The following is a 57,190-nucleotide window of genomic DNA, read 5'->3' as shown; positions in this document are numbered from 1 at the left end:
CGACGAGAGCACGCCCAGGCGCGGATGCATCGACGTTGGGGCGTGCCTCTTGCGTGTATCCGCGGGGCTTCCGGCAGAACGCGATTCGTACGCCGATGCTGAGGTGATCTCCGAGACCACGCATGGGGTGTTGCCTCCCGCTTATGAGTAGGGGCGTCTCTCACAGTACTGACCTGCCCGGCCGTCGCCGCCTCGTCGGTTACTCGCCCTTGGCCTTGGCCTCGATCAAACAGCGCGGACGCGTAGGGATTGCTCCGATTTACTGAAACCGCCGCGTGTCGACCGGGCGTGACGATCGATCGGCTGCCCACGGGACAGGCTCGCCCTTGGGATCGACCTGAAATTCCCCAAAGGCAAGGAGCACATACATGAGTCCTGACCACAGGACGGGAGCCCGGCTGGGACCTTTGCCCGGTCGAGGCAAGTGGCGGGCCAGCGGCACGCTCGCCTCGCTCGCGCTGGTCCTGGCGGCCGGGGTGGCCAGTCCGGCCGCGGCCATGGCTCAGAACATGGATGAACGCGTGAGCGCGTCGAACCAAATCGACGCCACAGGCGACAGGTGCGAGTACGGAAAGCACAAGAAGAAGCCGAAGTCCGGCAGGGACGCATGCAAGGGAGCAACAGGTCCGACAGGGCCCACGGGGCCGCAGGGTGACCCGGGTACGCCCGGCGACCCAGGGCCGACAGGTCCGACTGGCCCGCAGGGCGACCCGGGTCCGACGGGCGAGCAGGGTGACCCTGGTGCGACCGGCCCGACGGGTCCGACAGGAGCAACCGGGCTGACCGGAGCAACCGGCTCGGCAGGTACGACCGGAACAACAGGCGCCACCGGTCCGACGGGCCCGACAGGAGCAACCGGGCTGACCGGAGCAACCGGCTCGGCAGGTACGACCGGAACAACAGGCGCCACCGGTCCGACGGGCCCGACAGGAGCAACCGGGCTGACCGGAGCAACCGGCTCGGCAGGTACGACCGGAACAACAGGCGCCACCGGTCCGACGGGCCCGACAGGAGCAACCGGGCTGACCGGAGCAACCGGCTCGGCAGGTACGACCGGAGCAACAGGCGCCACCGGTCCGACGGGCGGCAGCGGCCCTATCAGCACCCACAAGGTATTCAGCAACGGCACAACGACACCACCGGGCGGTTTCGGGGCGGCCTCTGCCACGTGTCCGGCCGGCGAGACCGCGATTAGCGGCGGTTTCTTCCTGGCCGGGAAGGTCTTTCCCATCCGGTCTGAACGGACCACCGTCAACACGCCCGGCGACACCTGGCTAATCGAATACCAGAACACCGGCGCTCTCACCACCGGAGGTGCCGCCATCGCGATTTGCTCACCCGACGCGACAGGGAGCTAGCCTCCGCCCCCGGACGGAGCCCGGCCGCGCCAAGCGGGCACTGGGCACCGCTGAGGAGCCGGGGCCCTCGCCGCGCGTCGGCGTCCCTGCCCGACGCCCACATGGCTGATCGAGCGGGGGGGCAGAGCGGGCTGGCGACCGCGCCGCCTGCATGCCGGGGACTGCTGGGACGCTGGTCGAACAGCAGATTCGGGACGCGGGGTCTAGCTCCACAACCTCAGCGCCCATGCTGTGAATCCTGCCCAGTGCCCAGCCTGAGAGGCGCCGGACGACGGTCGCGGGCGGGTGAGAGTGAAGCCCCAGGGAGGGGGCTGTTCCGGGGCCTCGTGGCCAACCTGCGGCCAAGCGCGGCGCCTCGATGCGGACCTGCGGGAACAACCCGCAGGTCAGATGGCAGATGCGTACAGAGGGCTTCTCGGTCTTGAAAGCCGTCGCCGTGCGAGCACCGGCTGAAGTATCTCTATTCCCTCAAGACCGCGCAGGGTGCGGGCGCGCCGGCCCTCTCTGTCTTTCGCCCCAGCTGGCGGGGCCAGGCCCGGGGCGCGGCGTGTGGCATGCGGAGGGCTGGGGAGCCCATGGCGGCCGACAGAGTGTGCGCGAGGCAGCTAGAGCAAGCTGAGGGCGGCAGCTTCGATTCCCCTGGTCAGGTCCTCGCATGCCTCGCTATTCCTCGGGTCCGCATGCCAGACATCGAACACAACACGCAAACAATAGTGCCAGTCCTGACCGGTTCTCCGAGAAAGGAATGTAAGCCATTTGTGATGCTCCAGACCTAGCATCCCTGCGATATAAACGTTCATAGACGCAAGCGAGCAACCGAGCTTGTCTGCCATTTGACCTGGCCGAGTGGCAGCATATTTGAAAAGCACCTTCTCTGGCGGTTCGTTCCCGGGAAGGAAGAAGACTGGCAGATCTTCGGGCGCCTCACTCCTCTGATCTCCATCCAGCACAGCCAATGCAGAAATCCTGCTGGACTTGAACACAGCTTTCGTCGCCGTCAGCACGTCACTCCACGAGCCCGCCGCAACGATTTCCGATTCGCTCAAAAGGGGAAACGAGTGAACCGCCAGAATCATGGTCAGAAGATGTTGGGCGACATCATCCTCTACGAGGATAAGAAGTTTGAGGGGATTTTCGATCCCCAAAGTGTCTCGTAGGTCAGATGGGCGAGAAGGTTCAATAATCAAGGGCACCATAGATGGGCGTACGCACATCCGCACCCATGCAAGGGGGACGCGGCTCAAGAATGCCGCAGAGTGCGTGGAAAGCACGACTTGAGATTTAGATACCCGGGCTAGCCTAGCAATCTCATCCAACAAGGCGGCATGGCCCCTCGGTGCAATGTTTGCTTCTGGCTCATCTAGAAGGACGACCCCGTTCGTCGGGTGCTTCAAAACCCAGCGGATGTAATGGACACACAACTCTCCATGGCTCATCTGGTGAGAGTCGATCCATTCACCCTCCTTCTTCGCCTTCACGTACGGAAAATCGAATCCGTGGCCCACATCAACGGGAATATAGATGACTTCTTGATACGTCACGCCCAAAATATCCCGGAGCGCATCAAGGTCAGCTTTCTTCTGAACCTCCGGGATCCCGGCAGCTTCCTCATCCTCCAGGTCCGACAGATAGAATTCCTGAAAGAAGGTATTAATTTCGACCGACACTAGATGAGGATTAATCACATCCGGCACAATCTGACCACCTGATTCCACTACCTCCGACGCCGCCCCCCTTTCGGCAGGCTGCGTGAAATCAACGACGTATTCGACAAGACCACCTGGCCGAGAGAGTGAAACGCGACACTCACCACTAAGGGAGGGGCGCATCTCCGTTCGTCGACTGGAGTACCTGCTCCCCCTATAGAAGGGTGGGTAGTCTGGATGCATGGTCTCTCTGTGAAGACATTCGGCAATGTACCCAAGCAATGAACTCTTCCCTGCCCCATGCAGGCCGCAAAGGACGGTTAGAGGAGTGAGCTCAATTACCTGCCCAGAGAAAGCCGAGGATGGCGAAAACTCGATGCGATTAACTTGATTGGTTGGCTGAAACCTCGCCATCGATCGCCATAACTTTAACGCGGAATGCGAAATATCCGTCACTTCTGACACTCTCTACAGTGCAATAATCTTCCCCGACCACTTCATCGTAGTACGGAAATGTCTTCGGGGTACCGTGCTTTATTGCAATCCGACGTTGCCGGCGCTTCATAGGAGTCTGTGCGAGCCAGGCGCATCAAGGGGTGCGACCGCCCCCGCTCGAGCTGCGGTCGGCGGCGCCCCCTGCCGCGCCGCAGACCCGACTCGGCTGCCGTCGCACTCAGGAACCTTGTCCTGTCATCACGCAGCCCCACTACGAGACGCGATGACGGCAGCCTCTGACGGCAACACCAGCAGACCGGAGCGGTCTTGATTGCATCTCGGAAGACGCGCTGCACCGCGCTATTAGGCTGGCGACCAGGCGAGCAGATGGTGCGGCTGAACTCCTAAAGCGGGTGTCGCAGGTTCGAATCCTGCCGGGGGCACAGCACTAAGGGCCAGTTCGGAGGCTTGATCCTCCCGAACTGGCCCTTTCGCGTGATCACGTCAGTGCCACACACGTGCCACTACGTCCCGGCGTCTCCCTGCTGCTGCCGGATCATCGACCCCAGCCGGTCAGCGATCGCGCGGTCCCGGTCGGCAGTCATGTGCTGATAGATCAGCGCGGCACGGGCGGTGCTGTGCTCCATGTGCGCCACCAGCTCACGCGTGCTCGCCCCGGCGGCGACCAAGGTGTTCCCCGTGTGCCACAGATCGTGGAAGTGGACATCGGTAGCGATGCCCGCCTCTTTGCGAGCCTTGATCCAGTCATCCCGGAAGTTGCTGCGCCGCAGCTGTCCGCCCTGGGGGCCGAGGAACACGTGGCCGTCGCGACCGGCACCCGCGTAGCGCTCCAGGTGCTCGATGACATCGGCCAGAATCTCGTCCGGGAAGGCGACGGGGCGGACGGGATGGGAGCTGGGGTGAGTGGTGGGTATAGGCGGCGTGTGCGGGGTCGCTATCTCACGCCTCACGGAGCCAGACCAAAGCCGCTCCCACCGATCTACTCCTGCATTGGCAGGTTCGGATGGCACAGAGATCATGTACGCGACCGCAGCCACTGCCCCACGGACGAGAGCATCAGTCCGGCCAGAATCCTCGCGCCTTACAGAGCTTCGCAGCAGCGGCATGACTACCGTTGACCTATCCCGGCAGACCTCTGTGACCAGAGGTGCGTGTGACGGCTGTGCTGCCTCGAACGCTGAAGGAAGTGCACAAGCTCATAGCCTGACGCAAAGGGGACCCATGCTCAGCTCGGATCGCACCAAGAACGGTCGACGTCTGCGGCCCGCCGCGGTCACATGCGCAGCTGTCGTATCTGTGCTCGCCGGAACATTCGCCGCCGCCGCTCCGGCACAGGCCGCCAGACCGCTGCCGACACCCACCGGGTCGTACTCCTACACGAGCGACCCCGGGGAGTACATCGGCGGCGGTGGCAGTGGCAGCTTCACCACCCCTGAGTACAGCTTCCATCTGAGCGGCGACAGTCGCGGTGTCAACATCGGCATCGACAAGGACCTCTGGCAGCAGTGGTCAATCGCGCTGGAGCCCGATGCCGGGCAGCAACTGACGGTGGGCCAGTCGTACGGCGACAACATGGACTCCGACTCGGCCCGCGTCTACGTCTCAGGCAACGGACGAGGCTGCTCTGACGACTCGACCACCATGGGATACTTCACCGTTACCGCGCTCCAGACGGATCGCCGGACGGGTGAGATCACGGAGTTCAGAGCCGATTTCGTGCAGAACTGTGACGACTCGTTCCTGGCGTTGCGCGGAAGCGTTCACTACAAGACAAGTTGACGACTGGTTGGGACCGGCCAAGAGAGTTCGCCGATCGCGCAGCGGCGTCATGAAGGTCGTTCCTGGTTGCGATTACATTCACTGAAGCGCAGTCGAACCGCCCGGACACGATCGTTGGCGTTTGTGTCCAGGGGCGCAGCAGCGCAGTACCGCAACCACAGCAACCGCCCCCGCCCCCGCCCGCTACCGTCTCTCTGGGGCCTCGTAGCGGCCGGAATGGCCGTCGCTGACCGATCTCGCTAGAGCTACGGATCAGAAGGTGCCCGTGCCCTTCCCGTGCCCGTTCGGCCGGGAACTGATGGGGAACCACGGTTACTGACGGACAGCGCAAAGAGAGCGGCCCCTGACCGATTCACCTGGTCAGGGGCCGTTCATCTGCGGTGGGTGTGGGATTTGAACCCATGGTGACATCGCTGCCACGACGGTTTTAGCCCCGAGCTAGCCTCGGGCGCAAGCAGGGAAGCCTCCCGAGCTTCACTCATCCAGGCGGTCGCAGCCGTGATCACGGCAATCGCCGGGCTGATCGCTGTGATCCTGACCAAGATCTAGCCCCGGCGGCCCCGTGCCTGCTGCATGCCCGACAGGAAGGGAAGCAACGGGCAATCACGGGGACTCGCGGCGGAAGACCAGCAAACTAGCTGGTCGTCGAAACCAAAGGTCAGCCGCGTGGCGCGTATCAGGTCTTCCAAGCTGGTGCTCCAAAGCCCTCGCGCCGGCGCTTGACTGAGCCATCAACGGCGACTCGGGGGGCCTTTTCGTTTCACAGAGGCGATCACGACGGATACGACGGCGGTCACGACGAGGCTCCCCACCATGACCATCCCCACGCCGACCATAAAGAGGCCGCTGGAGTCGTCCGACCAGTCGTAATAGGCGGCACTGGTCAGGCCGACCGTGATGCCGAGCACAGCACCTGCAATGTAGCGCCGGGACGCCGCCCAGTACACCAGCGCCAGCAGAGTCAACACCAGCCCGATCACCTGCCACGCCTCGTACGGACCGGTCGTCGAACCATCAGGGTGCACGTCACGCTGCTGGTCCCAGCCCAGCCAGGCAGCCCACGCCCCTAGCGTCACCACAGCCAGCACGAGGACCGCCAACAGCTGGGGAACGAGTTTCAGTAGTCGTTGTCGCATGGCCCAAGCGTTCCGGCTCGCCCCATATCCGACCAGGGCGCAAGTACTCAACTCGGCCCGAGTGCCCTGGCCAACATCTGATGCTGGTCGGGCTTCGGAAGCTGCCGTGCGACGCTCATCGGAGCCCACCCCTGTTCCGTAGCCGCGGTACAGGGGTGAAGTACAGAAACCCGCCGACCGTCAGCACCCACTCTTGATCCTCAGAGCCCGTCCGGCCCTCAGTGCGAACAGCCGATGCGGTTCGGTGGGTTGGCACTCTGCCAGCGGGAGGATGACGGCAAGAGGATCCACCGAGGCATATGGGGCTGCCCACGGCGGCACGTCTGGTGGCAGTGGGCCGACCGGCCGGACGAGCTCTGGAGCCCTGCCCGTATCCGGAGCTGTTCAGCGACTGACATCAGTAGCTGACATCAACGACGGTGAACAGCAGCACCGTTTAGCAGCCAGGTGTGGCCGTGGCGTGTGGGCCAGCACCAGCCGTGGCGGCGGACCGATCGAACGCCCAAAGCGGGTGTCGCAGATTCGAATCCTGCCGGGGGGCATGAGAAACAGCAAGTCAGAGGCCCTGTCGTCCCGATGGGCGGCAGGGCCTTTCGACTCGTAGTACACATGAGGTGCGCGCCTCGGGGCTCCGATGAGGGCCGTCCGTCCTGTGAACGTCACACTCCACGCCGACGGTCGCCCACGAGCCCGGTCTCGTAGGCGACGATCACGAGCTGGGCGCGGTCGCGTGCATGCAGTTTGGCGAGCAGGCGCCCGATGTGGGTTTTGACCGTGGCCAGGCTCAGGTGGAGGTGTTCTGCGATCTCTGTGTTGGACAGGCCGCGGGCGATCAGGCCGAGCACCTCCAGCTCGCGGTTGGTGAGCGCGTCCAGCAAGCGGCTCGGCGGTCGCGTCGGCTCTGGGCGGCGGGCGAACTCCGCGATCAGGCGGCGGGTCACCGAGGGGGCGAGCAGTGCCTCGCCCGCGGCGACAACGCCGATGGCCGCGAGGACCTCGCTCGGCGGGGTGTCCTTCAGTAGAAAGCCCGCGGCGCCGGCGCGCAGGGCGGCGTAGACGTACTCGTCCAGGTCGAAGGTGGTGAGGATGAGGACGCGGACGCCGGACAGGGCCGGGTCCGAGCAGATCTGCCGGGTCGCCTCGATGCCGTCCAGTTTTGGCATGCGTACGTCCATCAGCACGACGTCCGGCCGTTCACGGCGGGCGAGTTCGACGGCCTCCGCTCCATCCGCGGCCTCACCCGCGGCGGTCATGCCGGGCGTGTGGTCGACAAGGACACGGAAGCTGCCGCGCACCATCGCCTGGTCGTCGGCGATCAGCACCCGGACCTGGGGCTCGTCAGTCATGCTTGGTTACTTCCCTTCGGCGGGCAGCCGGACGGACACCGCGAAGCCGCCCTCCTGCCGGGGCCCTGCCTCGAAGCTGCCGCCGTACATCATCGTCCGCTCCCGCATCCCCAGGAGGCCATGTCCGCCCGGCAGTTGACGGTTGGCCGGTGGGCGCCCGGGAGATGGTCCCTCATCCTCGATGTCGATGCGGATCTCGCGTGTATCCGCCTCGACAGTGACCTGGCAGCGGGTCGGGGCGGCGTGCCGGACAGCGTTGGTGAGGGCTTCCTGGACGATCCGGTAGATGGTCAGCTGTGTCCCCTCGGCCAGGCCCTGCGTGCCGTGCACCGTCAGGTCGACGTCCACCCCTGCCCGGTTCGCCTCCGCGGCAAGCGAACCGAGACGGTCGAGGTCCGGTACGGGCCCCAGGGGTGCGCCTGCGGTGCGCAGCACGCCGAGCGTGCGCCTCATCTCGGCCAGCGCGGAACGGCTTGTCTCCTCGATGACCTCGAGCGCGGCCCGCGCCTCCCGCGGGTCGGCCTCCGCCACATGCCCGGCGACACCCGCCTTGACGGCGATCAGGCTGAGGTTGTGCGAGACGATGTCGTGCAGCTCGCGGGCGATCCGCAGGCGCTCCTCGTCCAGCGCGCGCTCCGAACGGCGCCGCTCTTCCCGCCCTGCCTCGGCCCGGCGACCACGCACGGTGAACCCCACGCCCCAAGCCCCGCCGACCACCAGCAACACCAGCCCGGCCACTCCTACGGCACCGCGCCAGTCCTCGGCGGGAGTGACCACCGCCTCGCTGAGGTAGACGGCGCCGCACGCCACCGGCAGCGCCACCGCGAGCGCGGGTACGGACCGCCGGGCGGGCTCTGCGCGTCCTACGAGGTACGCCGCGAGACCGGCGGCGATGTACGGCTCACGAGGAATGCCAAGGAGCGACGCCGCGGCCAGAGCCGCGAGCACGGTCCCCAGGACCGCGAGCGGCCAACGACGGCGTACGGCGATCGGCAGGCCGGCCGCGGCGGCGATCAGACAGCCGAGCCAGATCGGACCTGTGTAGGTGGGTTGGCCGTCGGCGGTCAGCCGGGCGAAGCCGACGTACACGGCGGTCAGGGCCAGGGCCGCGCCGAGGTCGAGGGCGTAGAGATGGTGCTGCCCCTTGAGCTTCATGGCCCGACCGTACCTGTACGGGTGCACTCAGCCGGCCTGGCCGAGCAGCACCATCAGCCCGAGCGTCACCAGGGTCAGCGGCACCCAGCGCAGCACCACCTTCCGGCTGGGACGGGGCCCTTCACGCAGCAGCGCCAGGCCCAACGGCATCAGCCCGGCGCACAGTCCAGCCAAGGCCACCAGCGACAGAGGAGTGGTCCCTTTGAGTACTCCGAGAGGCAGTGCCGCTGTGAGGCCGAGTGCGGCAGCGCGGGCCGGGCCGAGCACCCGGGTGCGCCAGGCCCCGAGGGCAAGAACGATCCACCCCACAAGGATGGCGAGGTTCAGCGCGGCGAAGACGTGAAAGGCGCCATAGCCGGCGGAAACCGCCTCGGTGGCAGCCTCAACTCCCAGGGAACCCACCAGCTGAAAGGCCAGGTGGTCCACTCCTGCGTGGAAGGCGCGGGCGAACAGCCCGAACATCACCAGGGCCCCGCCCCACAAGCCCCAGCCGGCGCTCCGGGCCCCGATCCGTGCGGCCACCACCGCCACAGCGGGCCAGAGCAGCAAGCTGCCTGCGGCAAAGAGGCCGTATGCGGTGGCCATCAGGATGGGGTGCCGCTCGTACGCGGCAAGCTGGTCGGGGTAGAAGAAATGGAAGCGGGCCCGCAGCAACGCGCCGGCCAGCATCAGCAGTGGGCCGAGCACCATGGCAGTGCCGCCCACCCAACGTCCCAGGAAGCCGGTGCCTTCCAGCCGCTCCACAGGCAGCGCGCCATGCAGTCGGGCGCCGATCGTCGCGGCTGGCGTGGCCATGGATCTCGTCGGGTTCGTCATGCTGACGACGATGCCTTCGCCACCCCTGCGGGGCGTCGGACCAAGAGCTGAACTGCAAGGTCAGACCTGGGTATGACCCGTCGCGCCGTCGGAACAGCCGCCGCCTCCAGCCCGCTGCATGAGCAAATTGACGTCTTGCCAGGAAGGGTGTGGCTCCTTTGGAGGGACGGCTTCACCAGCACGGACCTGCGGATCCCCAAGTGGTACGTGGCTCTTCCGGTCTCGCTGCATGTAACAGCGCCGACCGTGCTGCCGATCTCGGTCGCGGCTGACGTGTCAACCTGCGGCGTTCACCAGAAGGGTGCCTCCACTGCATACGGAGATGTAACGTGCACACTCGGCGAGTAACTATTACTCAACTGCTGGTGGCACGGGAGGATTTGATGGTTGCGGAGTTGGTCGAGACCTGGGTGGCGGGCTGGGCCGTATCGCGGCGGACGCCGCCGCCGGTCGAAATGCCCTGGGGGTTCTACATCGCGGTGGCCGACAGCCCGGGTGAAGTGGGACGCCATGTCCTGCCCGAGGCCGATGAGTTGCGGGTCCGCAGCGCCTGCGCCTCGGTGGCCGTGCCGCGGACCTGGATGAAGATGCCCGTGGAGCCAGAGGTGATCGAGCCGTGGCTGTCCCCCGGGTGGGTGGTGGCGTACGAGGAGACCGGACACCTGATGGTCACCGACCTCATGGCCGCCCACCGGGTCGAGCCAGAGGGATACACCGTGACGGTGGAGACCGTTGGATCCGTCGTCTTCGCGCGGGTGCTGGACGCGGCGGGCGAGCAGGCGGCCCAGGGGCAGATGGCGGTGCTCGGGGATGCGGCAGTCGTGGACCGAGTGCGGACCGAGGATGCCCACCGTCGGCGCGGGCTGGGGCAGTTGGTGATGCGCACGCTCGCCGACCATGCCCTGAACGAGGGTGCCGGCCTCGGAGTCCTCGGCGCGACCGACGCCGGGCGCGCGCTGTACGAGACGCTGGGCTGGAAGAAGCACGCGACCATGGCGGAGTGCGTCTACCGGCCCTGAAGCCCGAAGCGTCAGCCGTACGCCCTCGGGCCAGGTCTTCCCTTCAGGGGATCCGCACCCTGCCAGGAAGGCATCCCTGGGGAACACATTCGGCACACATGAGGACGGGAAACCCCACGAACACGTGAGAACTACGGAGGGGAGTTTTCCGAGGCCAGACGTTACTGCGACTGGCATTTGCGCAGGCCGCAGCCTTGATCAGGGAAAACTCCCAAAGCGGGTGTCGCAGGTTCGAATCCTGCCGGGGGGCACCAGGGAAAAGGCCCCGGACCGATCACGGATGCTGTTGGTCAATCCGGATTAACCAACAGCATCCGATCACGGTCCGGGACCTTTTGGCGGCATCATTTGACGGCAGTCGTGTCTCAGGCACCCGGCAGACGGCGCTTGAGCAGGCGGTCCATGTGGCTGATCGCCTCCCGCTGGGTGTCGTGGACGACGTGGGTATGGACGTCCATCGTGATGCTGATCATCTCCTTGGCGGGCGGCTTACCGGGCGAGTTGACAAGACCCTCTCCGAGTTGCGCAATCGCGCCGTCGAGGACGTGTGTATCGCGGGCCCGCGACCATCGATCGGCGGCGTCCTCCACAGAGACGAACATGCAGCCTGACCTGCCAGGACGGACTTCCGGAACCGTACTCACCCAAGGGCAGGAGACAGATGCGCCGCCGGGGAAGGCGAAGGGCCGGGTGCGTGCGCCGCATGCGCTGGCCGTGTATGCCTGCCGGAGGTAGCCTTTTTGAAAGGCGCACGGGACTGGCTGGTAGGGAACTCCTGCCGGGCCACGGAATTCGCGCACTCCCGAGGAGGCGCGGCTTGTTTTTCTCAAGCGGTCTCGAGAATTCGCGGCTGTCCACAATACGCCCTTCGACAAAGGGGCAGAATTCGCGACTGCCTTGTGCGCGGCGGTCAACCGTTCAGAAAGCTACCCGGCATGTGCTCCGGCCAGGTGTCGGTCAGGCGTGTCGATCCCGGACTCACCATGTTTGAGACCTAGACGTTCGATCAACGACGGGTAATGCACATGGGCTGGCTTACCTTCGGATACTTCGTCTCGTACATTCCCTACGCCATGCTGGTGAAGGCACTGTCCAGCGGAGTGACTCCGCTGTCGACCCAGCCGGTCAACGGCTTCGAGCTGATGCCCGCAGCCGTCCTCGGACAGCTCGCGGCGATGACCGTCTTCCTCGGCCTCACGGGTCGGTGGCGGCATATGCGGCGGAGCAGGATCGGCCGCGCACGGATCCCGGTACCGGGCCGGGAGACGCTGGTGGCCGGCTTCTTCGCGTCGCTCATCATCGGCTCCACCACGATGAACTACACCTTTTCCGGTGTCTCGATCCTCTTCATGCTGTTGCTGATGCGGGGAGGAGTCCTGGTCCTCTCCCCATTGGTCGACATGACCCGCAAGCGGCGGGTGACGACATCCTCCTGGGTAGCGCTGTTCCTCAGCCTGATAGCGGTTTCGGTGGCTCTCGGCGATGTGCACAGCTACAGCCTCACGCTCGCTGCCGCGCTGAGCGTCCTCACCTACCTCGTCGGCTACCTCGGCCGGTTCGAGATCATGATCCGGGTGGCCAAGAACGGGGTTGTCGCAACAGACCGCCGCTACTTCGTGGAGGAGCATGTCGCAGCACCCGTCTGCCTGGCTCTGCTGCTGGGGGCAGGGGCGCTGGCCGGGCAGCCGCAACTGAGCGCGGGCTTCACCACATTCCTCGGCACCCCTGCCGCCTTGGCGGCCGCGGGGATAGGAGTGGCATACGAGGTGCTGTTCGTCTTCGCTTCGCTGATCTATCTCGACCGGCGGGAGTACACGTGGGGTGTGCCGGCCTGGGCGTTCGCCAGCCTGATGTCCGGCCTGGTCGCCTCCTTCTCGCTCGCGTGGCTGGCCGGACTCCAAGCTCCGGGGACCTCTCAGCTCATCGCGCTCGCGTTCGGTGTCGGCGCGGCGGGAGCCCTGTCCTACCCGTCGGCCGCCGTCTGGTGGCGGACACGCAGCACCGGCGCGGCATGCCGCGTGCTCTTCGTCTGCGGCGGGAACACCTCCCGTTCGCCCATGGCCGAGGTCATCGCGTGGGCCCAGGCCGCGGAGGCGGGAGTCGCACACCTCTTCCGGTTCTCCAGCGCGGGTGTCGCGACGACGCAGCCTGCGAGCCCGATGACTCCGGGCGCCCGGTCCGCGCTCGCTGAACTCGGTCTGCAGCGGGTGCCGGGCCGGGGGAATCCCCGCCGTCACCGCTCACGCCCGGTCACCCCGGAACTCTGCCGGGTCAGTTTCGTCATCTACTGCATGACCCGAGCCCACCGCGACAGGGTGATCGCCATGGCGCCCGAGGCCGAGGGTCGCACCTTGTGCCTGGACCCGCGCCGTGACATCCCCAATCCGGAGGGGCAGCCGCCGGACGTGTACCGCAGGTGCGCCCGGCACATCCAGCGGTCCGTGCACGTCCGTCTTTGCGAGCTCGTCGGCGGCCCGGAGGGCGCTGCGGCCCCGCTCTCGGACGAGGGTGATTACGGATGACGCCCGGGCTCCGCGACGGTCTGGTGGCAGTCGGGTACGCGGACGGGGCGGCCCCGGTCAATCGGTTCGTTCCGCGGCGGGCCGGTCTGGAGGAGTACGTCCAGTGGCGCAATTGACGAGCGGATATGGTGCCGACGTCGGGCGTCGGGCCCGTGTGGTGGCGGTGATCGCCGAACCGGAAGACCTCACCGCGGCTCGCCTGCGTGCCCTCGCAGGTGTGGCCGACGTGCTGGAGGTCCGCGCCGACCTGGTCGGCGATCCCGATCCGCGCCGGCTGCGCCGGCATTTTCCCGGGCCGCTGACCTACAGTTCGCGCTCGCGGCGACACGGCGGCCGCTCGGCCGCCGGCCCGGTCGAGCGGCGCACCCGGCTGCTGCGCGCAGCGGACCACTACGACCTGGTCGATCTGGAGGCCATGGACGACGTGGCGCCGGCGTTGCTGGCGGGCATCCCGGCCAAGCAGCGGCGTATCTCCTGGCACGCGCCCCCAAGCCCTGCGCAACGGGCCGACCCCGGCCTCCGGGCCGGTCTGCTCCATGCCTCGGGGGCACTGCTGGAGCGGTTCGCCGCGATGACCGCCGTACCAGCGGCCCAGTACCTCCTCGTGCCGCAGTCGGGCGCACAGGGCGAATGGGCCGCGCCGCTGCTGCTCACCGGGCTCGGACGTACCGATGTGACGGCGTTCGCGTCCGGTCCGGCCGGCACCTGGACCAGGGTGCTGGCGCCGTGGCTGGGGGCACCCGTGGTCTTCGGCCGGGCTGGTGTCCCCGGGGCGGACGGAATGCCCAGCGTGAGCCAACTCCTCACCGACTACGGCCTGCCCGCGCTGCCCCCGCTCGGCGGCCTGTTCGGCATTGCCGGGCGTGCCCCAGGGCGGTCGTTGTCGCCCCGGCTGCACAACGCGGCGTTGCGGGAGTTGAGGCTGCCCGCCCTCTACCTGCCTTTCCAGGTGGATGTGTTCTCCCGATTCTGGCACCGGGCCATGGACTTCGGGGCGCTGGGCGGACCGCCGCTGCGCGGGCTGACCGTGATCGCCCCTCACAAGGAGAGCGCGCTCGAAGCAGCCGATATCGCCGACCCGGAGGCACGGGGGTGCGGGGCGGCAAACCTGCTGTTCCTCGACGCAGGGCGCTGGCGCGCGGCCACCACCGACTCGGCCGCTGCCCTGCACACCCTTGCCCGGGCCGGAGTCGATCCGAGCGGCCGCAGGGCCGCCGTCATCGGTTGCGGCGGTGCCGGGCGGGCCATCGCGTTGGCCCTGTGCCAGGCCGGGGCCCGGGTGACCCTGGTCAACCGAGGGGTTGCGCTGGGCCGGGCAGCCTCCTCGCGTCTCGGGCTTCCCTATGTGCCGCTGTCCCGGTTCTCCCCGGCGGGGTACGCCGTGCTCGCTCATGCCACGCCCCTGGTGGAACGGGAGCCGTTCCCGGTCTCCACCGCCGACTGGGACGCGGCGGTGCTGGAGATGGCCTACCGCGATCCGCCGACCGCGCTCATGGGCGCCACCCGCGCCCGAGGACTGACCGGCATCGACGGCTGGGAGGTCCTGTTCGTCGAAGTACGCGAGCAGTTCAAGCTGATGACAGGCCATCCGCTGCCCGAGGCACTGCCTCTGCACTCCGTCTGCTTCGGCCAGGCCGAGCTGCCCGATGCCCGCGACCTCACCGAATCAGCAGGACTTGCGCCGACGCACCCTACGAGCAGGGAGGCACCATGACGACCCGTTCCGCGTCCCCTTCCGGAACAGCCACACCGCGGCCACCCGGCACACCGGACTTCTCGGCGCTGGTGGGCGACTGGGTCAACACCGACCAGCGCAGTTCGAAGGGCGCCCGCCGGCTGAGCGTGACCTGGCACGAGGGGGGCATGTTCGTCAGGGCCTTCGGCACCGGTAGCCCGCAACCACGCGACTGGGGTGAGGCGCCAGCGGTCCTGTACACCTCGCCGGACACACCGTCGGTCGCCTCGTCGTTCTCGGCGGTCTACGACTTCGGCTCGCTGCGCACCGTTGTAGGCGCCTACCACAAGACGGGCATCCTGGTGACCACCACATGCACCGTCTTCAGCGACGTCAGCGGGGGCGCCGACCACTGGGCCCGCTCGTTCTTCCGCAGGGCGGAGGCGCGGCCATGACGGCACATCAGGTCGATCCGGCACCGCTGGCAGGCAGCTGGGTCAACTTCGACACCACCGCCACCGGTATCCACGTGGTCGATGCCGCACTCGACCACAGCCGGCTCACGCTGCGGATCACCGAGCGCGGCGGCCCGGAGCCCTCACAAGGCGCGCTCGCACCGACCACGACACCCGTCACCGGCGCCATCTTGCCCGCCGTCCCACTGGCCGACGACATCGGCGCCACGGCGGCCGTGGCCTTTCTCGCCGAAGGCCCGCTCGGCTCCCGGCACGTCATCCTCGTCGGCTACCTCAACCGCGGCCTGCTGACCATCGATGTCCATACCGTCCATCCCACCGAAACCCAGATACCGAACACGATGTACCGCGCCCACTTCTTCCGCTTCGAAGAGGCCACCCCCATATGACCGACGACCTGGGCCACACCACCCGTCCGGCCCGCAAACCGGCGGTCGGCGACGACCGGGCAGTTCTCGGCGCCGTGGCGAAGCTCGCCGAAGACAGATTCGCCCCCCGCGCCGATGAGTACGACCGCACGGGCGCCTTTCCCGCCGAGGACTTCGACGATCTGTTCTCCGACGGTCTCCTGGGCGCCGCCGTGCCCCGGGAGTACGGCGGCCTGGGCTACGGCCCCGCGGAACGCAATACCCTCCCCCTGTGGGAGATGACCACCACGCTGGCCAAGGCCGATCTGTCGCTGGCCCGCTGCTGGGAAGGGCACGCCAACTCACTTGTCCTCATCGACGCCCTCGCCACCTCGGAGCAGAAGCGGCGCTGGTTCACCGGCGTGGTGGAACACGGGGAGAAATGGGCCGTCTGGAGCGGTGAGCCCCAGACCCCGAAGCCGGGCGAGAGCGCTCGCTTCGGCACCACGCTGACCCCCGTCCAGGACGGCTGGACCCTCCGCGGCAGCAAGGCGTTCGCCACCGGCGCCACCGGCGTACAGTGGGCGATCCTCCTCGTCGATCCGGTCGGCCCCGGCGGAGCACGCCAAACCCGGGAGGTCCACGGCAGGCTCCTGCTGCTCGCCTGCGACCTGTCGGACCCGACCGTGACCGTGGACACGTCGTGGTGGGACCCCGTCGGTATGCGCGCGACGGCCAGCCACGTGGTGCGCTTCCACGACACCTTCATACCGCGTGAGCAGCTCATCGGCGGCCCCGGAGGCTACTTCGACGGGCAGTGGCAGACCGCCTTCATCCCGCAGTACGCGGCCAGCTTCCTCGGCGGCGCCCTGGCCGCATACGAGTACGGGCTCGCGTATGTGAAACGGCAGGGCAAGAGCGGTGATCCCTATGTGCAGCAGCGGGTGGGCAGCATGGCGGTCAATGTCGAGACCGCCCGCCTCTGGTTGCGCCACGTCGCAGGTCTGTGGGACGAAGGCAGCCTCGACGAGGCCCGGATCGCCGGCAGCAGGGCCTGGCATGTGATCGGGTATCTGGCGGAAGAAACAGTGCACCACGTCATCCGCGCGTGCGGCGCCCGCAGCCTGATCCGCCCGAGCCCGGTGGAGCGGATCCTGCGCGATCTGGCCTTGTACAAGCTCCACGAAAACGACGACCACGTGCTGGCCACCATCGGCCGGGCCGCCCTCGGTGAGCCGTACGACCCGTTCTTCCACAGACTCTGACACCCGCACCGGCCTCGGGTCACACCACCGCACGGCGGCGGCCCACCCGATCCGCCTGGGTGGGCCGCCACGTCGTCGCGATCAGGGCCGGCCGTCGACGGTGACGGCCACAACTCGCCGTGGAGGTGCCCCCGGCCGAGGGCCGGGGGAGATCGGCCGCGTACGGGACGTACCCGGCAAGAAGCTGTTCCTGGCCGCCACGGCAGCCACCCGCTGCGGCTGGGGCCGGTCGGTTCCACGGCTTTGGCCACCTACCTGTTCCGCCGACCTCGATGCGAATGCGCAGGCTATTTCTCAACCAATCAATTCCCCGAGTACGCGGCGCACATCCGAGCATCATTGAATAAAATTTCGATATAAATTCTTAGGTTTAAACCAGGCTCGGCCAGCGCGGTGAAAGATGCAATCGCCAACCTGGCCGGTCACCTTTCCTTCGAGGCGCGTGCTTGAATGTGGTCGACCTATTTTTCGGGGTGCATAGCAAATTATCCGGGCCGCCCCATATACGCCCATGTTCACTGTTGCTTGTACGCCGTGACGACTGAAAAAGAGGTGGCGACAATTTCCGCAGTAAAGCTTTCCTGGCGCACGCGCACTGCATCGGTGTCCCTGGTGGCACTTGCGATCACGAGTGCTCCACCGGCCTCTCAGGCCCAGGCCCTGGTTATGTCGCCGGGTGCGAACGCCCGGCATGCACCTGGCACCCCGGGGGCCCCGCAGGCCCCGGTTACGGTGTTCGTCGAAGACTTCGAAAACGCAGGCGAGACTCCGATCTTCCTGGAGGACTACGTCGGCGCTCCACCGCTCGACGAGACATACACAGCCGACCCCCCGTGGCTTGACCACGGACAGTGCAACGGCATCATCCTCAATCAGACCGGTGCTGATCAGCCTGACTGCCCGGCAGTATTGAAGGACATGGCCAATGCGCTGGGACAGGTAGGCGGAACGAATCCGCCGACCAACCACGTGGTCGCGGCCTACACCAACTGGGTGCCACCTGGCACCGACCGGGTGGAGTTCCGGACCGAGCAGCCGATCCCGATCGCGAAGCCGAACCGCTACATCACCTTCGCAGTGGACGCAGCCGCCGTGAATTGCGACCAAGCGGAGCCGCTGCTGAAGTTCTATCTGACCGGCAACGGGTCAGACATCCCTACCTTCACCGCCCCCATCAATCCCTGCACCGATCCCAACTCCAAGCCCTACCCCGGAGGAAGCGAGTTGAGGGCCGGGGCGTTCGCCAGCAACAGAGCTGTACTGTTCAACGACAGCCAGTTGGGCATCAAGATGGTCAACGGGCAAGGAGAGTGGTACGGAAATGACCACGCGTTCGACAACATTCGGATCCTGGATGCGACTCCTCAGCTGGACAAGGCGTTCAGTCCCGCCACCATGGACAAGGGTGGCACCTCGACGCTCACCATGACGGTGACCAACACCAGTGAACTGGCGGCGAAGGACGACTTCGGCTTCACCGACAGCCTGCCCGCGGGCGTGAGCGTGGCCCCGTCCCCCAACGCGTCGACGACCTGCGGCAACGGCACAGTCTCCGCGGCGGCGGGGGGCTCGTCCATCGTTCTGGACGGCGGCGACCTGGCCACCGACGAGAAGTCCTGCACGATCACGGTGAATGTGACCGCTGACAAGGCGGGAACCTACGTCAACCGCCCTGAAGCCATCACCACGGTCGGCCTGAATCTCCCGGACCCCGCGACCCTGACCGTCACGGCAAAGGACTCAGCCGTGGGCACCGCGACGGGCTCGCCCGGTCTGCTGTCCGGCAACGTCGTACAGGCCCCGGTGAACATCCCCGTCAACGCGTGCGGCAACACCGTGAACGTCATCGGAGTGCTCAATCCTGCGGCGGGCAACGCCTGCGTCAACGGCTAGCCGGCCAGGTCGCCCACCGAGCCGGAACCCGGCGGGTCCCTGCGGATATGCGCAGTGCTCAGCGGTCCGTGCACCGGCACACCCGCTCCCTCGGAGAACGTCGTGAGCATCACCACCGCCGTCTCCGGTACCGCCCGGCGCAACTCGGCCACGGCTCCGAGCCCGCCGGCTCCGTCGGGCAGGCCTGCCGCGGCCGCCACTCCGAGGCTGGTCGCGCCGATGGCCGGAAAGCCCTGCGCGGCAAGGACGGACGCCGAGGCGTGGTCCCAGGCGTTGGGGATCAGGAACGGCGCGGCGGCCGCACGGTGCAGGGCGGCGAAGGCGGCAGCCGGGGTGGTTGCCGGGGGGACGGGTGTCATGGCTTCGGGATTCGGTCGGGCCGGGAGGCGGATGCCCCGTCCGCCGCCAGGTCCCCCACGGAGTCCGCGTAGTACGCCGACTCCTCCAGGTGGAAGGCGAGTTGGCGGAACGTCCACCCCGTTCCGGGCGTGTTGTCGAGCTGGTCGGGCGTCAGGGCGTCCAGACGGTTCGCCCAGATCCTGGCCAGCCGGGTGAGCCGGCTGCGCGCCTCGTCGAGGTCGGCCTCGGTGAACGGGGCGAGGTCCGCCTCGGTGGTGGTCGCCGAGGCGTGCCAGTGGTCGGGCTGTGTCTCCTCTCCTACGAGCCTGGCCTCCATCTCCGCGAGATGGTCGACCATGTGGTCGGCTACGCGGCGGATCGCCTTGTGCGGGGTGTAGATCCGGTCGTCGGCGGGGACGGGGCGGCCGTCCCAGGCGGTCCAGGTCGCGGCGAGGTCCAGGACGTGGTCGACCATGGCCGTCAGGATCTGCGCGGGGTCGCGGTCGTCCGTCGCCGGGGCGTCTTCGAGGATGTCGGGAGCGTCGTGGATATCGGGGGCGCCCGGTGCGTCGAGTACGTCTGATGCGTGCTTCGTTTCCGTCATGGTCCGACGCTAGATCCAGGAAGCTTCGGTCCCGGCCGAACCGTTCCGGACCCTTCTCGGGTTCAGGACGACGTGACGTCCTTCGACCTCGGACGCCGGCCCGGTGAGGCGCAGTTCGGGCTCCAGCAGCCCTCCTGCTGGATGAATATCCATCCGAGCTCCTCGATGTACGGGGAGGCAACGGTCGCACTGTGCAGCACATGGCCGAACAGGTCGGTCTCGATGTCCGGCGGTGGCTCCGCGATGACCAGGTCGAACACGGCCCGTGCCCGGCAGCCGCTGCGGTCGCACGCGAGGTAGAACCGCACAGGGCCGGGTGGCTCTCCGTCTGTGGTCAGGCTCATACGACAACCATGGAGGCAGAGTCGGCCCCGCGGTGGCGTTTCCCGGCCATCGAGCCGCCGGGCCCCGGACACCCCGAACCTCCGAACCGGATCAGCGGCAGGAAACCTTCAGCTGCGCCGGCGCGTGATGCGCGCCCGCCCTCTCCTCGTCGCCCCAGTCCCGCCCCCGGTCGATCAGCTGCACGGCAAAGGTGTCGCCCTTGACCGGGTCCCGTCCGCCCGTGCGCGTCACCGAGCCGCAGTCCGGACAGGCCGTTCCAGGCAGCGCGTCCCGTTGTTCACCGCCGCACCGTTGGCACCTCATGGCAGCACACCATGCCAGGGCATCACGCCCGGAGGGAGGGATCGCGCACGATCGGCTCGCACTACCGCGCTGCGGCGGCCGGATTCAGCGCAGTTCCTCCGGGCACGGCGTGCCGGGTGACAGCTGGTAGGGCGCGGCCAGCCGGTACACGCCCGGCCGCGGCGCGAGCAGTTCCGTCCACTCGTCGCCGTCCTCGTCCTCCTCGACCTTGTTCAGACAGCCGTTGGTGTTGAGATACGTCCGCGGGCTGCTCTCGTCCTCGCGCTGCTTGGACTCCTCGGTCTCCTGCGGCCGCTCCACGCTCTTGCCCTTGTCGTCGACCAGGGCGAGCCAGCGCGAGTACGGGATACGGATCAGGATCCGGCCGGCCGTCTTCACATGGATGGTCAGCTCATCCGCACCTGCCCGGTCCACCGTGGCCGGCGGATCGGCCAGCGGCACCGGACCGTCGACCTCGAAGAGCCGCCAGTTGGCGTCCGACCAGACCGGCTTCAGATACGGCAGCCCCTGGTCGACCAGCTCCGCCTCCTGCACCGCGCCGGTGGAGTCCGGTGTCCCCTTGGGCAGCACCACGTAGTGCACGGCCCAGCGGTCGAGCCACTCGCGGTAGCTGGCGCTGTTCAGGGTGTCGTCGTAGAAGAGCGGGTTGCGCTCCATGTCCGCCTGCCGGTTCCAGCCACGGGCCAGATTGACGTACGGCGCGAGCGCGGACGCCTCCCGGTGGCTGCTCGCGGGCACGACCTCGACCCTGCCGCGCTCCGCGCCGACCTCCTGCAGCTCATTGACCAGCGGGGCCAGCTCACGTGTCCAGGAGGCGGCGGGGGCGGTCCGGACGATGTCGTCGACGCCCTTGAAGCCGATCCAGAAGTTCAGTCCGACGAACGCGAGAACCAGCGCGTACCAGCGCCGGGAGCGCGGCTCCGTGTACGGCAGCGCGGCGAGCAGCACCACACCGGCGAACAGCATCGCCATCCGCGTCACGTTCGAGCCGATCTGCGAGTCGATCACATAGGTCAGCAGTGTCCCGACGCCGTACACGCCGGCTGCGGTACGGACCGTCTTCCAGTCGCGCGGTACGAGGACGAAGACGAGGACCGCGAAGAGGAACGGCAGCGACAGGGTCGCGATCGACATCGGCTGCGTACCGGAGAAGGGGAACAGCCACGCGGACAGTGCCACGACCGCGACCGGGGCCAGGCCCAGCGCGTACGCCCCGGGGCGCCGCTTGTTCAGGAAGAGCGCGGCGGCGACCACTCCCAGGAACAGTCCGGCCACGGGGCTGCTCGCCGTCGCGAGCCCGGCGAGCGGGGCGGCGACGGCCGCCTTCGCCCACCTCCTACGGGGGGCGCAGCGACAGCTGCTCCGGTGGAGCCGGTGCTCGCACCGGAGGTACGGCCAGCAGAACACCGCGGCCACCGCACCCACCGCGAACATCATGCCGAGCCCGAACGTCACCCGCCCGGACAGCGCGTTGCACAGATACGCGAACACCCCGGCGAGCGAGCAGGCGAGCGGATTGCGGACGGCGCGGACCCGGACCAGGATCAGCGCGGTCAGCGCCGCCGACACGGTCCCGGCGACCATCATCGTCGTACGCACGCCGAGCACCGACATCAGATACGGCGACACGACGCTGTACGAGACGGGGTGCATGCCCCCGTACCAGGCGAGGTTGTACGCCGTACCGGGGTGCCGGCCGACGAATTCGGCCCAGGCGTCCTGGGCGGCGAGGTCGCCGCCGCTGTTCGCGAAGAAGAAGAACCAGAGCACGTGGGTGACCGCGGCGGCTGCCGTCGCGATCGTCACCGGGTGCCGAAGCAGTCGCTCGGCGCGGGTCCGCCGGGGCGGCGCGGTGCGTGGCTCGGGGGCGTCCGGGGTGGGCGCGGCTGTCCGCGTGCTGCCGCTGCTGCCCCTCATGTCTGTGCTGTCGGCCGCCTCATGGCCGGGCTTCGGCTCCGCGGTGGTCACTACGGCTCTCCCCGTCTCCCCGTATCCGCCGGCCCCGTATCCCGTACGACTGTGAGGACGCCTTCCGAGCATCCTTGAGTTGCTCCGGGACGCTAACACGTACGCAGTCGGGAAGAGGGTGCCGGGATCGGCACCCTCTTCCCGCTACTGGGCCGTTTCGGCCATCCGGTCGATCAGCTGATCCGGGTCAGCTTGTCCCCGAACGTCGGCTCCGCCAGATCGCTCTGCAGCGCGACGGCCACCTTCACCTGGCTGGTGCCCTCACCCACGGTGAGCGTTCCGACGTGGGTGCCTGCGGCCGCCGAGTGCGGGATCGTCTTTCCGTCGTCGGTCAGTTCGAGCTTGACCGTGAGACCGGGCCAGCCGACCGCCGGCACGTCCTTGGTCGCGACCACCGGGGTGCTGCCGCCCATTCCGTCGGAGACGGTGCCGACGACATCGCCCTTCTTCACGACCTTGGCGCTCGTCAGCAGATCCTGGGTGGCGACCATGGCTTCCTTGCTCACCGCGTTGACGGTGTCGATGATCGCGGGCTTGTGCTGGCCCAGCACGGCGCCGACGATCAGCTGGTCGGTGTCGCCGACCATCTTGTGCGCGGCGAAGAGCAGGTTGCCACCGGCCTTGGTGGTGGAGCCGGTCTTGATGCCCAATGCGCCGCTGTACGGGACGAGGGTGTTGTAGTTCCGCCAGTTCTTGCCCGACGGGTCGGTCCACGACGGCAGTTTGGTGATGTCCATCAGCGCCGGGATCTCCACCAGCTTCTGGCCCAGCTTCACCTGGTCCTCGGCCGAACTCACCGTGGTCGCGTTGAGACCGGACGGATCGGTGTAGGTGGTGTTCGTCATGCCGAGCGACTTGGCGGTGTCGTTCATCTTCTTGACGAACGCCTCCTCGGAACCCGCGTCCCAGCGCGCCAGCAGCCGCGCGATGTTGTTCGCGGAGGGGATCATTATCGCGGAGAGTGCCTCCTGCTCCGTGAGCTCGTCACCGGCCTTCACGGTGTTGAGCGTCGACTCGCCCTCCGAGTCCAGCTTGCCGTCCGACTCCGCCTTGGCGTCGACCTTGATGGAAGGGCCCTTCTCGCCCCTCTTCAGCGGGTGGTCCTTGAGCACGATGTACGCGGTCATCGCCTTGGCCACGCTGCCGATCGGCACGGCCTTCTGCTCGCCGAACGAGTCCACCTCGCCCAGTCCGGTGGCCGCCATGTAGCCCTGGCCCTCGTCGGGCCACGGCAGCGACGGCTTGCTGCCCTTGAAGGTGTACGTCGGCTTCGCCGACATCCGGAGCTCAGGCTCCGGGAGCGGGCGCACCATCTGCGCGATCGCAAAGATGATCAGCAGCAACAGGACCAGCGGGGTCCAGATCTTGACCCGGCGGACAGCGGTGCGGACCGGCGTCTGAGGCGGCGGAGGCGTGTTCGTCAGCTCGGCCAGCAGGTCGAGCGGCGGCTTGGGCGGCATCGGCTGCTGCGTGGTCCGCTCGGCTCCGGAGAAGGAGACGGCGGGGCGCGGCGGGGTACCGGGCGTCGAGGCGGAGGCGGCTGCCGGTGCGTCGGGCTTGCGGGGCGCCGGCGCCGGCGCCGGTCGTACGTCGTCCCCGCGCAGGGGTACGAACTTGCTGGTCCGCTCGGCGGCGGACTCGGGCTTCGACTCCGCGTCCGAACCCGGCTTCGGGGTGGGCGGGATGATCTTCAGCGCGGTCGTCGGCTGGTCGACCTTGGGCGCGGCAGGCGCCCTGAAGACGGCGGTCGGCTGATCGATTCCGCGCTTGTCCTCAGCGGTGTCCGGCTTGTCAGCCTTGCCTGCCTTGCTGTCCGCGTCAGCGGTGTTCTCGGCGTCGGCATCTGCCGTTTCGGCGTCCTCGGGGGCGTCATCGGACGGCTCGTCTGCGGCATCGGCATCGGCATGATGCGACGCGGTCGCCTTGTCCGAAGCCCCGTCGGCCTGAGTGACCGGCTCAGGCGCATCGCCCTCCGCCACGGCGTCGGTGTCCGCGTCGGGCGCGGTCTCGTCCTCGGACGTGGCGGCCTTCGCGCCGCCGTCGCCCTTCGGGCCCTCGTCGCTCTGGTCGTCGTCCTTCGTCACCCACGCAGCGACCGCCGCACGCAGCCGCGCGTCACCCTTCTCGGGCTCAGCGGCATCAGCGGGCTCGGCGACGTCCACGTCCTCGGAGGACTCCGCGACCTCCACGCGCTCCGCGCTCTCCACGTTCTTCGAGGACTTGGCGGCCTCGGAGGACTCATCGGAGGACTCAGGGGTCCCCTCCGGGCCCTCAGTGGCCTCCCCCGCCCCCTCGGCGTCCTCGGCGTCCCCAGCACCCGAGGAGCCTTCCTGAGCCCCGGATGCCTCCGGCTGCCCCGGGCCCTGGCCGTCCTCGCCGTCCCCGGACGGCCGCGCCCGGAAAACGGCCGTCGCCGAATCCGCCTTGACGTTCTCGGAGCCCTCGCCGTCGCTCGACGGGACCGGCCCCGTGCGGAAAACGGCCGTCTCCGTGTCCGTCCCGGCGCCGACTTCGGCCCCGGCGGACGGTTCACGGAGGACGGCGAGCCTCGGATCGCTCTCGCTCCGAGCCGTCCCCGACGACTTCTGCTGCTTCGACTTGTCGGGGGACTCGCCCGCCACCGATGCCTCCTCCATGCGGCGCGGGGACATCCCCGCGCTGTCCGAACCATCTACCAGTGTCCTGTGTGAACCACCGGCCCAGTTGCAAGACGGGAACGACATACCTACTGGTTCCCGCACAAAGCCCCCAGGCGCCCTCGACAGACCAATGTGAGAGGGGTCACCCTGTCATTCATCCACGCGGGGAGGCATGGATGGGCAGGAGCCGCAGAACAATTCCGGAGGAGCTTCTGCTGCTCGCTCTGGACCCGGCCACGGGTACCACAGCGCAGCCGCAGTCGCTCGACCTCGGCCTCGCCGGAGCTCAGCTAGTGGAGCTGGCTCTGGCAGGACGGATAGCCCCTGACGGGGATCGTATCGCCGTGGTGATGCCACGGCCGACAGGAGATCCGACTCTGGACTCCGCACTGGAACTGCTGCGCCGACGCGGCAGCCCGGTTCGGGCGGTCCACTGGATTGGCGGGCCCCGGCTGGGGCTGCGTCAGATCTACCTCGCTCATCTGGAGCGATGCGGCATGGTGCATGCCGTGGCGGGCCAGATGTGCGGAGTGCTGCCGACGACTCGCTACCAGGCGACGGACACGGCAATCAGCCGGGACATCAGATCCAGGCTGGACAGTGCGATCCGCACCGGCGTACCGCCGGACCCGCGGACCGCGGCGCTCGCCGCGCTGGCCCACGCGGTCGGACTCGGCAAGCACCTGTATCCCGGGAACGAGGGGCGTTCATCGCGCTCCCGGCTCCGGGACCTGATCAGACACGACCCGATGGGCGGACTCGTGGCGCATGCCGTGATGGACGTCCAGAACGGGGCGGTCGCACAGCCGCGCCGTAACCAGGCGGCCGGAGTGCCGTTGCAACCGCAAGTGCAGTCGCAGTCACGCCGTGGCAGCATGGCGCACACCGTGGCCCACTAGGACCGCACCAGCCACCACACGCACCGCAGCAGCGCAGCACCAACCGAATACCGCCGCACCGTCGTCCCCAAGACCCGGTTCGGGAGCCGCACCAAGCGCGGGGCAGCCGGAATCATGGCTGCCCCGCGCGCCTGCGTGTCGCCATTTCCCAGCGCGGCCGGGGGCATGGGTGGCAATCTGCTCAGCAGTAGATACGCACAGCTACATAGCCGGAGGTGCCGTTTCCGTGCCGTCCAACGTCAATCCCACCGTCAGGCGACGCCGGTTGGGCCAGGAATTGCGCCGACTGCGCGAACTCAAGGGCATGACGGCCGAGGAGGTGGCGGAGCGGCTGCTGGTCTCGCAGTCGAAGATCAGCCGCCTGGAGAACGGCCGCCGCTCCATCAGCCAGCGCGATGTACGTGATCTCTGCGGGGTGTACGAGGTCGAGGATCACCGGATCGTCGACTCGCTCATGCAGATGGCCAAGGACTCGCGCCAGCAGGGCTGGTGGCACGCCTTCGGCGACATCCCGTACAGCGTCTACATCGGCCTGGAGACCGATGCCGAATCGCTGCGGGTGTACGAACCCCAGGTGGTGCCGGGCCTGTTGCAGACCCGGAGTTACGCCGAGGCGCTGATCCACGGCGCGTTGCCGGAGGCCCCGCCTGCCGACATCGACAAGCGCGTCAGCGTCCGGGCCCGCCGCCAGGACCGGATCACCTCCCCGGAGAATCCGCTGCGGCTGTGGGCGGTGATCGACGAGTCCGCGCTGCGCCGGCTGGTCGGCGGCAAGCAGGTGATGATCGAGCAGTTGGAGCAGTTGGTCGAGCTCTCGCACCTGCCGCATGTGACCGTTCAGGTGCTGCCGTTCGAGATGGGCGCGCACCCCGGCATCAACGGGCAGTACGCCGTTTTGGAATTCCCGGACGCCGCGGACTCCAGTGTCGTCTACATCGAGGGCGTCACCAGCGACCTGTATCTGGAGAAAGCCAACGATGTGCAGCGGTACAGCGTCATGTACGAGCACCTGCGGGCACAAGCGCTGAATGTGGAGCAGACCCGGCACTTCATCAGCGACATCGCGAAGGAGTACGCCGGGCGCTCGGGCGCGTAAAACCGGACAGCCCACAAAGTCCGGTATGCGGGAAATGGAGCGATGTTACGGGAGGGGCGGCGGCAAGGTACACCGCCGCCCGCCCACAGTGGAAGACCTCGGTGGTTTATACCATCCGGTCGAGTGAACGACCCCTTCACTCAAGAGACTTGGCGAGTAGCGTCGATCACGCCAACCGGAACGCTGTTGGTGTTTTTCACACGACTCTCTGAACCGGAGTGAACATGGCCATTCGTCAGGGTGCTACGGACAAGTGGACGAAGTCCTCGTATTCCGGGGGCAACGGCGCCTGCGTCGAAGTCAAGTCCCCTCTCGCGCAGGCTATTGCCGTACGCGACTCGAAGGCCCCCGAGGGCCCTTCGATCACGTTCGTCCCCGCCGCGTGGAACGCCTTCGTACGTGACGTCGGCAAGGGTGCCGTCGACGCCTGACCAATGCTTTCCACCGTTCGCATCGCAGCATCGATTCCGGTGTTGCCGGTAGCCCTCTCGACCGGTCCGCCGTCCTGGCCGAGGGGGCTCGATGCCCGACCCGGAGAATGCCACCTGGAGAATGCCCGGCCCTGAGAATGCTTGACCGGGAAATACCCGGCCGGGAAATGCCTCCGCCGGAGATCCGGGGCTCTCAGCGCAACTGGTCGACGTGGAGATCGGTGCCGGGCACGGTCGGAATGAACGGCGCCACCAACTCCACCCGCCCCAGGCCGGATTCCTCGACCATCGCGTCGAGCCCGGTGAAATGCCCGGCCCAGCAGTCCCGCGGGTCCTCCTGAAGGAACCACAGCAGGGTCAGCCGGGTGTCGACGCCCTCGACCTGCTTCACATAGGTCATCCGGTCGCCCGGCAGCGGTGTGGGGCGGAAGACGGTCACCATCGCCGCCGGGGAGCCGCACAGCCGCTTCGGCAGATGCCGCGAGCGCAGCCATTCCAGCAGCTCGGCCCGCTGCTCCGCCCCTTCGGCGTCGATCACCTGAAGGACCAGCCCACGGTAGGGGTGGTCGAGTGCGTGGAAGTCCCGGGGCCCCGCGGCGCCGTCCCGGTAGACCGTCGCCTCGTGGTCCTGGAACGACGTGAACACATGGGTGCGGTCCTGGTAGACCCGGCCGTCCCGGTTCAGCCGCTTGTTGATCCCGACGGTCCACTTCATGTGGTCGTCGTAGCGGCCGTCCGTCACCCAGTACGTCGACAGATAGCAGCCGGCGCCGACCGGCTGCGCGACCGCGGACTTCTCCGGGTAGCGCAACTCCTGGAGCTCCCGGGTGGCCACCCAGCGCCGCCCGGCGAACATCCAGGGCATCGCCATCGCGCCTGCGTAGTAGTGATCGTCCTCGTACCAGCGGTTGTACGCGTACTCATGGCCCGGGTGCGGTTCGACCATGGTGATCAGTGCGTGGCCGGGATGGACTCCGTACGGTCCCAGCGCGGCCAGTTCGGCGTAGGTGTCACTCCGTGTCTCGTCGCTCATGCCGTTCCCCTTCCGTACTCCGCAGCGGCGCCCTACTCTGACGCCCCGTCAGAAGAACTGCCAGAGCCGGGAGGCCACCGATGTTGCTCGCGGGGAAGACCGTCATCGTGTCCGGGGTGGGCGCCGGGCTCGGGCACCAGGTCGCGGCGACGGTCGTACGGGACGGGGGCAGCGCGGTGCTCGGGGCGCGTACCACCGCGAATCTCGCCAAGTCGGCCGCGGAGATCGACCCGGAAGGCCGGCGCACCGCCCATCTGGCCACCGACATCACGGACGAGGCGCAGTGCGAGGCGCTCGCCGCACTGGCGCTGGAGCGGTTCGGACGGATCGACGCGGTGGTCCATGTCGCCGCCTGGGACAGCTACTTCGGCGGGATCGAGGACGCCGACTTCGCCACGTGGCAGTCGGTCATCGACGTCAATCTGCTCGGCACGCTGCGGATGACCCGCGCCTGCCTCCCCGGCCTCAAGGAGCGGGGCGGCTCGGTGGTCGTCATCGGCACGCAGTCCTCGGTGGCCGCACCGTCCCAGGTGCAGCAGGCGGCGTACGCGGCCTCGAAGGGGGCGCTCACCTCGGCGATGTACTCCATGGCACGGGAGTTCGGCCCGCACCGGATCCGGGTGAACACGGTGCTGCCCGGCTGGATGTGGGGACCGCCGGTGCAGGCGTACGTACGGTTCACGGCGCACACCGAGGGTGTGCCCGAGGCCGAGGTACTGGGCAGGCTCACCGAGCGCATGGCACTTCCGGACCTTGCCACGGACGGCGATGTGGCCGAGGCCGCCGCGTTCCTGGCCTCGGACCGGGCGCGGGCGATCACCGGGCAGTCCCTGCTGGTCAACGCCGGCGAGCTGATGCGGTAGGGCCGGCCCACAGGACCGGTTCACAAGACCGGCCCACAAGGCCGGTTCGCAAGGCCAGTTCTCCTCCTTCTCGGCCGCACGGGACCCGCATCCCGTGCGGTCCTTCTGTGCTCTTCGGTACTCGTGATGCTCTGCACAGCCTGACGAAGTGCCCGCTCATCGTGTGGCCGCCGTCATGCTCGCGACAACGTTTGCGTGAGTCAAGAACAAGCAAAATCGTTCTGCTTACTGATCCGTGTTCACATCCCTGATCGCGAAAAACCTTGACCGAGGGACGAGCAGGCGGTTCAATCCCCGAAGTCCCCGCTCCCGCACGGGGCCCCGCGGAGCGGCCGTACTGACGAGGTGCGTACCCGTTCATAAGGCGGACCCCAGGAGGGGGCACATGAACAGTCTCGACTGGGTCGTGCTCATCGGCTACTTCGGCGTGATGATCGCGATCGGACTCTGGTCCCACAAGCGTGTGGACAACGTCAGTGACTTCTTCACGGCCGGCGGCAAGATGCCGTGGTGGCTGTCCGGCATCTCGCACCACATGTCCGGCTACAGCGCGGTGATGTTCACCGGGTACGCCGGTATCGCCTACCAGTTCGGCGTCACGTCGTTCGTGACCTGGTCGCTGCCGATCGCCATCGGCATCGGCATCGGCGCCCAGCTCTTCGCACCCCGGCTCAACCGGCTGCGCTCGCGGCTGCATGTCGCGTCCCCGCTCGAATACCTGAAGAACCGCTACAACATCCAGACCCAGCAGGCGCTCGCCTGGTCCGGTCTGCTGCTGAAGATCGTGGACGTCGGCGCCAAGTGGGCGGCCATCGCCACCCTTCTCTCCGTCTTCACGGGCATCTCGATCACGCAGGGCATCTTCATCACCGGCTGCATCACCGCCGTCTACTGCACGGTCGGCGGACTGTGGGCCGACGCGCTCACAGAACTGGGGCAGTTCGTCATCCAGCTCTTCGCCGGCGTCGCGATGCTCGTCACCGCCATGGCCGAGCTCGACGGTGTCAGCACCCTGTGGACGGTCTGGGACAAGCTGCCCGAGGGCCACACCGACCCGACGGCCGGCCCGTACACCGTGACCTTCCTGCTGGCGTACCTCTTCATCAAGACCTTCGAGTACAACGGCGGCATGTGGAACCAGGCCCAGCGCTACATGGCCACGGACTCCGCCGCCTCGGCCAAGCGTTCGGCCCGGCTCTCCGCCGTGCTGTGGCTGGTCTGGCCGACGGTCCTGTTCTTCCCGATGTGGTGCGCCCCGCTGCTGGTCCACGCGCAGAAGCCGGACGCCTCCGACAGCTACGCCCTGATGACCGAGCAGCTGCTGCCGCACGGCCTGCTGGGCCTGGTCGTCGTCGGCTTCTTCTCGCACACGATGGCCATGTGCTCCTCGGACGCCAACGCCATCGCGGCGGTCTTCACCCGGGACATCGCCCCGGTCCTCTCGAAGGCGGCCCGCACCTGGAGCAGCCGCACCGGTCTGCTGGCGGCCCGAGTGTCCACGCTCGGCTTCCTCGGTCTGTCGATGGCGCTGGCCACCCAGATCAACTCGCCGACGTTCAAGGACATCATCTCCGTCGTGATCAAGTGGGTCGCCGGTCTGATGGGCCCGATCGCGATTCCGTTCATGCTGGGTCTGCTGCGCAGGTTCCGCAAGTCGGGTCCGACGGCGGCGCTCACCAGCTGGGCTGCGGGTCTGCTGGCGTTCTACTTCACCAACTACAACTTCGACGGTTCGGTGAAGACGGATGTCGCGCTGCAGTACCAGGTGGCTCTGCCGCTGGCGATCTCCCTGGTCCTCTACATCGTGATCGGCTTCATCAAGCCGGAGGACACCCCGGAGCGCGACGCGATCATCGAGCAGATCAACTCGGACGGTGACGGCACGGGCGCCGGAGCGACGGTTCCGGCGCAGGCGCAGGCCGGTTCCGGGGATGCCGCCGTCGCGGAAGGCGTGAAGGACTGACGCTCACAGCTGCACGGAAAAGGCCGAGGGGCGGGGTACGGACGCAGCGGTGTCCGTACCCCGCCCCTCCCTCCTGTTTTCGGGTCTCAGCCGCGCGGATAGCGGGTCAACCAGCCCGGTGCGGCGGCCGACGGGCTGTGCAGGGCGGGGCCCTGCGTCATTTCCATCGCGAAGTCGTCGGCGAGTTCCAGGAGGGTGGCCCGGCCCTCCAGTTCGGCGAGCCAGGCAGGCGGCAGCGCGGTCTCGCCGTGCAGAGCGCCGAGCAGCGCCCCGCACAGGGCTCCGGTGGCTGCGGAAGGTCCACCGTGGTTGACGGCCAGCCGCAGCCCGTGCCGCACGTCCTCGCCGACCAGGGCGCAGTACACGGCGACGGCGAGGACCTCCTCGGCGGCGTCCGTGGCACCCAGCGCCTCGATCAGGGCCGGTCCAGGAATGCCCTGACGTACGGTGCCGAGGGCCCGCTTCAGCGCCTCGGTGACCGGTTCGTGCCCCGGGCGCTCGACGAGCAGGGCCAGGGCGTGCTGGACGGAGCCGTCCAGGGTCTCGCCGCGGGCCAGCCCGTGCACCATGACGGCGAGGGCGCCCGCGGAGAGCAGGGCGGTGGGGTGGCCGTGGGTCTGGGCGGCGCATTCGACGGCCAGTTGGAGGACGAGCTGGGGCTCCCAGCCGACGAGCAGCCCGAACGGGGCGGACCGGGTGAGGGCCGCGGAGTCCCGGGCGGTGGGGTTCTTGGGCTTGTCGAGCGTGCCCATGGTGGTGTCGCCGAGGCCGGTCAGGCATTCCCGGGTGGGGGCGCGGCGGGCGTAGAGCCACTCCTGCTGAGCGAGCCAGCCGTTGTCCTTGCGGCGCTCGTCGGGCCCCCAGTCGTGCTGGGTGGCCGCCCACCGCAGATGGGCCCGGTGCACATCGGTGGGCGGGTGCCAGGCGCCGATGTCGCGGCGCACCTGGGCGCGGATCAGCCCGTCGACGGTGAACAGGGTGAGCTGGGTGACGGCGGTGACGGTGCCGCGTCCGCCGTGCGCGGGTACGAAGTCGGTGACGGCTTCGGCGCCGTGGGCGGCCCGGATCTCCTCGAGCGTGAGCCCGTCGACACCCGCACCGAGCGCGTCGCCGATGGCCCCGCCCAGCAGAGCGCCGCGCACCCGGCTGCGGAAGTCCTGCTGCTCGGCACGGCCCCAGACAGCTGTGGTCCCTGTGCTCACCCTGCCCCTCCCCGTCGGCCCGCCCGCCTGCGACTGCGCAGCACTGTAATCGAACGGGAACGGACGGTTGAGGGAGCGGAATTGGGTACGAGCGGGTATGTGGACGGACGTCCCGCAGGTCGTTTTTCGCCCGAACGTGCCGGCCGATGTGCACACGACGGCCGCCGAGACCGACTCGCCCGGAATGCTCGGCTTCCGCTGAGCCCCGGCCGCTCGAACCCCCGCTGCGTCGCGCTCAGACGCGCAGACGCCCGCCCCGGCTGTGCGCGGCGACCAGCACCTCCCGCAGCGACGCGATGACCTGCGTGAGCGCGAACCGCAGGGCGAGCTCCCCCGCCGCCTCGTCCGCCAGTACCGCCGCTGCTCCCGCCAGCACGCTGTCCCCACAGTCGAGTTGACCGGCCTCCACCTCGTCGGCCAGCCGGGAGAAGACTCCGGCCAGCACCTGGCCACCGCCGAGGGCGGCTCCGAGGATGAGAACAACGACTGCATGGTCCCGGCCGTCGCCTTGGCGACCCCGGCGTCCACGATGATCGCCGTGACGGTCCTCGGCCACATGCTCGGCTGCCGCACCGACAACGCCCTCGACTGTCCGATGAACTGCGGCTACATCCGGGGCCGGGTCGATGCCGCTCGGTCATGTGCATGTGCTCCCGGCGGCCCCGATACCGGGACCGGGGCGCCGGTGCCGGTCCGCGATGCGGTTGTCAGGCGGCGGGGGTGCGAAGTTTGCCTCGGGCGAGGCCGAGCAGGAGTTCGGCCGTTGCGATCGCCATGTCTTCGAGCACCGGATGGTCCAGCCGCGTGTCGTCGTTGGCGTATGCACCGAGACCGTCGACGGTGACCAGGATGTGCAGGCCACTCCGAGCGCGTCGTCGGTCGTGAAGTCCCCGGCCCGGCGGCCTTCCTCGATGAGGTCGGCAAGGACGGTGCGCGTCATGGACTCCTGCGCTCTCACCGCCGAGCGTAGCCCGGGGACAGACCGCTCGGCCAACGCTGGGCGAGCCTCGCGACCGTCACCCTCGAACCCACGACGCGCACGGCCCGGATTCTCGACGGCACACCCGCCGACATCGGCTCGCGCGACTGGCGCATCCTGACCGCCGGCTGATCCGAACGCGGAGGTGCACGCCGCCTTCCCGGCACCGGACCGTTCAACGGCAGAGGGCCGCGTCCACCGTCTTCTCGACCCGCAGCATGGCTGCCTCGTCGGGCGGCATGGTGGTCACCGCGACGCTGGCGGCGCGACCGTCGTCGGTGGCACCGCCGCGGGTCTCGTATCCCGGAATGTCACCGCCGTGGCCCCAGTACACACCGCCGCACGACAGCGGCCTGCTCGCCAGACCCAGTCCGTAGCGGGCGCCGGTGCCGAGGTAGTCGGCGGGGACGGTGGTGCGCATCTCGGCGAGCTGGGCCGCCGGGAGGAGGCGGCCCCCGAGGAGCGCGGTGTAGAACCGGTTGAGGTCGGTATTGGTGGAGACCATCGCGCCTGCCGCCCAGCCCCAGGAAGGGTCCATTTCCGTGTAGTCGCGCAGGGGACCGTCTGCCGAATCCCTGAAGTAGCCCTTGGGGTGGGGCTCGCGGATGGTCATGTCACCGGGGGCGGGGAAGTACGTGTGGCGCAGTCCGACGCGGTCGATGACGCGCCGGGTGATCTCCTCGCCGAGGGGCCGGCCGGTGACCTTCTGGATGATCAGGCCCGCCAGCAGGTAGTTGGTGTTGCTGTACTCCCATTTCGCGCCCGGGGGGAAGTCGGCTTTGTCCTTGAGGGCGATATCGAGAAGGTCCCGGGGTTCGGAGTACCGGTGCTGAAGAGTGGTGAAGTCCAGATCGTCGGTGTACTCGGGAAGTCCGCTGGTGTGCTGGAGGAGTTGGCGGACGGTGATGCGGCGTCCGTCTATTCCGTCCCCGCGTACGAGGCCCGGCAGATAGGTGTCGACCGCGGCGTCGAGGCCGACCTTCCCCTCACCGACCAGCTGCAGCATGACCACGGCGGTGAACGTCTTGGTGTTGCTGCCGATCCGCACCTGTCCGTCCCTGGGCACCTTCGAGCCGGTGGCCAGGTCGCCAACCCCTGCGGTGTAGGTACGGGTGCGACCCTCGCGGCCCTCGCGGTCCTTGACGCTCGCCAGCGCGGCGGGCATGCCGTCGGTGCGCACCAGCGCGCTCAGGCTCTGCTGGACGGTGTCCGGCCTGGTCGCTGCGGAGGCCGCCGGCGGCGCCAACGCACCCACCGTCACGACGCCGGCGATCACCGCGACCGCGGCCGAAACGGCCTTGCGCCGAACACCCTGCCTCCCGCCGCGGAAACGGAACCTCTGCCATGTCTGCTCGTGCACGAAACAACTCCTGCCAGATCGAGGGAAACCGGTGGCGTGTGCCGTGCCCAGCATCTCCGGGTGCGGCCGCCCGAAGTGATCCCGCTACCTGCCCACTTCCGGGTAGGGCTACCCCCCCCGGCCGCACTCAGCCGACGAGGTACGGGTGCGGGAGGGCGGCCCAACTCCGGTCCCGGGTACGGCACATGCGGCAGGCCCCGGCATCGCCGACCAGCGCCCGCTCCAGACCGGCCGGCGTCGGAGGTGCGGCCCAATGCCTGGCGCACGTCCTTTGGCGCAAGGTCGAAGTTGCGCCGGAGGGCGTCGAGTTCGCCTGCCCGGCCGATAAAGGATGTGCGTCTGCGGTCCTTGATGATCTGTCGCATCGAGCGGCGGCGCGGCCGGGCCGAGGGCATACGCGAGATCGCCACGCGTCACGAGTCCACCTCCCGGGGCAACGACAAGGAGATGGACCTGCGCAACAACTCCATCGGCCGTCAGATCGGCCGTGACAACACCGGCAAGTCGAGTGCGGGCATCCGCAGCAGGGATGCCTGCAAGAACGGGACGAGCCGTGGGAAGCTGTGGATCACCAAGAGTGGCAAGCTCGTGAGGAGCAACGCATGACTTCCACGCTCAGCCGGCGAGTGGTGCCCGTCCTTCTCCTCCTCCAGGTCACCTACCTCGCCCTGATGACCGTAGCGTTCACCGTTCTCCCGCCGGACACAGCGGAACTCGACCACACCGACGCCCCGGCCGTGGACGCGATGCTCTCCGTCACCGTCACGCTCGGAGTCGTGGTCGCGCTGACGGGTGCGGCGGCGCTGCTGGGGCTGGAGAAGGCACGCACCCACAGCCCGCGGGCCCTGCGCGTCGCCTGGCTGACGGTCGTCGGACTGGGACAGGTCGCCATCGCCGCGAAGGCGCTGGTCACCGTCCTCGGCCAGAATCCCGGCCCGGACACCGTGATCGGCTCGGGCATGGTGGCGGTCGCCTTGTGCGTCGCCGCGGCCTGCGCGGTCGAGGTGCGTAGTGCGTTCCACGTGACGGGACGCAACGCGCACGCCTGAGACTGCCGGCCTGAGGAGCATGGCGCCCCCTGGTACGACCGGGGGCGCCACATCTCGTTGTTCTCCACCGCGGCTGAGCGGCCATCCATTTTCCGGACACCGGTTATGGGTGTTTTCTATGCCGCGAGCTTCATCTTCACGTATTCGGCGTGAACTTCGGCCGGGGTCTTGTAGCCGAGGCCCACTGGGCCCGCGGACCGTACGCATGGCCGGTCGGCGAAGGCATACGGCTCAGTCCGGCAGCACGGGAAGCAGCTCCGGAAGGTGCCCGTCGGACGCGGCGGCCGCCGCCACCCGCTCCTGCGGCACCTCCCCGTACAGCGTCGTACGCGGCTTCGCCGGGCGGCCCGCGATTTCCGCGATCGCGACGAGGTCCTGGATGGACCGGTACGAGCCGTAACCGGAGCCCGCCATCCGGGAGATGGTCTCCTCCATCAGCGTGCCGCCCAGGTCGTTGGCGCCCGAGCGCAGCATCTCGGCCGCGCCCTGTGTGCCGAGCTTCACCCAGCTGGTCTGGATGTTGGTGATGTGCGGGTGGAGCAGGAGCCGGGCCATGGCGGTGACGGCCCGGTTGTCGCGGTCGGTCGGGCCGGGGCGCGCGATGCCTGCCAGGTAGACCGGGGCGTTGGTGTGGATGAAGGGGAGGGTGACGAACTCCGTGAAGCCGCCGGTCTCCTGCTGGAGGTTCGCCAGGGTCCTCAGGTGGCCGAGCCAGTGGCGGGGCTGGTCGACGTGGCCGTACATCATCGTCGACGACGATCGCAGGCCCACCTCGTGGGCGGTCCTGATGACCTCCAGCCAGGTCGCCGTGGGCAGCTTGCCCTTGGTGAGGACCCAGCGGACCTCGTCGTCCAGGATCTCGGCCGCCGTACCGGGGATCGAACCGAGCCCGGCCTCCTTCGCGGCGAGCAGCCAGTCGCGGATGGACATGCCGGTGCGGGTCGCCCCGTTGACGACCTCCATCGGGGAGAAGGCGTGCACATGCATGCCGGGTACGCGTTCCTTCACCGCTCGCGCGATGTCGAAGTACGCGGTGCCGGGCAGGTCCGGGTGGATGCCGCCCTGCATGCAGACCTCGACCGCACCGACGTCCCACGCCTGCGCGGCCCGGTCGGCGACCTGGTCCAGGGAGAGGGTGTACGCGTCGGCGTCGGTGCGCCGCTGGGCGAAGGCGCAGAAGCGACAGCCGGTGTAGCAGACGTTGGTGAAGTTGATGTTCCTGGTGACGATGTACGTGACGTCGTCACCGACCACGTCACGGCGCAGGGTGTCCGCGATCCGGCACAGTTCATCGAGCGCCGGGCCGTCCGCGTGGAGCAGGGCGAGCGCCTGGTCGTCGGTGAGTTTCGTCGGATCGTCGGCGGCCTGGCCGAGCGCCTGGCGTACGTCCGCGTCGATGCGGGACGGGACCATGCCGGGGGCCGCCGCCTCGCGCAGCGCCTCCCAGTCCCCGTACACCTCGTCGAAGTCCTCGCGGCGGTCGTCGGTGCGGCCCTCCGTGTCGATGGTGCGGTGCAGATCGGTGCGGCCAGTGGCTCCGAACTCCTCGTCGGGCTCCTGCCAGGGCAGGCCGACGGGGATCGCCCCCTCCTTCGCGAGGCCCGTCTCCGGGTCGGCGAGGGCGCGGACGTGCGGGAGCAGACGGGGGTCGAGCCAGGGCTCGCCGCGCTGGATGAACTCCGGGTAGATGGTGAGTCGCTCGCGGAGAGTGAAGCCCGACTCGGCTGTCCTGGCGGCCAGTTCGTCGATGTGGGGCCAGGGGCGTTCGGGGTTCACATGGTCGGGCGTGAGAGGCGAGACGCCGCCCCAGTCGTCGATGCCCGCGCCGATGAGCAGCGCGTACTCGGCGTCGACGAGGTTAGGCGGGGCCTGGATGCGGGCGGACGGGCCGAGGATGTGCCGGGCGACGGCGATGGCCGCGGCCAGTTCCTCCAGCTCGGCGTCCGGCATGCCGCGCATCGCGGTGTCCGGCTTGGCGCGGAAGTTCTGGACGATGACTTCCTGGATGCCGTGGTAGGCGCGGGCGGTCTTGCGCAGCTCGAAGAGGGAGTCGGCGCGCTCCTCGTACGACTCGCCGATCCCGATCAGGATGCCGGTCGTGAACGGGACGTTGGAGCGGCCCGCGTCCTCGAGGACGCGCAGGCGCACGGCCGGTTCCTTGTCCGGGGAGCCGTGGTGCGGGCCGCCCGGTTCGGACCACAGGCGGGTGGCCGTCGTCTCCAGCATCATGCCCATGGAGGGGGCGACCGGCTTGAGCCGCTGGAGGTCGGTCCAGGTCAGCACGCCCGGGTTGAGGTGCGGGAGGAGGCCGGTCTCCTCCAGGACGCGGATCGCCATGGCGCGTACGTACGCGAGGGTGTCGTCGTACCCCTCGGCCTCCAGCCACTCCCGCGCCTCGGGCCAGCGGTCCTCGGGCCGGTCGCCGAGCGTGAACAGCGCTTCCTTGCAGCCCATGGCCGCGCCCTTGCGCGCGATGTCCAGCACCTCGTCGGGCGACAGGAACATCCCGTGGCCCGCGCGCCGGAGCTTGCCGGGGACGGTGACGAAGGTGCAGTAGTGGCACTTGTCGCGGCAGAGCCGGGTCAGCGGGATGAAGACCTTGCGGGAGTACGTGATGACACCGGGCCGGCCGGCGGCTTCGAGGCCGGCGTCACGCACCCGGGCGGCCGAGGCTGCGAGATCCGTCAGATCGTCACCTCGCGCCTGGAGCAGCACGGCGGCCTCGGTCACATCGAGAGCGACACCGTCGCGGGCCCGCTTGAGGGCACGCCGCATGGAATTGGTGGTCGGACGTCCGCGCTGAGGATCGGTCATGGAGCGAGCATACGAGCGGGGCGCGCGCCCCGGACCAGGGCCTCCGCCGGGAGTGACCGTGACCGCCGGGCATCCGTCGTCACCCACGACCGCCGCATGCGAGCCCGCTTCACTGGCAACCACCTGGAGCTGAGCGCAGGCCGCATCACACAGCACCGGTCACTCGCGGTGACGGAGCAGGCCGCCCCCGCCCGGAGCCCGATCCACCCGCCGACTCGTTCCTGAACACGCACCTTCCCCTGCCCGGTTGGCCCGGCCCGCGACTGACCGGGCACGCGGACGGCAACGGCAGTCGACGAAGACTGCCCACTCCCGGCAATGACATCGGTGGCGTACAGCGGCGAGGATCTGCCCACCGACAGCTCGACCACGGAGGCACACACTCATGAGACCGACCCGCGCTGCCCTGCTCGTCGCGGCCACCGCCCTGACACCGGCCCTCCTCTTCACCACCCCGGCGTTCGCCACGGGCTCGACGGCCACGTCGACGACCGTGACGGCCACGTCCGAGACGCCGGTGGACGAGATGTCGGAGGAGGACGACCGCGTCGCTGTCTTCCGCATCCTGTACCTGGCACAACAGAACGGCGACCAGGCCGTCATCCGGGAGGCCAACAAGGCCCTCAACGACGGCAGCCCCGAAGCCCTGCGGACCTTCCTGGAGACCGGCTACCGCATCGCCCAGGCCGAAGACGACAGCGTCGCCATCTTCCGCATCCTGTACCTGGCACAACAGAACGGCGACCAGGCCGTCATCCGGGAAGTCAACAAGGCCCTCAACGACGGCAGCCCCGAAGCCCTGCGGACCTTCCTGGAGACCGGCTACCGCATCGCCCAGGCCGAGGACGACCGCGTCGCCATCTTCCGCATCCTGGCCGACCCGACCATCAGCAACGCCCTCCGCGCGGCTGCCGAGGAGGCCATCGACGGTACGCCAGAGGAGCTGCGGTACTTCCTGGAGGTCGGGCAGTACAAGGTGGACGGCTAGATCCGCAGCCCAAGCCAGAACTGCACCGGAAAGGCCGACCCACGCGCCGACCCCGCGGGTCGGCGCTCCGGTGGGTGGGCAACAGATAGAGCAGCTGCGGCGCACTTCTCAGCGGGAGCGGAGACAAGCAGGAAGCGCCATCAACCACAGCCCCCTCAACACGTACGACGTGACATCACAGGCCCAGGTGTCACGTTGTCCTGATGCGGGGTGTCGGCCACTTCTGGGCGTCCGCCCATGCGCCGTACGGAGTCCAGGGGATGGTGGGGAACTGCGTCCGCAATGCCTCCAGGTCCACCTGGTATCCGGTGTCCGCCAGGAAGCTGTACATGGCGAACATGTCGGGGTTGGTGGTACGCAGGTCCGCCAGCGGGGTCTGCCGGAACGCGACCGCGCCGCCCGCCGCCCGTCCGATCTCCTCGGCCATCCGGACCGGCGTGGGATCGTCGCCCGCCACCTCGATCCGCTGCCCGATCCAGCGGTCCGGATCGGCCACGATCGCGGCCACGACACGGCCCAGGTCCTGCCGTGCCACCTGCTGGAGGGGCGTGTCGCCGGGAAGCGGCATGGTGAGGAGGCCGGCGGCGACCTCGTCCAGCGCGCCCAGCGCGTTGTCGTAGAAGTAGGTCGGCGCCACCACCGTTGCCGGAAGTCCGGAGCCGGCGAGCAGTTCCTCGGTCCTGGCCTTGGTCTCGAAGTGCGGGATGCCGGTGCCACGGTCCGCACTGGCGACGGAGGCCAGCACCAGATGCGGCAGTGCGACGTCCTCGGCGGCCCGTACGATCGCCTCGCCCTGGGCCACCTCCGCGTCCAGACCGTCCTGGAACGGCGTGGTCACGGCGAACACGGCCGTCGTGCCCCGGAACGCCTCGGCGAGCGAGCCCGCGTCGAACAGATTCCCGGGGACGACCTCCGCTCCGGCCGCCACCAGCGCCCTGGCCCGCCCGCTGCCGGGATCACGCACCACGGCGCGCACGGCACGCCCTGCCTCCAGCAGGGCGGCGGCCACCGCGCCGCCCTGGCCGCCGGTCGCTCCGAGTACCGCGATGGACATGAGGTCTCCCTGGTCGACGGATATGGGTCCATGCTGACCAGCGGCGGCCGGACCTGCCACCAGGAGGGCCCCGGGTGGTGGGCGTCGGCCCTGCCGCGAATCCGCCTCAATGATGACAGGCAAGCAACTCGGCCCAGACCGTCTTGCCCACGACCCGGTCGGTGATTCCCCAGGACGTGGCCAGCGCCTCGACCAGGTGGAGGCCGTACCCCGACTCTGCTCCGCCCATCGGCGCGCACCGCTGCGGCCCCCGCTCACCCAGTGCATCCGACACCTCGATACGGAGCGTGCCCGCAAGGTTGAGGAGCCTGAGTTCGAAGTCCCGCCCTCTCACGTGCCCGTGCAGCACCGCGTTCGCCGCCAGCTCGGCCACGACCAGGGCGGCATTGTCGGAGAGCTCGCTCCCGTACGGCGCACCCCACTCGTCGAGTTGATGCACAGCGAGCCGGCGGGCGAGCCGCGCGCCTCGGCGGGTGGCACTGAAGCGTTGGACGAACTCGGCGCCCACAAGGGTGATTTCGGGGTTCATGTGACTCAGCGTGTCCGGTTACTCGTACGCTGACCAGGAGTGACACCACGACTCCGAGCAGCTGTACGGGCACGCCCGGTCGGCTGTACGGGGCGTCGGCCGTGACCGGGCGGACAGAGAGCGGTGCAGGGGAGATGGCGAACGCGGAACGCGAAGAACGACCGGAGCGACCGGCCGAGTCGGACGGCACGGCGCACCTGTTCAGGGCGCTGGGCAAACAGATCAAAGTGCTGCGGGAACGCGCGGGCCTGAGCCAGAAGGATCTGGGCACGGCAACGCACTGCGGCGAAGACCTGATCTCCGCGACGGAACGGGGTGTACGGACACCTCAGCCGGACTTCCTGGGCCGCGTGGACCAGGTGCTGGACGCAGGCGGGGTGCTGCGAGCGGCGGTCGATGAGGCGCAGGAGGCGTTGTCGCGGTCACGGACGCGACACCCGGACTGGTTCCGGGACTACGCGCGGGTGGAGGCGGATGCAGTTGCGCTACACATCTACAGCACGCAGGCCGTGCCGGGTCTTCTCCAGACCGAGGACTACGCGCGTGCAGTGTTCACGCAACGACGGCCGCTACTGGATGAGCAGACGATCGAGAAGCGAGTAGCGGACCGCATGGACCGCCAGCAGATCTTCGGGCGCTGGCCCGCACCAACGTTCAGCTACGTACTGGAGGAGGCCGTACTGGAACGACCGATCGGCGGGCAGGCCGTTCACAGACAGCAGTTGCAGAGACTGTTGGATGTCGGGCGCTTGCGAACTGTGGAGCTTCAGGTCATGACGACCGATCGGGAAGAACACCCCAGCCTGGATGCCTCGTTCACGCTTCTCACTCCTAAGGGCCGCCAGGAGGCGGCGTACACGGAGACATACGGCCATGCACGGCTGATCACCAACCCAGAGGAAGTCCGCGTGTTCAGCGAGCGTTATGGGATCATCCGCTCGCGGGCTCTCACCCCCACGGAGTCCTTGACGCTCATCGAGAAGATGCTGGGAGAACGATGAACACCGAGCAACTGCACTGGTTCAAATCCAGCTACAGCAGCGGCGAGGGCGGCGCATGCATCGAGGTCGCCTACGACTGGCGCAAGTCCAGCTACAGCAGCGGTGAGGGCGGCGAATGCGTCGAGGTCGCGACCTGCCCCACCACCATCCACATCCGCGACTCCAAGAACATCCAGGGCCCCCGCGTCGACGTCGCCCCCGACACCTGGACCGCCTTCGTCTCGTACGCGCGCCAGGGCTGAGCGCGGCCCGATCCGCCTGGCACACCTGGTCCCGCACCGGATCGCGACAGCCGCGACCCGGTCGACCGCGACGCGGCGGCCCCCGACGTAAAGGCTTTGGGAAGAAGGAACTTCCCAACCAAACCCCTCCCCCGGCCTCAACCAGAGGCCCGTCACTCACACGGGTGAGGTTTGCCAACTGAGCTGGATTTCATAGCGGTTGGCTGGCATATGCTCGCCGCGACAACCACAGACATGCGTCGGCCCCCGGCCGGGACTCGCAATCCCGATCGAGGGCCTGACCACCGAGGAAGACGAGACCTTCCCGATGGATACCCAGCAGATTAGCGCGCCCTCGCGCGCCCCGTCTCCCGTTCGCGGGGACGCCACGCCGTCGTCCGGCGTCATGCACATCAACTCCCGCCACACCAGCCACTTCACGGTCGTGGGCAACCACCTGGCCCAGCACCGCGAGCTCTCCCTCCTCGCGATCGGCCTCGCCACCCACATCCAGTCGCTCCCCGCCGGGGCAAAGGTCGGGATCAAGCACCTCACCGAACGCTTCCCGGACAGCGAGGCCCGCATCGCTGCCGCACTGCGCGAACTGGAAGTCCACGGCTACCTGCGCCGCACCCGCGAACGCCTCCCCAACGGCCGCGTCATCACCCGCACCTGCTCGTACAACCAACCAGGCTCCACCAACGCCCACCCCGCCCCGGCCCCCAAGCGACGCCCCAAGCCCAGCCACCCAGCCACGGTCGCTGCCCCGACCCCCACACCCGCACCGCGCCCCGCAACCCCCTACGTCCCCGCCCCCACCGCGCCCAAGCCCCCGCCACTCCCCCAACCCACCAAACCCCTCCCTCAACTCCTCCACGCCGCCACCGCGCTCCTCATCGACCTCCACCGCCGCGCACCCCACATCACCCTCACCGAACGCGACATCCACCACCTCGCCCCCGCCGTCGCCACCTGGTTCGAACGCGGCACCACCCCCACCGCCATCCGCCAGGCCCTCACCAACGACCTCCCCCAACCCCTCAGATTTCCGGCCAAATTCTTGAGGCACCGCCTCATCGCCCTCCTCCCACCCCCGACCACCCCCACCTACCAGCCCACCCCACTCCAGAACTGCGACCGCTGCGACCGCGCCTTCCGCTCCCCCAACCCAGGCAACTGCCACGACTGCACAGCCGACGAACCGCACCTCCTGTCGGCCTGAACAAGTGAGGTCTCTACCCTGTGGTGATCGTTGCTGGTCCGACGGGACAGGTGGGTGAACGAACGTCATGGGATGCCCCGGTGGCACCCGCGCCCCGTGGAGGGGCAGCCGGTGGCCTCCCTCGGCGCCCCGTACCGGCGCCACTCGGTCAGGGGACGTCCCGGCAGTTCGCCGCGACCGTGATCGGCGCAAGAAGCTCCGCGTCGCCTGATCTGACGCTGGGCGTACGGCGCCGCACCGGTCGGATCCGCCGCCCGGGCCTAGACGAGGGCCACGGCGAACAGCGTGAAGGCGAGCACGATGACGCCCACGCGGACGTAGTGGAACCGGTCCCAACGCCCCACCTGCTGCTTCCAGTCCGCGGGCACGCCTTCCTGCGACCAGGTCGCGACACGTGAGTTGATCGGCACGAGCAGCAGGATCGACATCACCACGCTCACCACGAGCAGCACTGCGCCCGCGGCGACGAGCGACGCGACCGCGTCGCCCCACGTCAGCGTGGACCACACCGCGCCGAGGACGACCGAGCCGATGTACCAGAACGGCATCACCCGGCCCAGGACGCGCGCCCCGTCACTGCGGGCTTCGACCCCGCCGTCGTTCGGGAGCCGGTCGAGGATCGGGTTCACGAACACCGCCACCGCGAACTCCACGCCCACCATCAGCCCGACCACAACGACCGTGACGACGGCCAGTACGTCCTGCATGACCCCTCCAAAGGCTGACCTAGCGGCGCTAGGTTCTGATGCAATGCTAGAAATGTCATCGCTCTATTGTCTAGCGGTGCTAGTATCGAGTCATGTCAGTACACGAACGCAAGGAACGCGAGCGGGCCAGCCGCCACAGGCTGATCGTCTCCACGGCCCGCGAACTCGCCGAGACCCACGGATGGGACGCTGTCACCACGCGTCGGCTCGCCGAGCAGATCGAGTACAGCCAACCCGTTCTCTACAGCCACTTCCGGGGCAAGAACGAGATCGTGGGAGCGGTCGCGCTGGAGGGGTTCGCCGAGCTGACGACCGCGCTGCGCGCCGCGGTGCCGGAAGGGCTCGCGGGCCGGAAGCCGGTGGCTGCACTGGCCCGCGCCTACACCGACTTCGCCGCACGCAATCCCGCCCTGTACGACGCGATGTTCAGCCTCGACAACGGCCTCCCCTTCGCCGACGACGCCACGCCCGCTCCACTGCGCGAGGCATTCCAGGCCCTGCTGGACCCGCTCGTCGACCACGCACACCCCGATGAAACGGGGTTGTTCGTCGAGACGTTCTGGGCCGCGCTGCACGGACTGGTCACCCTCACCCGCGCCGGACGCCTGCCCGCCGACCGGGTCCCCGACCGCCTCATGCTCCTGGCCGACCGCTTCGTCCCCCGCTAGGGTCCACGCCGGCCCGGCTCGCCGCCTGTTCTCCGGATCACCACGTCCGCGCCGCCGGGCTCATCCCGCCTCCACTGAAGTGCAGGTCTCTTTATCCTGGCCGGATGACCACTCCTACTGAACTCGTCATATTCGACTGTGACGGCGTACTCGTCGACAGCGAACGCATCGCCGTGCGCATCCAGGTCGAAGTGGGCGCCGAACTGGGGTGGCCGCTGACGGCGGAAGAAGTCATCGAGAAGTTCGTGGGCCGGTCGAACAAGTCGATCGGTGCGCTGATCGAGGCGCGCCTGCCCGGCAGGTCCGCCGTCTGGCAGCAGCGCTTCGAGGACCTCCACCGTGCCGCCGTGAACACCGAACTCGTCGCGGTCGACGGCATCCACGAGGCGCTGGCCGCCCTCACGCTCCCCACCTGTGTGGCATCGAGCGGCAGCCACGAGAAGATGCGCCACACCCTCGGCCACACCGGTCTCCACTCCCACTTCGAGGGCCGCATCTTCAGCGCCAGTGAGGTCGCGCACGGCAAGCCCGCCCCCGACCTCTTCCTCCACGCGGCCCGGCAGATGGGCGTGGATCCCTCGGCCTGCGTCGTCGTCGAGGACAGCAAGTACGGGGTACAGGCAGCCCGTTCGGCCGGAATGCGGTCACTCGGCTACGCGGGCGGGCTGACCCCGGCGCACTGGCTGGAGGGCCCGGACACCGTGGTCTTCGACGACATGCGCAAGCTGCCGGTGCTCTTGTCAGAGATCTGACGGCCGGCCGCCTCAAGTCCGTTACGCGTAAGGCGGGTCGGGGTGGTCGCTACTCTGTTCTCCCCCTGCCACGAGGCGGGGAGAACAGGGGTGGGACATGCGCAGAAGAATGGCTGCGGCTTCCGTGGTGGCGGCAGTGGCCACCGGGATCGTGGTGGCGCCGGCCGCTCACGCGGAGGGGCGGGGTGACATCCGGGTCACCAAGACCGTCGTGAACGGTGGCAGCAATGTGATCGTCGGGGTCAAGAACGTCAAGCGTTTCCTGATCACCATGACGATCAAGGACAACTCGGGGGTGAAGGGGGTCGCCGATGTGTCCGCGTTCAACGCGACCAATGGCCATGGGCCGGTCGACCATCTCGGTACGACGTGCAAGAAGGTCAGCACGACGACGTCCGTGTGCACCGCGACGATGCAGATCGACCCGACGTGGATCGACTTCTACGGAAGCGGCAACGAGGGCTGGGACGCCAACTCGGTCGCGGGGACCTGGCAGGTCAACGCCACGGTCCAGGCGAATGACCGCGACTACTGGATCTCCGACCGTATCGCCCTGTTCAAGGTGAAGCGCGCCGCGACCCTGACCACGGATGCCACGCCCGAGCCGGTCAGGAAGGGGGGCACGCTGACCGTCACCGGAAAGCTGTCGCGGGCCAACTGGACGGATCTCAAGTACCACGCGTACACCAAGCAGGTGGTGAAGCTGCAGTACAAGAAGCCCGGCGGCACGTACAGCACCGTGAAGACGGCGACCACCGACAGCAAGGGCCACCTCCGCACGACGGTGAAGGCCACCGCTTCGGGCAGTTGGCGCTGGGCGTTCCTCGGTACGACCACGACCATGAAGGTCGTCTCCACCGGCGACGCCGTCACGGTGAAGTGACCAAGCAGCGGGCCGGGCTCCTCACTCCCAGTGAGGAGCCCGGCCCTTTCGATCACACTGCCGATGTCAGCGGGCAACCGCCTTCGTCGCCTTGCTGGTGGCGGAACCGTTGGCGTGGCCCGTGCGGCGGGCGGTCACCTTCACGGTGATCTTCTTGCCGCGCTGGGCGGACTTGAGCGTCAGCGACGACTTGGTCGCGCCCTTGATCGCCTTGCCGTTCTCGTACCACTGATAGGCGTACGAGGTCGGGGCGGGCGTCCAGGTGCCGTGGGCGGCCTTGAGCGTGCGGCCCACCTTCGCCGTGCCGGAGATCGTGGGCTGCTTGGTGGCCTTGGGGGCGCTGCCCGTGGCGATCTTCACGGAGGCGGTCGTCGCGGAGCCGTCGGCGTGGCCGGTGCGGCGGGCCGTGACGGTGACCGTGACCTTCTTGCCGAGCAGCGACGCCGGGACGGTGTACGTGGACGCGGTCGCGCCCTTGATCGCCTTGCCGTCGGCCTTCCACTGGTACGCGTACGAGGTGGCGGACGGCGTCCAACTGCCGGGAGCGGCGGTGAGCTTGGCACCCACCTTCGCCGTACCGGTGATCTTCGGGGAGGTCGTCGCCTTGGGGGCCGCGCCCTGGGTGGCCGTGACCGCCGCCGAGGTGGCCTGGACGTCCGGGGTGCCGGTGCGACGGGCCGTGACGGTGACGGTGAGCTTCTTGCCGAGCAGCGCTGCGGGGACGGTGTACGTGGACGCGGTCGCGCCGGTCACCGCGTTGCCGTCGGCGTTCCACTGGTAGGTGTACGAGGCCGGGGCGGGGGTCCAGGTGCCGGTGGACGCGGTGAGGCGGTCACCCACCTTCGCGGTGCCGGTGATGGCCGGGGGCGCGCTGTTCTTGAACGGGGCTTCGGTGACGGTGAAGCTGCCGCGCTGGTATCCCCACCCGTTGTGGGTGTTGACGCCGACGTTCCAGGTGCCGACGGCGGCCCCGGTCAGGTCGAGTACGGCCGTCAAGGTCCGCCGGTCCGCCGAAACCGCGGTTGTGGTCGACGTGATCTGTTTGCCGTTGAGAGACAGCACGATCTCGTCGTCCTTGTGCAGGGACGTGCCGCTCAGCTGAACCGTCGCCTTCGTGCCGCTGGCCCCGGTGGCCGGAGTGATCTGCCCGATGGTCACCTGCTCCGTGCCGCAGAGGACGGACGTGCAGACCGCCTCGGCCTCGTACGAGGTCTTCGATGCCTTCTCCGGCAGCGAAAGGACGAGGATGCTCGGGGTGGTCTCCTTGGTGTACGGCTCGTTCACGGCGCAGTCGTAGCCGGTCGGGATGTAGCGAATGCAGCCGTTGTCGAGGCTCGGGTCGTACAGCGCGGGTACCGCCGTCTCGGTGGCGCCCGTCGTGTCGCTGATCTCCATCTTGAAGTAGTCGCGGTACGCGGTGGGCAGTGCGGCGCAGACGGCGGTGTGCTGCTCGTCGAGGGTGCCGGTGACCGGGCCGTATCCGAAGGCGACGTTGGGGACCTTCTCGCACTCGGCGGCCGGTCCTTCCGCGCCGGCGATGCGCAGGGCGTCGAAGCGGTAGGAGTCGGCGGCCTTCAGTCCCGATCGGACGGTGACCAGGACCTGGTAGTGGGTGGAGCCGGTGACGGCGCACGCCTGGTTCTTGTTGCACAGGGCGGTGCCGTCGGCGTCGTACACCACCACGTTCGCGGTGCCGAGCGAGTCGCGGACATTGATGTGCAGGGTGTCCTTGACGTCGGCGGTGGTGACCTGGCGGCAGCGCAGCTCGCCGGGGGCGCCCATCGTGCCGCCGGTGGACGGACCACCGACCTTCGTCGCCGGGTTCGGGGTGCAGCCCTTCGCGGTCGCGGTGACATCGCGACGGGTCAGGGTGTAGTCGGCGGCGGTGTCACGGCCGGTGACCAGCACGGTGTGGGCCACGCCGGGCGCCAGTTCGCAGGTCGTCCAGGTGGAGAGGGACGAGTAGATCGAGCAGACCTGCTTGCCGTGGGGGTCCAGGACGGTGAAGGCGGCGGTGGACGTGGTGCCGGGGGCCGCCTGGAGCTGAAGGTTCTCGTAGTCGCTGTGGTCGTCGGCCGGGATGGTCAGGCAGTGCGAGAAGACACCCTCGCCGGTGGAGAACCGGGCTGCCGGGCTCGTCGCGGTGAAGTCGCCCGCCGGGATGGCCGCGCAGTCGCTCGCCGTGTCGGTGCGGTGCAGGGCGAGGGCGTACGGACCGGTCGGATTCGACTGGCTGTCGGTGGAGACCAGGGCTCGGAACGGGGCCTTGCCGGTGAGTGCGCACGTACCTGCCGAGAGGTCGGTCCAGTCGCACCGCTGTACGCCGTCGGCGTCGACGACGGTCACTTCGGGGCGTGGCCCGGACCCACTGAGGTCCTTCAGCACGGCCAGGCGGGCGTCCGCGGGGAGTGGCAGGGACAGGCAGTCGATCTCACCGGGCGCAGTGAACGCGGAACGATACAGGCCGAGTTCGACGGGCTCACAGCCGGTGGTGGCGGAGCTGTCGAGGATGAGGGTCGGGTCGTCGGTGAAGACGGTGTAGTCCCCGGCGGCGGGGAGGTCGCAGCCGTTCCAGGTGGTGCAGACGGTCTTGCCGTCCCGGTCGTACACGGCGAGCACCGAACGGGCGCCGTCGTGGACGCCGTACACGTTGTAGCGTCCGGCGGCCGGGGCGGTGAACGTCTTGCAGCCGCTGGCCGGGACCGCGGTCGTGGGTGCGGAGTTGTATCCGTTCAGGGGTACATGGGTGCAGCCGGCCGGGTCGGAGATACGGCGGACGGTGAGGGTGTACTCGGCCGGGAAGCCCCGCTCCGCGTAGCTGACCTGGGAGAGGACCCGGTACGGGCCGTCGCCGGGCAGTACGCAGCCCTCGCTGTCGTCCTCGTTGAAGTGCGGGCAGATCCGGGCACCGGTCTCGTCGGTGATCCAGGACAGGCTCTCGCCGTACACGGTCGTCTTGATCTTGTTGGTGATCCGCTCACCGGGCCTGCCCGTGAACGGCTGGCACTGGATGGCGTTCGCCCCGGCCGCCGAGCCGACGACGGGTGCGGTGTCCCAGGCCGTGCTGATCTCCGGTGCGCAGCCCTTGGTGGTGCCGAGGGGAACGACGGCGACGGTGGGATTGCTCGGATCGGCCCAGTTGTTCGTCAGCCGGAGCGTGAAGGCGCCCGCGCGGGGCAGCGCGCACCAGCCTGCACCCCACTCGGGGTCGTAGCAGTCGATCTCCGTCTCGCCGTCGAAGACATCGGCGTACGTGTTCCCGGCGTTGCCACCGATCAGCACGACCTTGTGCAGGCCGGGCGCCTCGGCCGTGATGGTGAAGCAGGCCGTCCCGTCCGCGGGGATGGTCACGGTGCCTTCCGCCGGGGCGGCTTCACCGAAGGCGGAGAGTGGCAGCGCGTCACAGTCCTCGTCGGCCGGAGCGGCTGCCGCAGACGCGGGGGCCGCCCCGGCGGCGTACGCCCGGCCGGCGCCCGCGGGGATCAGTAGTGAGAGCAGGACCGACAAGGTGAGCAGCAGAGCGGTGTACGCCGCGGATCTCGCGGCCGTACATGGGCGGTTGGGCATTCCGTTCCCCCCGGACCGGTGAAGTGAGTGCATTTCGCCGGGACTTCACGAACGCCGCGCGAACGCGGTACGGCCCGGATCGCACGCAACATGTGTGTGATTTGTAAAGAACGCACATGATGATCGCACACATGTACCACCGAACAGGCGTACATTCCGGCCGGGTGACGGATGCCAGGAGAAGTGCCCCGCCACGGGGCGAGCGGCAGAGCACCCCTCCTCTCCGTCGCCGGGTCGCTACAGATACTCCGCGTACGCGTCCAGCGCCCGCAGCACCTCCGCCTCTCCTGCCGGGGGCAGTTGGAGGACGACCTCCTCGATACCCAGGTCCGCGTAGTGCGTCAGCTTCCCCGGGCTCGGGAGTACCGCGTAGGGGACCACCTGGAGCTGCTTCGGGTCGCGGCCGGCCGACTCCCAGGCCTCGCGCAGCTTCGGTACGGCCTCCGTCAGGCCGCGGCCACCGATCGGGAGCCAGCCGTCGGCGTACTGCGCGATGTGCGCGAACAGCTTCGGGCCTGCCGCGCCGCCGATCAGGGTGCGGGGGCCGTTCACCGGGCCGCGGGGGCTCTGGACCGGCTTCGGGTACGCGTGGCTGGCCCGGACCGAGCCGAACTCGCCGTCGTACGCCGTCGGTTCGTCCGACCACAGGGCGCGCATCAGGGCCATGCGGTCGCGGACGAGGTCCCGGCGCGTCGACCAGTTCACCCCGTGGTCCGCGGCTTCCTCGATGTTCCAGCCGTAGCCGAGGCCCAGCGTGAAGCGGCCGCCCGAGAGATGGTCGAGGGTGGCGATCTGCTTCGCCAGGTCGATCGGGTCGTGCTGGGCGACGAGCGTGATGCCGGTACCGAGGGCGAGGCGTTCGGTGACGGCGGCGGCCTGGGCGAGGGCGACGAAGGGGTCGAGGGTGCGGCCGTACTCGGGCGGGAGTTCGCCGCCCGCCGGGTAGGGGGTGTCCCTGCTCACCGGGATGTGGGTGTGCTCGGGCAGATAGAGCCCGGCGAACCCGCGCTGTTCGAGCTCGCGGGCGAGCCGCAGCGGCGTGATCGTCTCATCGGTGAGGAAGATCGTTGTGGCGATCCGCATATGAGGAAACCTCCGTCGTGATCCGGTGAGGGCCTCAACGTATGCCGTGCGGTGCGGAAAGCCGAGTGTCCGGGAGTTCGGGCCCCGGTCATGCCTACCGCCGTTTCCCCGGAGTTCATGGCTCCCCGCCAGGGTCGGGTACGTCACCCCTCGCCAGTCACGACACCCCGGGGAGCCACTCGTATGTCCGCATCGCAATCCGCCCACGGCCGCCCGATGGCCAGGCGCGGCCTTCTCGTCGGTACGGCCGCCACCGCTCTAACGTTGGGCACTGTGAGCTTCGCCGACGCCGCGACCGGGGACGACGCCCCGGACCGGACCAGGACCGTGCGCGGCACCCTGCCGACCGGGTCGCCCGACTATGTGTATCTGCCGGTCGAAGTACCGCGCGGGGTACGGGAGATCGCCGTCTCGTACACGTACGAGAAGACGCCCGTCCCGGCCGGGACGCAGGGCAACGCCCTCGACATCGGCATCTTCGACGAGCGCGGCACGGAGCTGGGCGGGCGCGGGTTCCGGGGGTGGTCCGGCGGGGCACGCAGCAGCTTCTTCATCCGGGCGGACGAGGCGACGCCCGGCTACATCGCGGGGCCGGTACGGGCCGGGACCTGGAACATCGCCCTCGGGCCGTACACCGTCGCCCCGGAAGGGCTCCCGTACGAGGTGACGATCACCCTGCGCTTCGGACCGACCGGGTCCACGCCGAAGCCCGTGTACCCGCCGGAGCGGGCGAAGGGGCGTGGGCGCGCCTGGTACCGCGGGGACTGCCATCTCCACTCCGTCCACTCGGACGGCAAGCGCACCCCGGCCGAGATCGCCGCCGCCGCACGCGCGGCCGGGCTCGACTTCATCAACAGCAGCGAGCACAACACGTACTCCGCGCACAGCGCGTGGGACGGGCTGTGGGGTGACGATCTGCTCGTCCTCACGGGCGAGGAGGTCACCACCCGCAACGGGCATGTGATCGCGCTCGGCACCGACCCGGGAACGTTCGTCGACTGGCGCTACCGGGCCCGTGACAACCGGTTCGGGCACTACGCGAAGGCCGTGCGCCGGGCCGGTGGTCTGGTCGTGCCCGCTCATCCGCACGCCACATGCATCGGCTGCCACTGGAAGTTCGGCTTCGGCGAGGCGGACGCGGTGGAGGTGTGGAACGGGGCGTACACCCCGGAGGACGAGATCGCCCTCGCCGAGTGGGACAACTCGCTTGTGGCAGCCGTCCGTACGTCGAAGCCGTGGGTTGCGGCGATGGGCAACAGCGACGCGCACCGGGAGCCGGACAAGGTGGGGCTGCCGCAGACCGTCGTCCTCGCCGACGAGCTGTCGCGCGAGGCGATCACGGCCGGAATCCGGGCCGGGCACTCCTACATCGCCGAGTCGTCCGCCGTCACCCTGTCCTTCGGGGCCTCGGGCGGGCGCGGCCTGCACGCGGGGATCGGTGAACGGCTGCGGGTGGACGGGGACGACACCCCGGTCACCGTACGGCTGGAGGTGACCGGGGCACCCGGCTGCACCGCGCACTTCGTCACCGACCAGGGCACCCTGTTCACGGCCACGCTGCCGGAGTCGGGGACGGGGACGGTCCAGTGGCGCACAACGCCGGTGTACGCCGCCTATGTGCGGGCCGAGGTCCGGCACCCGGCGACGGTGCCCGGGCTGCCGGGGGCCCTGGCGGCGCTCACCAATCCGGTGTTCCTGGAGGGTTAGACCGACCGGCAAATGGGGGCGGCGTATGGCTGCCGCGCTACGTCGTCGTCGGCGCGGGAGTCTCGCCGACTCGGCCGACTGCGGCCTTGGTGAGGATCGCGGAGGTACCGACCACGGTCCCGGCCGGGCCGGCGTCGCCGGCTTCGGTGAGGACCGTGCGTTCACCGAGGAATGCGTACGTGGTCCGGTCGAAGACCCACTGCGTTTGCTGCCCGTGTGCCGTTCGGGCGACGGCAACGCCTTCGCGTCCCGTGGCGTCGGCGGCCTTCTGGATCACCGTGACTCCGAGGATCTTCGCGGCGGCCTTGTAGAGCGCGGCGCTGACCTTCGGTGGTGCCCAGGTCTCGGCCAGCAGGTCGCCGATCGCGGTGAATGCTCGCTGGTCCGGGTCCTGGCCCTGCCCGCGGGTCTCGTTCCGGATCAGCTTCAGCAGGGCGTCGGGGTCGGTGGGCAGCGATGCGACGTACTCGTGGGTCGGGTCGCTGATCGACGGGCCCTTCTTGTCCGGGGTGCTCGGCCGGGGTGTCGCCCCCGGGCCGTCAAGGTGGTAAACGGGTGCGTCGTCGTCGAGCCGGCTGTCGGGCTCGCCCTCCTCGCGCAGCAGGCCGGGGCGGCTGCCGTCGGCGGACGACCACACCTGCCGCGTGTGCGCGGGAGCCATGGTCACGGGGCCTCCCGCGGCGCTCTGCGCGGCGTAGGCGACCTTGCTCTCGATGTAAAGGAACTGGTCGGCGCGGACCGCCGGTTGCTTCGTCCCGGCGGCGGCGAGTGCGATGCGGTCGAGGAGCTGTGTCGCCTCGGGTGTGCCGGTGGCGCTGCCGTCCTTTGCCGCGGTGGTCCCGTGCCCGGGGGTGTCCGCGAGGTTCACCACCATGACGCCGCCGACCGCCAGGGCGCAGGCGACAGCCGGCGCCACGAACCGGACCAGACGCCGGCGCGGGCGTGAGGCCGGGGTGGTGAAGTCGGGCGATCCGGCAACGGCGGCCTTGTGCAGCAGTGCTTCCTTCAGCAGCAGTTCACGGTCGGGGCCCAGGCCGGGGACCGGCGGCGGGGGCAGCAGGTCGGTGAGGCCGGGGCGTTCGGCGTCCTCGGACCGGTGGTGCGTACGGCGCCGCGGGGTGGTGTTCATCCGTGGTTCTCCTGGGTCAACGACCGGGCCGCAGGGAAGCGGTCCGGTACTGGCTTGTCGGGGTGGCGGAGGGTTCCCTGTTTTCCGCCGCGGGGGGCCGTTCGGCTCCGGCCCGCGTGGCTTGCGAGCGTGTGGCGCGGGCTTCGGCGTCGGTGAGTTCGCGCAGTCGGGTACGGGCGCGGGACAGGCGTGAGCGGACGGTGCCGACCGGCACGCCGAGTGCCTCGGCCGCGGCCGCGTAGTCCAGGCCGGCCCACACCACGAGGGTGAAGACCTCCCGGTCGCGCCGCCGCAGGCGGGCGAGTGCGGCGTGCGCGGCGCGCAGTTGCTCGGCATCCGCGAGGTGCGTGACGAGATCGTCGGTGAAGTCCGGAATGGAGCCGCGTTCCGGGACGCGGGCGAGCGCGATCTCGCGGCGTCGGCGTGCGCGTGCGTTGCGGCGCATGATGTTGGTGGCGATTCCCAGCAGCCACGGGCGCAGGCTGTCCCCGTCGGGGCGCAGTTTCGCCCGGCTGCGCCATGCCTCCAGGAAGGTCGCCGAGGCGACGTCCTCGGCCTCCGCCCAGTCGCCCGTCACCCGCAGCGCATAGCGGTACAGCACCTGGGCGTGCTCGTCGTACAGCTCTCCCAGGGCGTCGCGGTCTCCGCGGCGGAAGCGATTCCTCATGAGTGTTTCCACACTCTGCTCTGCCGCGCCCGTTGCGCCGGTTCCCGTGACGTGCGCCACACATGCCGCCCGGGGCCGCGACCCCCATGCGCGGTGTGACGCGGCTCACGGGAACGCCGGCGCTCGGCAGCGCAGTGCAGGTCATGAACAGTTCTTCCGTATCCCGCGTATCCCGCCGGAGTGTCCTGCGGACTCTGGCTCTCGCCGTCGCCCTGGTCGGCAGCGCGACGCCCGCCTGGGACACCACGGCCTTCGCCGCAGAGCCGGAGACGTACGCCCTCACGATCAACCACCTCGACCGCGCCGGCCGCTCGACGGGGAACTACGAAACCACCGTCACCGGGATCTCCGGCGCGGGCGCCGACGAGTCCGTCAAGCCGCACGACGCCTCCGGCACGACCACCGTGCGCCTGCCCAAGGGCCGGTACCTGCTGGACAGTCTCCTGACCGGTGGCAAGGGCGCGGGCGGGATGGACTGGATCGTCCAACCGCGCCTCGACCTCGACCACGACACCACCGTCACCGTCGACGCGCGGACCACCGCCCCCGTCGACGTGACTCCGCCCGACCGCGCCGCGGGCTTCCTGAACGGCGGGATGTTCGTCGAGGTCACACACGGCGGCACCACCCGCTTCATCAACCAGGTCATCGCCGCTGCGAACCTGCGCGTCGCCCACCTGGGCCCCACCGCCGAACCCGGCTCGGTGAAGCAGTGGTACGACTCGCACTGGACGACCGAGACCACCGGTTACGCGCTCGGCTACACCTTCACCGGCACCCGCGCCCTGACCGGGCTCACCCGGCACCCCTCCGCGAAGGACCTGGCCACCGTGCAGATCCGCGGCGCGGCCCGGCCGGGCACCGCGGGCGCCGCGACCATTGACCTGGGACCGAGTGCCGGACCGACCATCGGCGTCACGCAGAAACTGACGACCCCCGGCACCGCCACCTACCTCGTGACACCCGAACGCGGCACCTGGGACGTCACCTACTGGGCCCCCGCTGAGCCAGGCACGGCAGCGAACCGCTACAGCGCCAACGGCATCGCCGTGCGCGCCGGCGCCACGACCACGCACACCTTCGACAACGCCGTCTTCGGCCCCCACCTCGCCGGCCGCCCCGGCGTCGTACGCGACGGCGACAGTGTCACCGTCGATGTCCCGCTGCTCGCCGACGGCGACGGCCACGTTCCGTCGTCACCGCCGTACGGCGCGGCCTCGACCACATTGCACCGCAACGGCGTGCTCGTCGGGACACAGACCGGCGCCCCCGGACGAGCCGAGTTCACCGTGCCGCCGGGTCGCGCGACGTACCGAGTCACCAGCACGGTGAACCGCAACGGTGCGCCCGGCACCGCTACCCGTGTGACCGCGTCGTGGACCTTCACCTCGGACACGACGGCCGGTCCCACGCCGGTGCCGGTGAGCGCCGTGCGATTCTCGCCCGCGCTCAGCCCGACCGGCACCGCAGCGGCGGACACGGCACTCCGTGTCCCCGTCACCGTGCAGGGCGCCGCCGCGGACGGACGCACACGCTCGCTGGCCGTCTCGGTATCCGTGAACGGCGGAGCCTCGTGGACCCGGGTCCCGGCCGAGAACGGTGCCGTGACGATCCGCAACCCCCGCGCGGGCACCGGCGTCTCCCTGCGCGCAGAGCTGACCGACACTGCCGGGAACACCCTCACGCAGACCATCGTCGACGCCTACCGCACGCAGTGACCCCGTAGTCCGGGCAGACGAACGGCGCGTGAGACCTTCGGCTTCCGGCGCGTTCGCCGACGCATGAACGAACAGCGCACGGCGGACAGCGGGCCCGAGGCCGGCAGGTACGCGGCCTCGGGCGAGGGGAAGCTGCAGGACCGTCCCCGGACGGGAGCGGGGTGCGCACCGGGCAACGCGGCCGAGGGGCGGCTCGATGTCAAGATATTTGATGTCGACATACCTGTCGTCGGTGCCGGCGCACCCCGTCCCTGTGCGCTTCACGGCCGGGAGCGTCACAGTGGAAGGGGGGAACGGGGCGGGCCTGCCGGAGGAGGTGTCCGGATGGATGTGACCGGCGAAAACGACGACCGGCTCCGGGACTACCGCAGCAAACGGCACTTCGACGCGACGGCGGAGCCGCGCGGCGACGGCGGGCGGACGGGTGCGGCGCCCTGTTTCGTCGTACAGATCCACCAGGCGCGACGCATGCACTTCGACTTCCGGCTGGAGGTCGGCGGCGTACTGAAGTCCTGGGC

49 protein-coding genes and 1 pseudogene (1 of these 50 running past the window's edge) are annotated in these 57,190 nt (G+C 69.0%); 25 read left to right on the top strand and 25 right to left on the bottom strand.

The annotated features are described in order from the left end of the window. Nucleotides 1-1,963 precede the first annotated feature (1,963 nt). Nucleotides 1,964-3,052 carry an AAA family ATPase gene (locus NRF20_RS26405; protein WP_413753389.1) on the bottom strand — a complete coding sequence of 363 codons (1,089 nt, stop codon included), beginning with the start codon at nt 3,050-3,052 and terminating at the stop codon, nt 1,964-1,966. A 911-nt stretch (nt 3,053-3,963) separates the two neighbouring features. Next, nucleotides 3,964-4,410, bottom strand: coding sequence for a tyrosine-type recombinase/integrase (locus tag NRF20_RS26400; protein WP_398632604.1), 447 nt, complete (start codon nt 4,408-4,410; stop codon nt 3,964-3,966). Nucleotides 4,411-4,681: 271 nt separating this feature from the next. Here NRF20_RS26400 and NRF20_RS26395 point away from each other — a divergent pair, with 271 nt between their 5' ends. Then, complete coding sequence (locus NRF20_RS26395; protein WP_413753388.1) at nt 4,682-5,239, top strand: hypothetical protein; 558 nt, start codon at nt 4,682-4,684, stop codon at nt 5,237-5,239. Between the two features lie 731 nt (nt 5,240-5,970). On the opposite strand, the gene NRF20_RS26390 is transcribed toward NRF20_RS26395, so the two are convergent. The 4 genes from NRF20_RS26390 to NRF20_RS26375 form a co-directional block, all read right to left on the bottom strand. Continuing rightward, a complete protein-coding gene (locus NRF20_RS26390; protein WP_398632602.1) occupies nt 5,971-6,375 on the bottom strand; it encodes a hypothetical protein in 405 nt (134 codons plus the stop codon). Nucleotides 6,376-7,034: 659 nt separating this feature from the next. Continuing rightward, nucleotides 7,035-7,721: a response regulator gene (locus NRF20_RS26385; RefSeq protein ID WP_266360812.1), complete on the bottom strand. Its 687-nt coding sequence runs from the start codon at nt 7,719-7,721 to the stop codon at nt 7,035-7,037. Between the two features lie 6 nt (nt 7,722-7,727). After that, nucleotides 7,728-8,876: a sensor histidine kinase gene (locus NRF20_RS26380; protein WP_413753387.1), complete on the bottom strand. Its 1,149-nt coding sequence runs from the start codon at nt 8,874-8,876 to the stop codon at nt 7,728-7,730. Between the two features lie 27 nt (nt 8,877-8,903). Beyond that, on the bottom strand, nt 8,904-9,692 hold the full coding sequence (locus tag NRF20_RS26375; protein WP_413753386.1) for a hypothetical protein: 789 nt from the start codon (nt 9,690-9,692) through the stop codon (nt 8,904-8,906). Between the two features lie 383 nt (nt 9,693-10,075). On the opposite strand from NRF20_RS26375, the gene NRF20_RS26370 reads away from it, so the two are divergent. Continuing rightward, nucleotides 10,076-10,711, top strand: coding sequence for a GNAT family N-acetyltransferase (locus tag NRF20_RS26370; protein ID WP_413753385.1), 636 nt, complete (start codon nt 10,076-10,078; stop codon nt 10,709-10,711). A gap of 365 nt (nt 10,712-11,076) precedes the next feature. Here NRF20_RS26370 and NRF20_RS26365 read toward each other — a convergent pair whose 3' ends face one another. Beyond that, nucleotides 11,077-11,313, bottom strand: a complete 237-nt coding sequence (locus NRF20_RS26365; protein WP_398632660.1) for a hypothetical protein — start codon at nt 11,311-11,313, stop codon at nt 11,077-11,079. A gap of 423 nt (nt 11,314-11,736) precedes the next feature. On the opposite strand from NRF20_RS26365, the gene NRF20_RS26360 reads away from it, so the two are divergent. The 6 genes from NRF20_RS26360 (at nt 11,737) to NRF20_RS26335 (ending at nt 18,889) form a co-directional block, all read left to right on the top strand. Continuing rightward, nucleotides 11,737-13,233, top strand: coding sequence for a hypothetical protein (locus NRF20_RS26360; protein WP_413753384.1), 1,497 nt, complete (start codon nt 11,737-11,739; stop codon nt 13,231-13,233). A gap of 103 nt (nt 13,234-13,336) precedes the next feature. Next, nucleotides 13,337-14,947, top strand: coding sequence for a hypothetical protein (locus NRF20_RS26355; protein WP_413753383.1), 1,611 nt, complete (start codon nt 13,337-13,339; stop codon nt 14,945-14,947). Continuing rightward, nucleotides 14,944-15,363 (top strand): hypothetical protein, encoded by a 420-nt coding sequence (locus tag NRF20_RS26350; RefSeq protein WP_413753382.1) that lies wholly within the window; start codon nt 14,944-14,946, stop codon nt 15,361-15,363. The genes NRF20_RS26355 and NRF20_RS26350 overlap by 4 nt, the downstream gene beginning before the upstream one ends. Next, complete coding sequence (locus NRF20_RS26345; protein WP_413753381.1) at nt 15,360-15,773, top strand: hypothetical protein; 414 nt, start codon at nt 15,360-15,362, stop codon at nt 15,771-15,773. The genes NRF20_RS26350 and NRF20_RS26345 overlap by 4 nt, the downstream gene beginning before the upstream one ends. After that, on the top strand, nt 15,770-16,996 hold the full coding sequence (locus NRF20_RS26340) for an acyl-CoA dehydrogenase family protein (protein ID WP_413753380.1): 1,227 nt from the start codon (nt 15,770-15,772) through the stop codon (nt 16,994-16,996). Before NRF20_RS26345 ends, NRF20_RS26340 begins: the two co-directional genes overlap by 4 nt. A 450-nt stretch (nt 16,997-17,446) precedes the next feature. Beyond that, nucleotides 17,447-18,889: a chaplin gene (locus tag NRF20_RS26335; RefSeq protein ID WP_413753379.1), complete on the top strand. Its 1,443-nt coding sequence runs from the start codon at nt 17,447-17,449 to the stop codon at nt 18,887-18,889. On the opposite strand, the gene NRF20_RS26330 is transcribed toward NRF20_RS26335, so the two are convergent. The 6 genes and pseudogenes from NRF20_RS26330 to NRF20_RS26305 form a co-directional block, all read right to left on the bottom strand. Then, entirely contained in the window at nt 18,886-19,248 is a 363-nt protein-coding gene (locus tag NRF20_RS26330; RefSeq protein WP_398632592.1) for an isocitrate lyase/phosphoenolpyruvate mutase family protein, read from the bottom strand. The genes NRF20_RS26335 and NRF20_RS26330 overlap by 4 nt on opposite strands. Next, nucleotides 19,245-19,703 carry a hypothetical protein gene (locus NRF20_RS26325; RefSeq protein WP_413754606.1) on the bottom strand — a complete coding sequence of 153 codons (459 nt, stop codon included), beginning with the start codon at nt 19,701-19,703 and terminating at the stop codon, nt 19,245-19,247. The genes NRF20_RS26330 and NRF20_RS26325 overlap by 4 nt, the downstream gene beginning before the upstream one ends. 191 nt (nt 19,704-19,894) lie before the next feature. After that, nucleotides 19,895-20,176 carry a hypothetical protein gene (locus NRF20_RS26320; protein ID WP_398632591.1) on the bottom strand — a complete coding sequence of 94 codons (282 nt, stop codon included), beginning with the start codon at nt 20,174-20,176 and terminating at the stop codon, nt 19,895-19,897. A 91-nt stretch (nt 20,177-20,267) separates the two neighbouring features. Next, a pseudogene (locus tag NRF20_RS26315) lies at nt 20,268-20,384 on the bottom strand (adhesin); the annotation flags it as partial. Nucleotides 20,385-20,564: 180 nt separating this feature from the next. After that, nucleotides 20,565-22,448 (bottom strand): MFS transporter, encoded by a 1,884-nt coding sequence (locus NRF20_RS26310; protein ID WP_413753378.1) that lies wholly within the window; start codon nt 22,446-22,448, stop codon nt 20,565-20,567. Nucleotides 22,449-22,621: 173 nt separating this feature from the next. Further along, nucleotides 22,622-25,099: a D-alanyl-D-alanine carboxypeptidase gene (locus NRF20_RS26305; RefSeq protein ID WP_413753377.1), complete on the bottom strand. Its 2,478-nt coding sequence runs from the start codon at nt 25,097-25,099 to the stop codon at nt 22,622-22,624. 164 nt (nt 25,100-25,263) lie between these two features. Here NRF20_RS26305 and NRF20_RS26300 point away from each other — a divergent pair, with 164 nt between their 5' ends. The 3 genes from NRF20_RS26300 (at nt 25,264) to NRF20_RS26290 (ending at nt 27,513) form a co-directional block, all read left to right on the top strand. Next, nucleotides 25,264-25,986, top strand: coding sequence for a GOLPH3/VPS74 family protein (locus tag NRF20_RS26300; RefSeq protein ID WP_413753376.1), 723 nt, complete (start codon nt 25,264-25,266; stop codon nt 25,984-25,986). A 226-nt stretch (nt 25,987-26,212) separates the two neighbouring features. Further along, nucleotides 26,213-27,082 (top strand): helix-turn-helix domain-containing protein, encoded by an 870-nt coding sequence (locus NRF20_RS26295; protein WP_398632587.1) that lies wholly within the window; start codon nt 26,213-26,215, stop codon nt 27,080-27,082. Nucleotides 27,083-27,306: 224 nt separating this feature from the next. Then, the gene (locus tag NRF20_RS26290) at nt 27,307-27,513 is read left to right on the top strand and encodes a DUF397 domain-containing protein (protein WP_266360788.1); all 207 of its coding nucleotides are present in this window, start codon (nt 27,307-27,309) and stop codon (nt 27,511-27,513) included. A gap of 193 nt (nt 27,514-27,706) precedes the next feature. Here NRF20_RS26290 and NRF20_RS26285 read toward each other — a convergent pair whose 3' ends face one another. Beyond that, entirely contained in the window at nt 27,707-28,546 is an 840-nt protein-coding gene (locus NRF20_RS26285) for a hypothetical protein (RefSeq protein WP_398632586.1), read from the bottom strand. An 80-nt stretch (nt 28,547-28,626) separates the two neighbouring features. Here NRF20_RS26285 and NRF20_RS26280 point away from each other — a divergent pair, with 80 nt between their 5' ends. Continuing rightward, complete coding sequence (locus NRF20_RS26280; protein WP_266360784.1) at nt 28,627-29,409, top strand: SDR family oxidoreductase; 783 nt, start codon at nt 28,627-28,629, stop codon at nt 29,407-29,409. A 385-nt stretch (nt 29,410-29,794) separates the two neighbouring features. After that, nucleotides 29,795-31,372: a sodium:solute symporter family protein gene (locus NRF20_RS26275; RefSeq protein ID WP_398632585.1), complete on the top strand. Its 1,578-nt coding sequence runs from the start codon at nt 29,795-29,797 to the stop codon at nt 31,370-31,372. An 86-nt stretch (nt 31,373-31,458) separates the two neighbouring features. Here the strand turns inward: NRF20_RS26275 and NRF20_RS26270 are convergent, their stop codons facing one another. From NRF20_RS26270 to NRF20_RS26260, 3 genes are all read right to left on the bottom strand, one after another. Next, entirely contained in the window at nt 31,459-32,574 is a 1,116-nt protein-coding gene (locus tag NRF20_RS26270; RefSeq protein WP_398632584.1) for an ADP-ribosylglycohydrolase family protein, read from the bottom strand. Nucleotides 32,575-32,809: 235 nt separating this feature from the next. Next, a complete protein-coding gene (locus tag NRF20_RS26265) occupies nt 32,810-33,019 on the bottom strand; it encodes a hypothetical protein (protein WP_398632583.1) in 210 nt (69 codons plus the stop codon). Between the two features lie 709 nt (nt 33,020-33,728). Next, complete coding sequence (locus NRF20_RS26260) at nt 33,729-34,913, bottom strand: serine hydrolase domain-containing protein (RefSeq protein WP_398632582.1); 1,185 nt, start codon at nt 34,911-34,913, stop codon at nt 33,729-33,731. A 351-nt stretch (nt 34,914-35,264) separates the two neighbouring features. Here NRF20_RS26260 and NRF20_RS26255 point away from each other — a divergent pair, with 351 nt between their 5' ends. Beyond that, nucleotides 35,265-35,519: a DUF6973 domain-containing protein gene (locus NRF20_RS26255; protein WP_413753375.1), complete on the top strand. Its 255-nt coding sequence runs from the start codon at nt 35,265-35,267 to the stop codon at nt 35,517-35,519. Further along, nucleotides 35,516-35,962, top strand: coding sequence for a hypothetical protein (locus NRF20_RS26250; RefSeq protein ID WP_398632580.1), 447 nt, complete (start codon nt 35,516-35,518; stop codon nt 35,960-35,962). The genes NRF20_RS26255 and NRF20_RS26250 overlap by 4 nt, the downstream gene beginning before the upstream one ends. A 231-nt stretch (nt 35,963-36,193) precedes the next feature. On the opposite strand, the gene NRF20_RS26245 is transcribed toward NRF20_RS26250, so the two are convergent. After that, nucleotides 36,194-38,776 carry a bifunctional FO biosynthesis protein CofGH gene (locus NRF20_RS26245; protein ID WP_398632579.1) on the bottom strand — a complete coding sequence of 861 codons (2,583 nt, stop codon included), beginning with the start codon at nt 38,774-38,776 and terminating at the stop codon, nt 36,194-36,196. A 385-nt stretch (nt 38,777-39,161) separates the two neighbouring features. Between NRF20_RS26245 and NRF20_RS26240 the strand changes: the two genes are divergently transcribed. Further along, nucleotides 39,162-39,764, top strand: coding sequence for an ALF repeat-containing protein (locus NRF20_RS26240; RefSeq protein WP_413753374.1), 603 nt, complete (start codon nt 39,162-39,164; stop codon nt 39,762-39,764). A gap of 190 nt (nt 39,765-39,954) precedes the next feature. On the opposite strand, the gene NRF20_RS26235 is transcribed toward NRF20_RS26240, so the two are convergent. Both NRF20_RS26235 and NRF20_RS26230 read right to left on the bottom strand, forming a co-directional pair. Then, the gene (locus NRF20_RS26235; protein ID WP_413753373.1) at nt 39,955-40,818 is read right to left on the bottom strand and encodes an NmrA family NAD(P)-binding protein; all 864 of its coding nucleotides are present in this window, start codon (nt 40,816-40,818) and stop codon (nt 39,955-39,957) included. Between the two features lie 106 nt (nt 40,819-40,924). Then, complete coding sequence (locus tag NRF20_RS26230) at nt 40,925-41,347, bottom strand: ATP-binding protein (RefSeq protein WP_398632575.1); 423 nt, start codon at nt 41,345-41,347, stop codon at nt 40,925-40,927. Between the two features lie 134 nt (nt 41,348-41,481). Here NRF20_RS26230 and NRF20_RS26225 point away from each other — a divergent pair, with 134 nt between their 5' ends. The 3 genes from NRF20_RS26225 (at nt 41,482) to NRF20_RS26215 (ending at nt 43,791) form a co-directional block, all read left to right on the top strand. Beyond that, the gene (locus NRF20_RS26225; protein ID WP_398632574.1) at nt 41,482-42,348 is read left to right on the top strand and encodes a Scr1 family TA system antitoxin-like transcriptional regulator; all 867 of its coding nucleotides are present in this window, start codon (nt 41,482-41,484) and stop codon (nt 42,346-42,348) included. Further along, nucleotides 42,345-42,590, top strand: a complete 246-nt coding sequence (locus NRF20_RS26220) for a DUF397 domain-containing protein (protein WP_398632573.1) — start codon at nt 42,345-42,347, stop codon at nt 42,588-42,590. The genes NRF20_RS26225 and NRF20_RS26220 overlap by 4 nt, the downstream gene beginning before the upstream one ends. 307 nt (nt 42,591-42,897) lie before the next feature. Further along, nucleotides 42,898-43,791, top strand: coding sequence for a helix-turn-helix domain-containing protein (locus NRF20_RS26215; RefSeq protein WP_413753372.1), 894 nt, complete (start codon nt 42,898-42,900; stop codon nt 43,789-43,791). Nucleotides 43,792-44,051: 260 nt separating this feature from the next. Here NRF20_RS26215 and NRF20_RS26210 read toward each other — a convergent pair whose 3' ends face one another. Then, complete coding sequence (locus NRF20_RS26210) at nt 44,052-44,498, bottom strand: anthrone oxygenase family protein (RefSeq protein WP_398632571.1); 447 nt, start codon at nt 44,496-44,498, stop codon at nt 44,052-44,054. A gap of 92 nt (nt 44,499-44,590) precedes the next feature. Here NRF20_RS26210 and NRF20_RS26205 point away from each other — a divergent pair, with 92 nt between their 5' ends. The 3 genes from NRF20_RS26205 to NRF20_RS26195 all read left to right on the top strand — a co-directional run bounded on the left by NRF20_RS26205 (nt 44,591) and on the right by NRF20_RS26195 (nt 46,801). Then, nucleotides 44,591-45,166, top strand: a complete 576-nt coding sequence (locus tag NRF20_RS26205; RefSeq protein ID WP_398632570.1) for a TetR/AcrR family transcriptional regulator — start codon at nt 44,591-44,593, stop codon at nt 45,164-45,166. Between the two features lie 104 nt (nt 45,167-45,270). After that, entirely contained in the window at nt 45,271-45,918 is a 648-nt protein-coding gene (locus tag NRF20_RS26200) for an HAD family hydrolase (protein WP_398632569.1), read from the top strand. A gap of 97 nt (nt 45,919-46,015) precedes the next feature. Continuing rightward, nucleotides 46,016-46,801, top strand: a complete 786-nt coding sequence (locus NRF20_RS26195) for a hypothetical protein (RefSeq protein WP_266360750.1) — start codon at nt 46,016-46,018, stop codon at nt 46,799-46,801. Between the two features lie 66 nt (nt 46,802-46,867). Here NRF20_RS26195 and NRF20_RS26190 read toward each other — a convergent pair whose 3' ends face one another. Both NRF20_RS26190 and NRF20_RS26185 read right to left on the bottom strand, forming a co-directional pair. After that, on the bottom strand, nt 46,868-50,368 hold the full coding sequence (locus NRF20_RS26190; RefSeq protein WP_398632568.1) for a hypothetical protein: 3,501 nt from the start codon (nt 50,366-50,368) through the stop codon (nt 46,868-46,870). Nucleotides 50,369-50,605: 237 nt separating this feature from the next. Continuing rightward, nucleotides 50,606-51,451, bottom strand: a complete 846-nt coding sequence (locus tag NRF20_RS26185) for an LLM class F420-dependent oxidoreductase (protein ID WP_398632567.1) — start codon at nt 51,449-51,451, stop codon at nt 50,606-50,608. Between the two features lie 183 nt (nt 51,452-51,634). Here NRF20_RS26185 and NRF20_RS26180 point away from each other — a divergent pair, with 183 nt between their 5' ends. Then, the gene (locus NRF20_RS26180) at nt 51,635-53,158 is read left to right on the top strand and encodes a CehA/McbA family metallohydrolase (RefSeq protein ID WP_398632566.1); all 1,524 of its coding nucleotides are present in this window, start codon (nt 51,635-51,637) and stop codon (nt 53,156-53,158) included. Nucleotides 53,159-53,195: 37 nt separating this feature from the next. Here NRF20_RS26180 and NRF20_RS26175 read toward each other — a convergent pair whose 3' ends face one another. Then, the gene (locus NRF20_RS26175) at nt 53,196-54,287 is read right to left on the bottom strand and encodes a CU044_5270 family protein (RefSeq protein ID WP_413753371.1); all 1,092 of its coding nucleotides are present in this window, start codon (nt 54,285-54,287) and stop codon (nt 53,196-53,198) included. A gap of 16 nt (nt 54,288-54,303) precedes the next feature. Then, complete coding sequence (locus NRF20_RS26170) at nt 54,304-54,954, bottom strand: RNA polymerase sigma factor (RefSeq protein WP_398632564.1); 651 nt, start codon at nt 54,952-54,954, stop codon at nt 54,304-54,306. Nucleotides 54,955-55,097: 143 nt separating this feature from the next. Here NRF20_RS26170 and NRF20_RS26165 point away from each other — a divergent pair, with 143 nt between their 5' ends. Both NRF20_RS26165 and NRF20_RS26160 read left to right on the top strand, forming a co-directional pair. After that, nucleotides 55,098-56,672 carry a serine protease gene (locus tag NRF20_RS26165; RefSeq protein ID WP_413753370.1) on the top strand — a complete coding sequence of 525 codons (1,575 nt, stop codon included), beginning with the start codon at nt 55,098-55,100 and terminating at the stop codon, nt 56,670-56,672. A 324-nt stretch (nt 56,673-56,996) separates the two neighbouring features. Then, nucleotides 56,997-57,190, top strand: partial view of a DNA polymerase ligase N-terminal domain-containing protein gene (locus NRF20_RS26160; protein ID WP_398632562.1) — the beginning only. 451 nt of this gene lie beyond the right edge of the window; 194 of the gene's 645 nt are visible here — the first part of the coding sequence; it begins with the start codon at nt 56,997-56,999; its stop codon lies beyond the right edge, outside the window.

The sequence above is a fragment of the Streptomyces sp. R-74717 genome, from assembly GCF_047305335.1.
Classification (GTDB): domain Bacteria; phylum Actinomycetota; class Actinomycetes; order Streptomycetales; family Streptomycetaceae; genus Streptomyces; species Streptomyces atratus.
Note: the sequence above shows the minus strand (reverse complement) of the source record. Positions and strands in the feature narration are given on the sequence as shown.

Coding starts and splice junctions, on each gene's coding strand:
- NRF20_RS26385 (WP_266360812.1), bottom strand. CDS start 7,721: ATGACTGACGAGCCCCAGGTCCGGGTGCTGATCGCCGACGACCAGGCG.
- NRF20_RS26395 (WP_413753388.1), top strand. CDS start 4,682: ATGCTCAGCTCGGATCGCACCAAGAACGGTCGACGTCTGCGGCCCGCC.
- NRF20_RS26365 (WP_398632660.1), bottom strand. CDS start 11,313: ATGTTCGTCTCTGTGGAGGACGCCGCCGATCGATGGTCGCGGGCCCGC.
- NRF20_RS26335 (WP_413753379.1), top strand. CDS start 17,447: ATGTGGTCGACCTATTTTTCGGGGTGCATAGCAAATTATCCGGGCCGC.
- NRF20_RS26225 (WP_398632574.1), top strand. CDS start 41,482: ATGGCGAACGCGGAACGCGAAGAACGACCGGAGCGACCGGCCGAGTCG.
- NRF20_RS26285 (WP_398632586.1), bottom strand. CDS start 28,546: ATGAGCGACGAGACACGGAGTGACACCTACGCCGAACTGGCCGCGCTG.
- NRF20_RS26175 (WP_413753371.1), bottom strand. CDS start 54,287: ATGAACACCACCCCGCGGCGCCGTACGCACCACCGGTCCGAGGACGCC.
- NRF20_RS26325 (WP_413754606.1), bottom strand. CDS start 19,703: ATGGTCGACCACGTCCTGGACCTCGCCGCGACCTGGACCGCCTGGGAC.
- NRF20_RS26340 (WP_413753380.1), top strand. CDS start 15,770: ATGACCGACGACCTGGGCCACACCACCCGTCCGGCCCGCAAACCGGCG.
- NRF20_RS26235 (WP_413753373.1), bottom strand. CDS start 40,818: ATGTCCATCGCGGTACTCGGAGCGACCGGCGGCCAGGGCGGCGCGGTG.
- NRF20_RS26250 (WP_398632580.1), top strand. CDS start 35,516: ATGACTTCCACGCTCAGCCGGCGAGTGGTGCCCGTCCTTCTCCTCCTC.
- NRF20_RS26190 (WP_398632568.1), bottom strand. CDS start 50,368: ATGCCCAACCGCCCATGTACGGCCGCGAGATCCGCGGCGTACACCGCT.
- NRF20_RS26215 (WP_413753372.1), top strand. CDS start 42,898: ATGGATACCCAGCAGATTAGCGCGCCCTCGCGCGCCCCGTCTCCCGTT.
- NRF20_RS26240 (WP_413753374.1), top strand. CDS start 39,162: ATGAGACCGACCCGCGCTGCCCTGCTCGTCGCGGCCACCGCCCTGACA.
- NRF20_RS26375 (WP_413753386.1), bottom strand. CDS start 9,692: ATGACGAACCCGACGAGATCCATGGCCACGCCAGCCGCGACGATCGGC.
- NRF20_RS26360 (WP_413753384.1), top strand. CDS start 11,737: ATGGGCTGGCTTACCTTCGGATACTTCGTCTCGTACATTCCCTACGCC.
- NRF20_RS26290 (WP_266360788.1), top strand. CDS start 27,307: ATGGCCATTCGTCAGGGTGCTACGGACAAGTGGACGAAGTCCTCGTAT.
- NRF20_RS26200 (WP_398632569.1), top strand. CDS start 45,271: ATGACCACTCCTACTGAACTCGTCATATTCGACTGTGACGGCGTACTC.
- NRF20_RS26280 (WP_266360784.1), top strand. CDS start 28,627: ATGTTGCTCGCGGGGAAGACCGTCATCGTGTCCGGGGTGGGCGCCGGG.
- NRF20_RS26180 (WP_398632566.1), top strand. CDS start 51,635: ATGTCCGCATCGCAATCCGCCCACGGCCGCCCGATGGCCAGGCGCGGC.
- NRF20_RS26165 (WP_413753370.1), top strand. CDS start 55,098: ATGAACAGTTCTTCCGTATCCCGCGTATCCCGCCGGAGTGTCCTGCGG.
- NRF20_RS26300 (WP_413753376.1), top strand. CDS start 25,264: ATGGGCAGGAGCCGCAGAACAATTCCGGAGGAGCTTCTGCTGCTCGCT.
- NRF20_RS26370 (WP_413753385.1), top strand. CDS start 10,076: ATGGTTGCGGAGTTGGTCGAGACCTGGGTGGCGGGCTGGGCCGTATCG.
- NRF20_RS26275 (WP_398632585.1), top strand. CDS start 29,795: ATGAACAGTCTCGACTGGGTCGTGCTCATCGGCTACTTCGGCGTGATG.
- NRF20_RS26185 (WP_398632567.1), bottom strand. CDS start 51,451: ATGCGGATCGCCACAACGATCTTCCTCACCGATGAGACGATCACGCCG.
- NRF20_RS26320 (WP_398632591.1), bottom strand. CDS start 20,176: ATGAGCCTGACCACAGACGGAGAGCCACCCGGCCCTGTGCGGTTCTAC.
- NRF20_RS26210 (WP_398632571.1), bottom strand. CDS start 44,498: ATGCAGGACGTACTGGCCGTCGTCACGGTCGTTGTGGTCGGGCTGATG.
- NRF20_RS26230 (WP_398632575.1), bottom strand. CDS start 41,347: ATGAACCCCGAAATCACCCTTGTGGGCGCCGAGTTCGTCCAACGCTTC.
- NRF20_RS26330 (WP_398632592.1), bottom strand. CDS start 19,248: ATGACACCCGTCCCCCCGGCAACCACCCCGGCTGCCGCCTTCGCCGCC.
- NRF20_RS26350 (WP_413753382.1), top strand. CDS start 14,944: ATGACGACCCGTTCCGCGTCCCCTTCCGGAACAGCCACACCGCGGCCA.
- NRF20_RS26305 (WP_413753377.1), bottom strand. CDS start 25,099: ATGTCCCCGCGCCGCATGGAGGAGGCATCGGTGGCGGGCGAGTCCCCC.
- NRF20_RS26390 (WP_398632602.1), bottom strand. CDS start 6,375: ATGCGACAACGACTACTGAAACTCGTTCCCCAGCTGTTGGCGGTCCTC.
- NRF20_RS26195 (WP_266360750.1), top strand. CDS start 46,016: ATGCGCAGAAGAATGGCTGCGGCTTCCGTGGTGGCGGCAGTGGCCACC.
- NRF20_RS26380 (WP_413753387.1), bottom strand. CDS start 8,876: ATGAAGCTCAAGGGGCAGCACCATCTCTACGCCCTCGACCTCGGCGCG.
- NRF20_RS26170 (WP_398632564.1), bottom strand. CDS start 54,954: ATGAGGAATCGCTTCCGCCGCGGAGACCGCGACGCCCTGGGAGAGCTG.
- NRF20_RS26345 (WP_413753381.1), top strand. CDS start 15,360: ATGACGGCACATCAGGTCGATCCGGCACCGCTGGCAGGCAGCTGGGTC.
- NRF20_RS26220 (WP_398632573.1), top strand. CDS start 42,345: ATGAACACCGAGCAACTGCACTGGTTCAAATCCAGCTACAGCAGCGGC.
- NRF20_RS26205 (WP_398632570.1), top strand. CDS start 44,591: ATGTCAGTACACGAACGCAAGGAACGCGAGCGGGCCAGCCGCCACAGG.
- NRF20_RS26255 (WP_413753375.1), top strand. CDS start 35,265: ATGATCTGTCGCATCGAGCGGCGGCGCGGCCGGGCCGAGGGCATACGC.
- NRF20_RS26245 (WP_398632579.1), bottom strand. CDS start 38,776: ATGACCGATCCTCAGCGCGGACGTCCGACCACCAATTCCATGCGGCGT.